The sequence below is a fragment of the Photorhabdus caribbeanensis genome (assembly GCF_018448885.1).
GTDB lineage: Bacteria > Pseudomonadota > Gammaproteobacteria > Enterobacterales > Enterobacteriaceae > Photorhabdus > Photorhabdus caribbeanensis.
In genome coordinates this window covers 1-57,671 of record NZ_RCWB01000034.1, presented here as the reverse complement: position 1 = coordinate 57,671, position 57,671 = coordinate 1, and the positions used below count along the sequence as shown (strand labels likewise).

48 protein-coding genes, 2 pseudogenes and 1 other annotated feature (1 of these 51 running past the window's edge) are annotated in these 57,671 nt (G+C 41.3%); of the genes and pseudogenes, 18 read left to right on the top strand and 32 right to left on the bottom strand.

Translation table 11 applies throughout. From position 1 onward, the window contains the following. The 8 genes and pseudogenes from hisF to hisL all read right to left on the bottom strand — a co-directional run. Positions 1–490, bottom strand: the 5' portion of a protein-coding gene (gene hisF / locus EAE90_RS18900; RefSeq protein ID WP_214054783.1) for an imidazole glycerol phosphate synthase subunit HisF. The gene continues 287 nt to the left of window position 1, outside the view; 490 of the gene's 777 nt are visible here — the first part of the coding sequence; its start codon is at positions 488–490; its stop codon lies off the left edge, out of view. Next, entirely contained in the window at positions 472–1,209 is a 738-nt protein-coding gene (hisA, locus tag EAE90_RS18895; protein WP_214054782.1) for a 1-(5-phosphoribosyl)-5-[(5-phosphoribosylamino)methylideneamino]imidazole-4-carboxamide isomerase, read from the bottom strand. Before hisA ends, hisF begins: the two co-directional genes overlap by 19 nt. Before the next feature lie 5 nt (positions 1,210–1,214). Next, the gene (gene hisH / locus EAE90_RS18890) at positions 1,215–1,820 is read right to left on the bottom strand and encodes an imidazole glycerol phosphate synthase subunit HisH (protein WP_214054781.1); all 606 of its coding nucleotides are present in this window, start codon (positions 1,818–1,820) and stop codon (positions 1,215–1,217) included. Beyond that, on the bottom strand, positions 1,820–2,887 hold the full coding sequence (gene hisB / locus EAE90_RS18885) for a bifunctional histidinol-phosphatase/imidazoleglycerol-phosphate dehydratase HisB (protein ID WP_214054780.1): 1,068 nt from the start codon (positions 2,885–2,887) through the stop codon (positions 1,820–1,822). Before hisB ends, hisH begins: the two co-directional genes overlap by 1 nt. Then, complete coding sequence (gene hisC, locus EAE90_RS18880) at positions 2,887–3,990, bottom strand: histidinol-phosphate transaminase (protein ID WP_281422375.1); 1,104 nt, start codon at positions 3,988–3,990, stop codon at positions 2,887–2,889. The genes hisB and hisC overlap by 1 nt, the downstream gene beginning before the upstream one ends. Further along, positions 3,991–5,310: pseudogene (gene hisD, locus EAE90_RS18875) on the bottom strand (histidinol dehydrogenase); the annotation flags it as partial. It abuts the gene before it with no gap. A gap of 6 nt (positions 5,311–5,316) precedes the next feature. Beyond that, entirely contained in the window at positions 5,317–6,216 is a 900-nt protein-coding gene (gene hisG / locus EAE90_RS18870) for an ATP phosphoribosyltransferase (RefSeq protein WP_036780019.1), read from the bottom strand. A 26-nt stretch (positions 6,217–6,242) separates the two neighbouring features. Then, positions 6,243–6,364, bottom strand: a sequence feature (His leader region). After that, a complete protein-coding gene (gene hisL / locus EAE90_RS24740; protein WP_109791964.1) occupies positions 6,340–6,387 on the bottom strand; it encodes a his operon leader peptide in 48 nt (15 codons plus the stop codon). It overlaps the preceding feature by 25 nt. Before the next feature lie 284 nt (positions 6,388–6,671). Here hisL and EAE90_RS18860 point away from each other — a divergent pair, with 284 nt between their 5' ends. Then, positions 6,672–7,499 (top strand): SDR family oxidoreductase, encoded by an 828-nt coding sequence (locus EAE90_RS18860; protein WP_214054779.1) that lies wholly within the window; start codon positions 6,672–6,674, stop codon positions 7,497–7,499. Positions 7,500–7,505: 6 nt separating this feature from the next. Here the strand turns inward: EAE90_RS18860 and EAE90_RS18855 are convergent, their stop codons facing one another. Next, positions 7,506–8,126 (bottom strand): glutathione S-transferase family protein, encoded by a 621-nt coding sequence (locus tag EAE90_RS18855; RefSeq protein ID WP_214054778.1) that lies wholly within the window; start codon positions 8,124–8,126, stop codon positions 7,506–7,508. A gap of 302 nt (positions 8,127–8,428) precedes the next feature. Between EAE90_RS18855 and EAE90_RS18850 the strand changes: the two genes are divergently transcribed. Continuing rightward, on the top strand, positions 8,429–9,634 hold the full coding sequence (locus EAE90_RS18850; protein ID WP_214054777.1) for a serine hydrolase: 1,206 nt from the start codon (positions 8,429–8,431) through the stop codon (positions 9,632–9,634). Between the two features lie 92 nt (positions 9,635–9,726). Here the strand turns inward: EAE90_RS18850 and EAE90_RS18845 are convergent, their stop codons facing one another. The 3 genes from EAE90_RS18845 to EAE90_RS18835 all read right to left on the bottom strand — a co-directional run bounded on the left by EAE90_RS18845 (position 9,727) and on the right by EAE90_RS18835 (position 12,848). Further along, positions 9,727–10,581: a hypothetical protein gene (locus EAE90_RS18845; RefSeq protein ID WP_214054776.1), complete on the bottom strand. Its 855-nt coding sequence runs from the start codon at positions 10,579–10,581 to the stop codon at positions 9,727–9,729. Positions 10,582–11,170: 589 nt separating this feature from the next. Then, on the bottom strand, positions 11,171–11,509 hold the full coding sequence (locus tag EAE90_RS18840) for a hypothetical protein (protein WP_214054775.1): 339 nt from the start codon (positions 11,507–11,509) through the stop codon (positions 11,171–11,173). 1,024 nt (positions 11,510–12,533) lie between these two features. Next, positions 12,534–12,848 carry a Cro/Cl family transcriptional regulator gene (locus tag EAE90_RS18835; protein ID WP_214054774.1) on the bottom strand — a complete coding sequence of 105 codons (315 nt, stop codon included), beginning with the start codon at positions 12,846–12,848 and terminating at the stop codon, positions 12,534–12,536. Positions 12,849–13,738: 890 nt separating this feature from the next. Here EAE90_RS18835 and EAE90_RS18830 point away from each other — a divergent pair. Then, positions 13,739–14,560, top strand: a complete 822-nt coding sequence (locus EAE90_RS18830) for a hypothetical protein (RefSeq protein ID WP_214054773.1) — start codon at positions 13,739–13,741, stop codon at positions 14,558–14,560. 82 nt (positions 14,561–14,642) lie between these two features. On the opposite strand, the gene EAE90_RS18825 is transcribed toward EAE90_RS18830, so the two are convergent. The 3 genes from EAE90_RS18825 to EAE90_RS18815 all read right to left on the bottom strand — a co-directional run bounded on the left by EAE90_RS18825 (position 14,643) and on the right by EAE90_RS18815 (position 18,356). Beyond that, positions 14,643–15,941, bottom strand: a complete 1,299-nt coding sequence (locus EAE90_RS18825) for an HAAAP family serine/threonine permease (RefSeq protein WP_214054772.1) — start codon at positions 15,939–15,941, stop codon at positions 14,643–14,645. Positions 15,942–16,972: 1,031 nt separating this feature from the next. Next, complete coding sequence (ybjG, locus tag EAE90_RS18820) at positions 16,973–17,581, bottom strand: undecaprenyl-diphosphate phosphatase (RefSeq protein WP_214054771.1); 609 nt, start codon at positions 17,579–17,581, stop codon at positions 16,973–16,975. Between the two features lie 514 nt (positions 17,582–18,095). Then, positions 18,096–18,356: a GrxA family glutaredoxin gene (locus tag EAE90_RS18815; protein ID WP_011145878.1), complete on the bottom strand. Its 261-nt coding sequence runs from the start codon at positions 18,354–18,356 to the stop codon at positions 18,096–18,098. Positions 18,357–18,545: 189 nt separating this feature from the next. Between EAE90_RS18815 and EAE90_RS18810 the strand changes: the two genes are divergently transcribed. From EAE90_RS18810 to rlmC, 3 genes are all read left to right on the top strand, one after another. Continuing rightward, on the top strand, positions 18,546–18,848 hold the full coding sequence (locus tag EAE90_RS18810) for a YbjC family protein (RefSeq protein ID WP_214054770.1): 303 nt from the start codon (positions 18,546–18,548) through the stop codon (positions 18,846–18,848). A gap of 91 nt (positions 18,849–18,939) precedes the next feature. Continuing rightward, on the top strand, positions 18,940–19,452 hold the full coding sequence (locus EAE90_RS18805) for a type III secretion system chaperone family protein (RefSeq protein WP_139655022.1): 513 nt from the start codon (positions 18,940–18,942) through the stop codon (positions 19,450–19,452). Positions 19,453–19,476: 24 nt separating this feature from the next. Continuing rightward, positions 19,477–20,610, top strand: coding sequence for a 23S rRNA (uracil(747)-C(5))-methyltransferase RlmC (gene rlmC / locus EAE90_RS18800; RefSeq protein WP_214054769.1), 1,134 nt, complete (start codon positions 19,477–19,479; stop codon positions 20,608–20,610). Between the two features lie 47 nt (positions 20,611–20,657). On the opposite strand, the gene artM is transcribed toward rlmC, so the two are convergent. The 5 genes from artM to EAE90_RS18775 form a co-directional block, all read right to left on the bottom strand. Next, the gene (artM, locus tag EAE90_RS18795; RefSeq protein ID WP_214054768.1) at positions 20,658–21,326 is read right to left on the bottom strand and encodes an arginine ABC transporter permease ArtM; all 669 of its coding nucleotides are present in this window, start codon (positions 21,324–21,326) and stop codon (positions 20,658–20,660) included. After that, complete coding sequence (gene artQ, locus EAE90_RS18790; RefSeq protein WP_214054767.1) at positions 21,326–22,042, bottom strand: arginine ABC transporter permease ArtQ; 717 nt, start codon at positions 22,040–22,042, stop codon at positions 21,326–21,328. Before artQ ends, artM begins: the two co-directional genes overlap by 1 nt. Positions 22,043–22,056: 14 nt before the next feature. Further along, the gene (artJ, locus tag EAE90_RS18785) at positions 22,057–22,791 is read right to left on the bottom strand and encodes an arginine ABC transporter substrate-binding protein (protein WP_214054766.1); all 735 of its coding nucleotides are present in this window, start codon (positions 22,789–22,791) and stop codon (positions 22,057–22,059) included. Positions 22,792–22,810: 19 nt separating this feature from the next. Beyond that, entirely contained in the window at positions 22,811–23,539 is a 729-nt protein-coding gene (gene artP, locus EAE90_RS18780; protein WP_214054765.1) for an arginine ABC transporter ATP-binding protein ArtP, read from the bottom strand. Positions 23,540–23,845: 306 nt separating this feature from the next. Further along, positions 23,846–24,745: a LysO family transporter gene (locus tag EAE90_RS18775; protein ID WP_214054764.1), complete on the bottom strand. Its 900-nt coding sequence runs from the start codon at positions 24,743–24,745 to the stop codon at positions 23,846–23,848. A gap of 335 nt (positions 24,746–25,080) precedes the next feature. Here EAE90_RS18775 and macA point away from each other — a divergent pair, with 335 nt between their 5' ends. Together macA and macB are read left to right on the top strand one after the other, a co-directional pair. After that, on the top strand, positions 25,081–26,196 hold the full coding sequence (macA, locus tag EAE90_RS18770; RefSeq protein WP_214054763.1) for a macrolide transporter subunit MacA: 1,116 nt from the start codon (positions 25,081–25,083) through the stop codon (positions 26,194–26,196). Next, a complete protein-coding gene (gene macB, locus EAE90_RS18765) occupies positions 26,196–28,139 on the top strand; it encodes a macrolide ABC transporter ATP-binding protein/permease MacB (protein WP_214054762.1) in 1,944 nt (647 codons plus the stop codon). The genes macA and macB overlap by 1 nt, the downstream gene beginning before the upstream one ends. A gap of 83 nt (positions 28,140–28,222) precedes the next feature. Here the strand turns inward: macB and cspD are convergent, their stop codons facing one another. Then, positions 28,223–28,444 (bottom strand): cold shock-like protein CspD, encoded by a 222-nt coding sequence (cspD, locus tag EAE90_RS18760; protein WP_036814644.1) that lies wholly within the window; start codon positions 28,442–28,444, stop codon positions 28,223–28,225. A gap of 343 nt (positions 28,445–28,787) precedes the next feature. On the opposite strand from cspD, the gene clpS reads away from it, so the two are divergent. Both clpS and clpA read left to right on the top strand, forming a co-directional pair. Next, entirely contained in the window at positions 28,788–29,108 is a 321-nt protein-coding gene (gene clpS / locus EAE90_RS18755) for an ATP-dependent Clp protease adapter ClpS (RefSeq protein WP_214054761.1), read from the top strand. A 31-nt stretch (positions 29,109–29,139) separates the two neighbouring features. Then, positions 29,140–31,416, top strand: coding sequence for an ATP-dependent Clp protease ATP-binding subunit ClpA (gene clpA, locus EAE90_RS18750; protein ID WP_214054760.1), 2,277 nt, complete (start codon positions 29,140–29,142; stop codon positions 31,414–31,416). A gap of 84 nt (positions 31,417–31,500) precedes the next feature. Here clpA and infA read toward each other — a convergent pair whose 3' ends face one another. From infA to trxB, 5 genes are all read right to left on the bottom strand, one after another. Next, complete coding sequence (gene infA / locus EAE90_RS18745; RefSeq protein ID WP_002211347.1) at positions 31,501–31,719, bottom strand: translation initiation factor IF-1; 219 nt, start codon at positions 31,717–31,719, stop codon at positions 31,501–31,503. A gap of 156 nt (positions 31,720–31,875) precedes the next feature. Continuing rightward, complete coding sequence (gene aat / locus EAE90_RS18740) at positions 31,876–32,568, bottom strand: leucyl/phenylalanyl-tRNA--protein transferase (protein ID WP_214054759.1); 693 nt, start codon at positions 32,566–32,568, stop codon at positions 31,876–31,878. 6 nt (positions 32,569–32,574) lie between these two features. Beyond that, the gene (gene cydC, locus EAE90_RS18735) at positions 32,575–34,323 is read right to left on the bottom strand and encodes a heme ABC transporter ATP-binding protein/permease CydC (RefSeq protein ID WP_214054758.1); all 1,749 of its coding nucleotides are present in this window, start codon (positions 34,321–34,323) and stop codon (positions 32,575–32,577) included. A 2-nt stretch (positions 34,324–34,325) separates the two neighbouring features. Next, a complete protein-coding gene (gene cydD, locus EAE90_RS18730) occupies positions 34,326–36,095 on the bottom strand; it encodes a heme ABC transporter permease/ATP-binding protein CydD (RefSeq protein ID WP_214054757.1) in 1,770 nt (589 codons plus the stop codon). 134 nt (positions 36,096–36,229) lie between these two features. Further along, positions 36,230–37,189 carry a thioredoxin-disulfide reductase gene (gene trxB / locus EAE90_RS18725; protein ID WP_214054756.1) on the bottom strand — a complete coding sequence of 320 codons (960 nt, stop codon included), beginning with the start codon at positions 37,187–37,189 and terminating at the stop codon, positions 36,230–36,232. A gap of 499 nt (positions 37,190–37,688) precedes the next feature. Between trxB and lrp the strand changes: the two genes are divergently transcribed. The 5 genes from lrp (at position 37,689) to serS (ending at position 45,187) form a co-directional block, all read left to right on the top strand. Further along, on the top strand, positions 37,689–38,183 hold the full coding sequence (gene lrp / locus EAE90_RS18720) for a leucine-responsive transcriptional regulator Lrp (protein WP_011145896.1): 495 nt from the start codon (positions 37,689–37,691) through the stop codon (positions 38,181–38,183). Between the two features lie 147 nt (positions 38,184–38,330). Continuing rightward, a complete protein-coding gene (locus tag EAE90_RS18715) occupies positions 38,331–41,735 on the top strand; it encodes a DNA translocase FtsK 4TM domain-containing protein (protein ID WP_214054755.1) in 3,405 nt (1,134 codons plus the stop codon). 93 nt (positions 41,736–41,828) lie between these two features. After that, positions 41,829–42,440, top strand: coding sequence for an outer membrane lipoprotein periplasmic chaperone LolA (lolA, locus tag EAE90_RS18710; RefSeq protein ID WP_214054754.1), 612 nt, complete (start codon positions 41,829–41,831; stop codon positions 42,438–42,440). Positions 42,441–42,447: 7 nt separating this feature from the next. Beyond that, positions 42,448–43,791, top strand: a complete 1,344-nt coding sequence (locus EAE90_RS18705) for a replication-associated recombination protein A (RefSeq protein ID WP_214054753.1) — start codon at positions 42,448–42,450, stop codon at positions 43,789–43,791. Between the two features lie 106 nt (positions 43,792–43,897). Continuing rightward, complete coding sequence (gene serS / locus EAE90_RS18700) at positions 43,898–45,187, top strand: serine--tRNA ligase (protein WP_214054752.1); 1,290 nt, start codon at positions 43,898–43,900, stop codon at positions 45,185–45,187. Positions 45,188–45,304: 117 nt separating this feature from the next. On the opposite strand, the gene EAE90_RS18695 is transcribed toward serS, so the two are convergent. The 3 genes from EAE90_RS18695 to EAE90_RS18685 all read right to left on the bottom strand — a co-directional run bounded on the left by EAE90_RS18695 (position 45,305) and on the right by EAE90_RS18685 (position 50,451). Further along, entirely contained in the window at positions 45,305–46,105 is an 801-nt protein-coding gene (locus tag EAE90_RS18695) for a BPSS1780 family membrane protein (RefSeq protein ID WP_246550942.1), read from the bottom strand. Positions 46,106–47,457: 1,352 nt separating this feature from the next. After that, positions 47,458–48,252, bottom strand: a complete 795-nt coding sequence (locus EAE90_RS18690) for a BPSS1780 family membrane protein (RefSeq protein ID WP_214054751.1) — start codon at positions 48,250–48,252, stop codon at positions 47,458–47,460. Positions 48,253–49,647: 1,395 nt separating this feature from the next. Then, complete coding sequence (locus EAE90_RS18685; RefSeq protein WP_246550941.1) at positions 49,648–50,451, bottom strand: BPSS1780 family membrane protein; 804 nt, start codon at positions 50,449–50,451, stop codon at positions 49,648–49,650. 371 nt (positions 50,452–50,822) lie between these two features. Between EAE90_RS18685 and EAE90_RS18680 the strand changes: the two genes are divergently transcribed. Further along, a complete protein-coding gene (locus EAE90_RS18680; RefSeq protein WP_214054750.1) occupies positions 50,823–51,302 on the top strand; it encodes an Hcp family type VI secretion system effector in 480 nt (159 codons plus the stop codon). A 1,367-nt stretch (positions 51,303–52,669) separates the two neighbouring features. Here the strand turns inward: EAE90_RS18680 and EAE90_RS18675 are convergent. After that, the gene (locus tag EAE90_RS18675) at positions 52,670–53,515 is read right to left on the bottom strand and encodes a DUF4225 domain-containing protein (protein ID WP_214054749.1); all 846 of its coding nucleotides are present in this window, start codon (positions 53,513–53,515) and stop codon (positions 52,670–52,672) included. Between the two features lie 578 nt (positions 53,516–54,093). On the opposite strand from EAE90_RS18675, the gene EAE90_RS18670 reads away from it, so the two are divergent. Continuing rightward, entirely contained in the window at positions 54,094–55,104 is a 1,011-nt protein-coding gene (locus tag EAE90_RS18670; RefSeq protein ID WP_214054748.1) for an Rpn family recombination-promoting nuclease/putative transposase, read from the top strand. 275 nt (positions 55,105–55,379) lie between these two features. Here the strand turns inward: EAE90_RS18670 and pflA are convergent, their stop codons facing one another. Further along, the gene (pflA, locus tag EAE90_RS18665; RefSeq protein ID WP_214054747.1) at positions 55,380–56,120 is read right to left on the bottom strand and encodes a pyruvate formate lyase 1-activating protein; all 741 of its coding nucleotides are present in this window, start codon (positions 56,118–56,120) and stop codon (positions 55,380–55,382) included. A gap of 73 nt (positions 56,121–56,193) precedes the next feature. Beyond that, a pseudogene (locus tag EAE90_RS18660) lies at positions 56,194–57,378 on the bottom strand (pyruvate formate lyase family protein); the annotation flags it as partial. Positions 57,379–57,509: 131 nt separating this feature from the next. Between EAE90_RS18660 and EAE90_RS18655 the strand changes: the two are divergent. Then, the coding region (locus tag EAE90_RS18655) for a transposase family protein (protein WP_214054786.1) at positions 57,510–57,671 on the top strand (162 nt) is incomplete at its 3' end.

The window sequence follows — 57,671 nt, the reverse complement described above, 5'->3', positions numbered from 1 at the left end:
TTACCCAGTCGAGGGTTTGCCATTGAGTAGCCTTTGTGCGTTTTTCGTCACCGGTAAACTGATAAACCTGATAGCGGCCGGTGTTTTCATCAAACCAGGTATCAATCCCTACGACGATGCATTGAACGCCATAACGATCGGCTAAACGGGTAATCAAGGTTGGATCGGCCAAGGCAGGGGAATTGATAGAGATTTTATCTGCCCCAAATGAGAGGATTTGCCCTGCATCTTCGACGGTTTTAATCCCACCGGCAACGCAAAAAGGAATATCGATCACTTCCGCAACTTTGGCGACCCAACTTTTATCGACTACCCGTCCATCAGATGAGGCAGTGATATCGTAGAAAACCAGTTCATCGGCCCCTTCCTCCGCATACCGTTGAGCGAGTGGCACAATATCGCCGATAGTTTCGTGATGGCGAAATTGAATGCCTTTAACCACTTGCCCGTTACGAACATCAAGGCAAGGAATTATGCGTTTTGCCAGCATTGAATTGCCTCCGTCAGGGTAAATTTTTCATCAAGTAATGCGCGACCAATAATCACTCCGGCTACGCCGCTGGCAGGCAAAGAAGCGATATCATTTAATGTGCCGATGCCCCCCGAAGCCTGAAACGCGATTTGTGGATAGTATTGGCAAATTGCCCGATATAATTCGACATTTGAGCCATTTAGCGTGCCATCACGGGAGATATCTGTACACAGTACATATTTCAACCCGTAAGGCAGATATTGCTCAATAACTTGTTCCAGAGTGACGGAGGAATTCTCCCGCCAGCCATTGATGGCAACTTGTTTCATGCCTGTATCATCGATACGGACATCCAGCGCCAGCACAATATTTTCCGCACCAAAACGTTTAAACCATTGGGTAACGAGTACCGGTTGTTTTATGGCGATAGAGCCAATCACTATCCGGTTGGCTCCCGCATCAAGCAATGTTTTCACATCTTCTTCTGTACGGATGCCGCCACCGACTTGAACAGGTATAGAAACCGCTGCAAGTAATTTGCGTAGTAAAGGAAGCTGGCGGGCGGATGGATCTTTAGCACCGGTCAGATCAACCAGATGGAGTCGTTTTGCTCCCTGTCGCTCATATTGTTGAAAGTGGGACAGAGGATCGTGTTGATAATCCCGTTGCTGAGCATAATCCCCCTGATGTAACCGTACTACTTTGCCATCAATCAAATCTAATGCCGGTATAATCATTGTGCTTACATCTCCAGAAAATTCTTTAATAGTCTGGCTCCGGCAGCACCGGAACGTTCAGGGTGAAACTGCACGCCAAAGAAGTTATCTTTGGCGATTGCGCTACTGAAAGTATTGCCATATTCAGTTTGCGCGATGGTGTAGGTATTTAGCGGGATTGTGTAGCTATGAACAAAATAAAAATAGGCGTTGTCTTCAATACCACGGAATAGCGGGTGTCCGGCTTTTGGCAGCACTTGATTCCAGCCCATGTGTGGCAATGGAAGCCCATGAGTAGCCATTTTTTGGACCGGGGAATCAATAAGTTCGAGTAGGGTGACATTATCACCGGTAACATTATCGCTTTCTTCGCTGGTGGCAGCGAATAGCTGCATGCCAAGGCAAATGCCTAACACAGGTTGGCTGAGTACTTTAATTAACGATATCAGTTTCCGTTGTTTCAATTGATCCATTGCGGCACTGGCAGTGCCGACGCCAGGCAAAAGTAATTTATCTGCTGCCAGGATCGTTGTTGCTTCTTGGCTGATTTCAGGTTGGTAGCCTAATTTTCGGATGGCATAAGCTACCGATGATAAGTTGGCGCAGCCAGTATCAAGAATGACGACTTTCATCACAGAACCCCTTTGGAACTAGGCAATGTATCGCCTTCTACCCGAATCGCCTGACGTAGTGTTCGACCAAAGGCTTTAAACAGACTTTCTGCTCTATGATGATCGTTACTGCCTCTTGTTTTCAGATGCAGTGTACAGGCCATTGTATAAGAGAGTGAACGAAAGAAATGCTCAATCATTTCAGTACTCAGATCACCCACCCGCTGGTGTTTGAATTCAGCTTTATATTCCAGATGAGGGCGACCGGAGATATCGAGAGCACAGCGGGCAAGGCATTCATCCATTGGCAGCACAAAACCAAAGCGGCAGATGCCCCGTTTATCTCCCAACGCCAGTTTCAATGCTTCCCCCAATGCCAGGCCGGTATCCTCAACAGTGTGGTGATCATCAATACAGAGATCGCCTTTGACCTGAACATGCATGCGGAAACCACCGTGAGTAGCAATCTGATCCAACATATGGTCGAAGAACCCGACACCGGTATTGATATCGCTGTCACCTTCACGATCGAGCCAAATGTCAATATTGATGGATGTCTCTTTAGTGACGCGTTGAATATGAGCATGGCGATCTTTACGGGTTAGTTGTTCACTGATGGCAGACCAGCTAAGATTTTTCGGATGATAACGTAACCCCTGAATGCCCATATTTTTTGCCAGTTGCAGATCGGTTTCCCGGTCGCCAATCACATAGCTGTTAGCGGTATCCATCAAGCCTGCTGCCAGATATTTTTCTACCAGTTTTATTTTTGGCTTACGGCAATGGCAGTTCTCTTCTGGCTTGTGAGGGCAGATTAAAACTTCATCAAAATGGATACCTTGAGAACTGAAAATTTGCATCATCAGGTTATGTGGCGGTTCAAACTGTTCAAATGGAAAACTATCTGTGCCAAGGCCATCTTGATTGGTGATCATAATCAGCCTGAATCCCGATTTTTGTAGGGCAAGCAGCGCCGGAATAACCTCGGTTTCCAGTGACAGTTTATCCAGACGATCAACCTGAAAATCTGTTGGCGGCTCAGTGATCAGCGTACCATCCCGATCAATAAAAAGGAGTTTCTGGTTCATCAGTTTGCTGTCTCCTTTGGTTGTTCATTTATAGTGGAAAGGTTGCTGATGGCTTCAACCACCTGCTCACACTCTTTACGGCTGCCGATGGTGATCCGCAGACAACCCTCTAAACCGGGCTGTTTGCGCTGGTCGCGCAGGATAATGCCCTGATGCCATAATGTTTTGAAAACAGTTTCTGCGTCATAGAATTTCACCAATATATAGTTGGTTTCACTGGGAAATACCTTGTCAACGATAGCCAATTTATTCAACGCTTGTTGCAAATAATCGCGGTTCTTCCTGGTCTCAATAACACGTTTTTGCATAATAGCGATGCCTTCTGCTGTCAGTGCCTGTGCTGCAATATCCGCAACAGGAGTAGAAAGCGGGTAAGGTGCAATCACTTTTAACAATAGAGTGATGATATCCACAGATGCGAGAGTAAATCCACAACGCAGACCGGCTAAAGCAAAAGCTTTCGAGAGGGTTCGCAAAATGACTAAATTTGGATAGTTTTTTAGCCAGTTTGCGATACTCTTTTCCGGGCAAAATTCAATATAGGCTTCATCGATAGTGACAATTGCACGATTGGCGGTCAGTTCCAGAATTTTACGTAATGAATCAGGATTTATTGAGTTTCCTGTTGGGTTATTAGGGCTACAGATATAGATCAATTTTACCCGGTCAAGGTTATTTTCGATCGCTTTGATATCCAGTTGCCAATTTTCCAGTGCGGCAATTTTCTTTTGTTCGACACCAAAAGTTTCAGCGCTGACACTGTACATACCATAAGTCGGAGGGCAAAACAGAACCGCGTCTTGTCCGGGTTCACAAAATACGCGGATTAGCAGTTCAATGGATTCATCAGCACCTCGGCAGGCTAGTACTTGCTCTGGTTGTAAGCCGACATAGGCGGCATAACGATGGATAACCGAGGCTGGCTGGCAGTCAGGATAACGGTTTAATGTTTGCTCAGTGTATTGGAAATCAGGTGCTAGTGGGTATTCATTGGCATTCAACCAAACATCACCTGTGCCGCCAAGGCGACGGGCAGACATATAAGGTGTTAATTTGCGAATATTTTCTCGCGCCAACAGATTGGCATCAAAAATGTTATTCATATTTATTCCTTGGCTGGCAGTATTCAGCGCCGCCACCCGTAAAGTGACAGCGTTTTGATGAGCGGTCAGTTGTTCTGCTTGCGCCAGTGTTTCAATGGTTTGAGATAAGTTCAGCAGCCCTTGTGGCGTCAGTTGCTGAATTGTCATGCGTTTTAGGAAATCCGCCAGCCCAAGGCTGGAATAGGTTGAAGTGTAGCCATACGTTGGTAGTACGTGATTGGTTCCTGATGCGTAATCTCCCGCAGATTCCGGCGACCAGTCACCGAGGAAAACAGAGCCAGCGCTAGTGATTTTTTCAACCAGTTGTTCCGGCTGGCGGGTTTGGATAATCAGGTGCTCTGGGCCATAGCGGTTGCTGATTTCTACGCACTGTTGCAGGTTTTTCGTCACAACAATCCGGCTGTGTGCTAATGCTTTGGCGGCAATTTGGTAGCGGGGAAGCAGAGTAAGCTGTTTTTCGATTTCCGTTATCACTTTTCTGGCCAATGTTTCATCAGGTGTCACTAATATCACTTGTGAGTCAGGGCCATGTTCTGCTTGTGAGAGTAAATCGGCAGCCACAAAGACGGGGTTTGCCTCCGCATCGGCGATAATAAGCAGTTCCGATGGGCCAGCAGGCATATCGATGGCAGCGCCATCTATGCGCTGACTAACTTGTCTTTTGGCTTCGGTAACATAAGCGTTACCTGGACCAAAAATCTTATCTACTTTGGGTACGGATTCTGTTCCAAATGCCATAGCAGCAATGGCTTGAGCGCCACCAATCTGGAATATTTCCGTAATTCCACACAGTGTGGCTGCATAGAGAATTTCATTGGCAATCGGTGGTGGAGAACAAAGTACCACTTTATGGCAGCCCGCTATTTGAGCAGGTGTTCCGAGCATCAAAACGGTAGAAAGTAGTGGGGCAGATCCACCGGGGATATAGAGTCCGACAGAATCAATAGGTCGTGTTACTTGTTGACAATAGACCCCGGGTTGGGTTTCTACTTCGATCTTTATAGGCTTTTGCGCTTCGTGGAAAACGCGGATATTACTCATTGCCCGTTGCATTGCCTGTTTAATGTCATCATTCAGACTGTTTTCTGCGGCGGCGATCTCTTCTGGCGCAATACGGATATTTTCAATAACCATTTTGTCGAAACGGCGGCTGAATTCACGCAGAGTGTGATCGCCATGCTCTTTTACCGCATGCAGAATGTGCTCCACTGTACGGGAGATTTCTTCGGAAGCCGAAATAGCAGGGCGTGTCAGTAGATTGCTTTGCTGGTCGTCATGGCATTCTTGCCAGTGGATCAGGGTATCGAAACGGTTAGCCATTTTCGTTTACTCCATCATCTTTTCAATCGGCAATACTAAAATGGAGCTGGCGCCAAGGGATTTAAGTTTCTCCATCGTTTCCCAAAACAGTGTTTCACTGCTTACCATGTGCATGGCAACGCGGTTCTGATCCCCCGCCAGCGGTAGGATTGTTGGACGTTCTGCCCCAGGCAGCAATGCAATCACTTCTTCGAGTTTTGCACTTGGTGCGTGCAACATGATGTATTTGGATTCACGGGCCTGAATCACCCCTTGAATGCGGGTCAACAGTTTCTCAATCAGTTGCTGTTTATCGGCAGGCATTTCACCATCACGTTGAATAAGACAGGCTTTGGAACGGTAGATGATTTCTACTTCCCGCAGGCCATTCGCTTCTAGTGTTGCGCCAGTTGAAACCAGATCGCAGATAGCGTCTGCTAACCCAGCGCGCGGGGCAACTTCAACTGAGCCATTTAGCAGACAGGATTTAAAGTGGATTTTTTTCTGATCGAGATAACGTTTTAACAGGTGAGGGTAAGAGGTTGCGATACGGGCATTTTGTAAACATTCGACGCCAGTATAGTTGTAGTCTAGAGGCGCGGCCAGTGAAAGGCGACAGGCACCGAAATCAAGACGGCGCAAGGTGAAATAACGAGGATCTTCTCCTTGAGCGCGGCGGTTTAATAGCTCTTCCTCCAGCACGTTTTCACCGATAATACCCAGATCAACGACGCCATCCATAACCAGCCCTGGAATATCGTCATCACGTACTCGCAAGATATCAATTGGCATATTTTCCGCGAATGCAATTAGGCGCTGTTGTTGCAGATTAATTTTAATACCACAACGAGCCAGTAATTCTCGTGAATCTTCGCTTAATCGGCCTGATTTCTGCATTGCGATACGTAAACGTGATTTATCTAACATTTTTATCCCCACTTAAAATCGAAAACATAAAAAAACCCCCGGAAGATCCTTCCGAGGGTTTTATCGCATTCATGCCACCGGAAGATCCGCTAAACGTCTTCCAGCACACAACCGCCTGAAAGACTAATCAGGATGATGATGGTGGTAATGGCTAAATTGAATGCGGATCATAAGGTTTCTCTTTATTTATTATTGCTATTGGTGACTGTTTACCGCCGGTTGTTTTTATTCATTGACCAGCAGAGGTTAAATTTTTTGCTCGCTATTCAACCTATACGATTTGACGGTCTAAAATCAATCTATTTTTTTAACAATCAATTTATATTGTAATAATGTTTTGTTTTTACGCGAAATATTGTTTTCTGTGGGAGAGATACAGGACCAATAATAACAGTGGCTTAATGTTCAAATTGTTTGCATAATCAAAATAATATCAGGCATATGAAGGAGTGGTGATGAAAAAAGTTTCCATTATCGGTCTGGGGTGGTTGGGGATGCCATTAGCTAAGGCATTGAGTCGTAGTGGCATGCAGGTTGTTGGCAGTAAAACGACGCCAGATGGTGTAGAGGCAGCACGTATGTCTGGTATCGAATGTTATTTGTTAAAACTGGAGCCTCAGATCAATTGTGCGCTTGATGATTTGGAGCAACTGATGGTAGCCGATGTGATGATCATCACTTTACCGGCAAGTCACACTGCGGGGGGCAGTTATAACTATGTTAAGGCAGTTCAGTTAATTGTTGATACTGCTCTCTCATACTCCGTGCCAAGGATTATTTTCACCAGTTCTACTTCTGTTTATGGCTTTGTTGCGGGTAATCTCAATGAAGATGCGCCTTTTTGCCCTGAAACGTCTTCCGCTCAGGCATTGGTTGAATTAGAGAATTGGTTGCACAAACTGCCAAATATTTCCGTGGATATTTTACGTTTAGCCGGTTTGGTAGGCAGTGATCGTCATGCCGGACGTTTTCTGGCGGGAAAAAAGGACGTTAAAGGGGGGAATCAGCTGGTCAATTTAGTTCATCAGGATGATGTGATTTCAGCCATTAATTTATTAATTCAGAGGACTAACGGTGGGCATATTTATAATTTATGTGCGCCTGTTCACCCAACCAAAGCTGAATTTTATCCTAAGGCCAGTCATCAGCTTGATTTAGTTCCACCTGAGTTTTCCAGAGAAGAAACTCAGGTGGGAAGCAGAATTGTTGATGGCAGCCGTATTTGTCAGGAGTTAGGATTTAAGTATCAATATCCCGATCCTAAATGGATGCCAATGAGCTGATTTTTCTCAACTTAACTCAATCATGACAATTTCTTTGAACGCTGGTCTTTCTGCCATTAATTGATACCAGCGTTCAATATTTGGCAGAGATGGACGTTTGATTGGAATGTTAAGCCAAGGATAAATCATGGGTCCTAATACAATATCAGCCATGCCAAATTTATCGCCAGAAAGGTATTTTTGTTCTGCCAGGGTGTTATCGAGCACTTTCGTCAGTTTTTCGATTTCAATCAGGGTTTGTTCTATTTGTTTTTGATCCCGCTCTGCTTCAGGTGTGCGAATAAAACCTATAACGAGTTGTTTGATGTGAGGAAACAGATGTGAACCAACCCAATCCATCCATTTATCTGCATTCGCTCTTTCCTGTAAATCTTGCGGATAAAGCACATCTTTACCAAATTTCGCTGCAAGATAACGAACGATTGCGTTAGATTCCCACAGGACAAAATTATCTTCTTGCAAACAGGGGATTTGCCCATTCGGATTCATTTTCAGATATTGCGGGTCGTCCAGTTTGCCAAATTTACCGCCAATATCTACCTGATTATACGGCACATCGAGTTCTTTCAGACACCAGAGCACTTTTTTTACATTGGAAGAGTTTTTACGGCCCCAAATGGTCAGCATGGGCTTCTCCTTGAATTGGGATAATAAGAAAGTCTGTTATTTGCTACTAATATGTTTTATTGGATTACATGAAAATTAATGATCAGCACAATCTTTACACTGTTTATGTTGGTTTCTTGTTGTACAACATTTTATATTAATATACCTGTCATATTTCAAGTTGCTTTTTTGTTGGCTGCACTCACCCCCGGTAACATAGTTATCTATGCTCCCGGGGATTCGCTCCCTCGCTGCCGCGATGCATCTTGAAATCCATAAGGTATAAGAATTTGACATTTTTTCTTATTAAGTAAAGGGGAACGATGATGAAGAAAAGTCTGGCGATGACGATGAAATGTGTTATTGCGGTGCTGACAATGGCATCAATGGTAAGTACCCGTGTTTATGCATCGGATGAACCTGTCGTTCCACCAATGGACGCCAGAGCTTATGTGCTAATGGATTATGACAGCGGTAAAATTTTGGCTGCGAGTAATCCCGATGAGCGGCTTGATCCAGCCAGTTTGACGAAAATTATGACCAGTTATGTTGTTGGTCAGGCGATAAAAGCGGGAAAAATCACGCAGGAAGATATCGTTACTGTGGGAAAGGATGCTTGGGCGACGGGTAATCCTATATTGAAAGGTTCTTCTCTCATGTTTCTTAAACCCGGCGACAGGGTAAAAGTGATCGATTTGAATCGTGGTGTTGTTATTCAGTCTGGCAATGATGCCAGCATTGCTTTAGCTGATTATGTGGCGGGTAGTCAGGATGTATTTGTTAGTCTGATGAATAATTATGCAAAAGCGCTTGGATTGACTAACACCCATTTTCGCACGGTTCATGGGTTGGATGCTGAGGGCCAATTCAGTACTGCTCGTGATATGGCTATATTGAGTCAGGCTATGATCCGTGATGTTCCTGATGAGTATGTTCTGCATAAAGAGAAAACATTCACCTTTAATAAAATCCAACAGCCTAACCGTAACCGATTGCTGTGGAACAAGAATATGAATGTCGATGGTGTGAAAACAGGATATACCAGCGGCGCTGGTTATAACCTGGTTGCTTCAGCGACAGAGGGACCTATGCGGCTGATTTCTGTTGTGCTAGGTGCGCCAAGTGATCGGGTTCGTTTCGCCGAAAGTGAAAAATTACTTGCATGGGGACTCCGTTTTTATGAAACAGTGACGCCCATTAAAGCTAGTGAACCGTTTGTTTCAGAAAAGATTTGGTATGGCGATCGTTCAGATGTTGCTCTTGGCGTGGAAAAAGATGCGGCGATCACTATTCCTCGTGGGCAGCTAAAAAATTTGAAAGCCAGTTACACGTTAAATCAGACGCCATTGACAGCGCCTTTGGCGAAAAATCAGGTTGTCGGCGTGATTAATTTTCAATTGGGGGATAAGGTGATTGAGCAACGTCCTTTGGTGGTTAAAGAGGCGGTGGAGGAAGGTGGCTTTTTCAGTCGTATTTGGGATTTGATTGTGATGAAAGTGAGTGGTTGGTTTAAGGCGATTTTTGGTTGATTTGACGTCAATATGTGGTTTATGCGGCAGGTTGGGTGGAGTTATATTCTGCCTTACTTAGGGCGCGGCATTTTGCCGCGCACGTTTTACGCTTATTTTTTTCCATCTAGAGAGCAACATTTGTTGTTTTTTGTAGTAGATCCGTTGTAACGGCCTTTGAATAACAAGACACCATCAGGTTTATCTTGCCAGTAAGCCCATAATTCGACCTCAGTTCTAACATGATGACCAATATTTTCGTAACGAATATGCGTAGGTGATAAACCTCGATAATTGCGGGTTGATGTTCCTTCATATCGGAGTTCATAGCTGTTAGCGAATCCTGTTAAATCGCCATTTCTGAATAGGATACAGGTTGCTACGTCATGAAACTCTACCCATCCATTAAGCGGTTTATTTTCACCTTCAGTTTCTATTTCAAAAACAATGACATTTTTGCCAGTTTCAGTTTTACCAAATACCATCAGCTTTCCATCTTCAATGGGGCGCAATAGGGATATTGAATTCTTTTCTGGGTCTATCATCAAACCACCATATTCAACTCCATTGACACTGGCTGTGTAATTGGGAAAACGACTAACATTGCCTCCGCCGAAAATAACAAGGGGTTCCTGAGGATTTGAAACATCAAGTTCACCGGCGAAAGGTCGGACAGCATCACCGTCGGAAAAAATTTTTTCACTTTCTCCAGTGCCGATAGCGCCATATATTTCTATTTTACTGTTCCAGGCAACTTCATCTTTTGCTATAGGAACAATAATGAGATTCTCAGAAACTAAGATCGGTGGAGATTGGTAAGTAATCCCCTCAAAAATAACATCGTAAACATCGAAAAATTCAACACTGCCCTCAACAAATTTGACGGCTCTATGCCATGCTCCATCGTAGAAATGATCTGTTGCGTAACCTGAGGATGGCTTTTTAATGCGTTGGCTTTCTTCTGACATTTGATCACCTATTATGAAGAGAAGTGAGTGAAAGAAATAGATATTCAAGTATTAAAAATAGTAGTAAGCGTTATTGATATTTGTCAAGAAAATGAGTTTTAATTGGGGGTAGGGTATTATTTTATAGGTAATATTAGATAGGGAATTAATTTGTAAAAATTAAAATATTATTATCCAGAAATAGATTTAATACAATTGTTTTAATATGTTGTTATTGGGAGTGTTAAATGTAAAGTTAATGAATTTATCAGTATTAACTTTAGGTCTATTATTATCTTTTTATTACTTTTATAGGTTTTTATTTTCTATTTGAAATGATTTTTAAATTCATTGAATATAGATTAATGACACCAAAATAGCATTATTGAAATAAGATATTATTTATTAATTATCGTGAACTTAAAGCTGTGTTGCCAGAACAGGCAGAACCTTGTGATTAAGGTCCTGCCTGGAGAAGGGAATGTCTGGTAGAAAATACTGTTAGCTTTTACTCAACATCCGCTTTGTTCTACCAGAGAAATACTACACTCAATTTCTATTGTAGAAATAAGGAATTAGGTGTAGCTATTTCGCAATTTATAATTTTATCTTAAGAAGCCAACAGTGTTGCATTGTAGATATAATTGTAACCACCAGGAGAAACCGCTGATGAAGATGTTATATTTACACGTTTGTTATTGCTGCAAGCGCTCAGAAGAAGATGATACAGCGCTGCACCTCTGTAGTCCTGCGCATTCCACCATAACAGATAGTTAAATTTGCCGTTAGGGAATTGCATAGTTACAGTTACTTGCAATTGGTTTTGATCAGGTGCAGCCTGAACTGAAGTTACTGTACCAACAGCGAAATAGTAATTAGGATTTGGAGAAGTTTGTTCAGGTTTATTTTCTGTTACCGCTTCATTAGAAGAAGGATTTGCATAGTTCATCGTGTTAACCTTTTAATTTAATGTAATTGAAAAAAATAATTTTTTACTAAATGTGCAGAGCAGTAATTTGTCCGCCGAAGAAATATAAGATAATTGGTAATTGTAATCCATATTAAAAGTTTATCTGTGTCATATAATTATTGATGCTGTTAAAATGTTGCCAATAATATATTTCCTCTAAATGGTTATAATAATCAAAGTCATCACTCTAATCAAAAAATAATATTGATATTTATTTCGTGTTGTTGAAATGGAAAAATTAACAATCTATTCCGGTGGGCGTTATTTATGCAGGATGTTCTTATTAATAGAGTGAGGGTAAGAAGTCATCCGTAGGAATTGAAGTGTACAGGCAGTATGTAGTGAATGATTTAAATTTTTGTTTTCTGGTTAATATTCAAATAAAACATGAGGAAATTATTCTTATCCTATAATATTTCGCATAGATATATATATGACTGAAAGATTTGAAATTAATTTATTTGAATCTATTTTTATATTAATAATACCTGCATGCATGATATTTGATTAATAATTACATATTATGAATGTTATTAATGTAATTACATCTGTTATTAATTATTCACAGTGTGCAATAATGGGATATTGTTATGCTTTGTTTTTTTGGATTTAGTGGGTGCTATGGGCTATCTTAGATGTAGTTTTTATAAGAAATTTTTTTAGATGAAATTAAATTCTGATAATAATATATTGATATTGTCTGTGTAAAATAGATAACTGAGTTAATTAATTTAAATTTATTGAAAGCCTGTTTTCTGTTATTTTTATGAGATTTTATTTTTATATTAAATACAACCATGCAGGCAGAGCGTTAATATTACGCTCTGCCTTAAATAGGGTAGAATGTGCTGTTATAAAAATCAGCTTCATTATACCAGAAAAATGCTGTGCCAAACTCCTATCACAAAAGTACTGTATTTTGCGATTAATGAAATCGCTTCAATCAGATTGAATTTCTATTAGGAATCTATTATTTGGCTCAAGCATTTCATAGGCGATTATTTTACATAGAGATTTCTACGCAATTAATATAATCGCAACCGAGAGGGCCAACTTTTCCTACGGTTCCTATTTTCACATCTTTCTTCGCGCAAAGTGCTTCCATCAGGACTTTATAAATCGCCATGCCTCTATTATCTAGCAGATTCCATTTTAAAAGCATTTCTTCAGATGTGCCATCAAGCATTAATACAGTCACCATGACTTGCATAACTTTGTCTGGCATAATTTTCATTGCAATGATTTTACAGCTACGTAACATTACGTCATCTATCATATCTTTGTCTTTGATTAAAGAAGGATGCATGTCGTTAATCATAATATAAACTCCAAAATATAATTTAATTAATAAATAACCTATATTATCTCTGAATAAATAACGGAAAACCGTTTGTTTGAGAAATATAAGGTGGTTGGTACTTCTACTATAAAAGCAATCTACATAAGAAATTTTTTTTGCACTAAAAATATAGGACAGTTAACATTTTTAATTGGCATATAACATTTTCTCTAACACATATAACTATAGGTGCCATTTATAGGTTGTCAAATAAATTTGAGAAAATAATGTAATTGATTGATAAGTGGAGTTATATTGCTAAAAATAGAAAATAAATTGTCAACTTGAGAAATATAAAATAATTGGAATTTTTCATATTGCATATAATTAGATTAAATTAAAATGTTATTTGTGATTTATTTGTTTTGAATGATTAGCTTGATAATTAAAAATTTAAATTATATTTTTGATTGTTGTAAATAAATATGGTTAATTTATTTATTTGAAATTTATATAAATATTAATGTAAATGAGATATTGTATGTGTTTTTTATAAAAAAAACTTTTCTTTATGAAGTATTGGTCTATTATTTAAAAAACTCAATAGTAAATAAAATAGCTATGTAAATAACCATTTCAACATTAAGGTTAAATTGCATTGGAGCGATTTTTTTATTTATCAATAGAATAATGTTATTAGAAATAAAATAATTAGAATTCATTATTTTATTGAATATAGACTTAGATTGTTTATTTTGTATAGGGAGTTAATACATGCATTTAGTACTTTAGTGGTAACACATTTAAGATAATATTGGGGAGGCAGTCATAAATTGGCATGACAATATAGTGTTAAGCCGTTGTTGGGAAAATAATTATCGTTTTCTAATGGGCGTATAGGCTCACTGTTCTATGATGAAGGTGGTTATATGTCATATCTTGATCCGTTAGCGCTTTCTATCCGTTTCGGAAATCGCAATAACTTAAGTGCTGACAAGCGATGGACGGATAAACCGAATCCTCTCCGTATGCTTAATCAGGAGCAATTTACTTACATTTATGAGGATAGTCTGCATTTTCTTTATGGTCGATATAGATTCAACCCAAGTAATGGACGCGATAATATTTTGACCGATATACAGGTGTCGAAAATCAAGACCGGGAAATATATTGAGCAATATGGTCATGATGAACAGTATGAGATTCTTGGTCTTCTTGGCGGCATGGGAACATTTCCTTTACACTCAATATTCGGTACGTTCAGAACAGAAGAAGTCGATCTGATTAGTTACTATTTTTATATTGCATATGTATTGACGGGTAATTATTCCGTTCATAATCGTTATCTTTATCAAGGTTATCCAATGGGGCCTAATAACGATGAGGGGTTAGATTATCATCTTATGTGGAATGCCGTTGATATCATTCCATCGCCGTATAAACCCGGCTTACCACGGTATTTCCCGCTGATTAACGGTTATATTCTCTTTCCTTCAACAACCGAGGCTGTAGTTATCTCTAATATTCCTGCCGATGCCAGATTCATCCGTCTTGAAGAGACAGGCAATAGGTTTCCTTTTACTGGGGAGATTGCGACCAAGACCCCTTATATCCTGACAGATAAGTTGCGGCAACAATGGGACGAAGAAGAGGAGCAGGGGGTGCCAATAGACGAAAGCGGATATTTTAATGAGGACGATTTGTGGCAATATGATGAACAGTTGGGGGATTGGGTGAAGTGGGTCGTGTAGCTTAAATTTTTCTGTCGGTTAGTTCATATCATTAATTTGGTTGCTGTTCGTTTGAAGAGAACAGCAACCAAGTCGTGTTTATCTATGCAAACAGTGAATAGAGGACCGCAGAGATAGCCACTAATCCCATAAAGACGACAAATACATTACTCAGCTTGCCGCTATATTTGCGCATTGCAGGAACTTTGCGGATTGCATACATCGGCATAATGAACAGCAACATTGCGATAATAGGACCGCCTAATCTTTCGATCATTTCCAAAATACTTGGGTTCAGAGTCGCAACAATCCAAGTTGTGACTAACATAAAAATGGACGTGATACGATTCAGCTTTTTAGGCTCAATAGTTTTGCCTTGGTCACGCAATGTCTTAATAACCATACCATTAAAGCCTTCACGTGCTCCCAGATAATGACCAAGGAAAGATTTGGTAATGGCTATAAATGCAATAAACGGAGCAATATAGGCAATCACGGGTGTATTAAAGTGGTTAGCCAGATAAGACAGAATAGAAATATTTTGTGCTTTGGCTTCTGCCAGATTTTCTGGAGACAGGCTCAATACGCAGCTAAATACGAAGAACATCACGGTGGCGACCATCATGACATGGGCGTATGCCAGGATGCGGGAGCATTTTTTCTCAGCATTCTCACCATATTCTTCACGTTTTGCCACAGCAAACGCCGAGATAATTGGCGAGTGGTTAAAAGAGAACACCATTACCGGGATCGCCAGCCATAGCGTAATAAGCAGCCCATGACTTGCACTTGATGCAGAGACGGTGATGTTTTCGAAGATTGCGGTGTTCCAGTTAGGGATCAGATAAAACGCCAGTAGCATCAAAACGGCAACAAATGGGAATACCAGCACACTCATCGCCTTAACAATCGCCTGTTCGCCAAAACGGACGATGGTCATTATACCAATAATTAGGATCAGCGCCAGCAAGGCACGAGGCGGAGAAGGTAGATGTAATTGGTGAACAATAAAGCTGTCTACGGTGTTGGTAATAGCAACGCTATAAACCAAGAGAATTGGGTAGATAGCGAAGAAATAGAGCAGGGTGATAAGTTTACCTGCCAGGCTGCCAAAGTGCTCTTCTACGACTTCGGTAATATCTTCACCAGGGTTTTTGCCTGATAGAACGAAACGACACATCCCACGATGGGCGAAGAAAGTCATTGGGAAAGCCAGTAGCGCCATCACTATAAGAGGCAGCAGGCCGCCAATACCGGCGTTGATAGGTAAGAATAATACACCAGCGCCAATTGCGGTGCCGTATAAGCCAAGCATCCATACTGTATCTGATTTACGCCAGGTTTTATAATCGCTTGGGCTGGTGGCCTGCGATGCGATCGTACCTGTTTGAGTCATATCCATAGTTATCTCCGAGAATAACGCGGTAAATTAAAAAATGAAATTACAATGCCGCAAGTATGCAATAAATGCAAATACATGTGGCCTAACTCTTTCTTTATAAAAATAAATTCTTTAAATATCTTTGATGTTTATTTAAACGTTTTTATTACCACATTAACATCTTGGTCGAAAATTGGACTTTAAATTAACAAGCCAAAATTTTCGCTTTACTTTCTTTTTTGAAAGAAAGTCTGGGAATTTTAAGACCAGACTTTTGATAGCGGCAAGATAGCGATTTTTAGTGAATAGTACCGTGATCATAGTCTCAAATGCGGAATATATCTCGAAAAGTCATCATGTTACGAGATTTAGTGTAATTGTTGCCTAAATATTGCCAATTTTAACGAGGTCAAATTATAGCCTCAATTTTCCTATTACTCAACTCTCATTATTATCTTATGTTTTTGTTATTCCTTGCTCATTTGTTTATATATTAATGAATAAAAATGACAAATAGAGGGGATGATTAATAAATTGATAAATATCAATTTGTTACCGAATTTAAAAAATAGGTATCACTGATGTAATGCTTGTATCTTTGTGAAACATATATATAAAACCAAGATAATAGATTAATGGCATCAATAATATGCATGAAAGATGTACTCGCTATCCTTTGATCAAGTTTTAATAATCTCGTTCGTTATATATCTATTTACATAGTGATTTATACAGATTTATTGATTTATATGAAAATCATTGAGCTGAATTTAAGCGCAAATAAATGTTAAATAGGGTACAGAATATTACCCTGTTGGTTAACTCATGTTCATTTGGGAGTGTAAAATTAGCCAATAATTTCTAATAAACAGATCTTGATTGGAATAGGGTTTGTTTATCTCAAATCACTATACCCGTTATCTTTCAAGTTGCCTCTTTGCTGGCGGCACTCACTCACCCCGGTAACATAGCTCTCTATGCTGCCGGGGATTCGCTCCCTTGCCGTCGCGATCCATCTTGAAATCCATTGGGTATAAGCTGCATTTATGTTACTAGCTCTTTATCCAGCCTTTACGGATAGGAAAAGCGCAGCAACGTTGGTACAGACTGTTCAATCTTTTTTGTAAACTTTCACCAGACAGGCTCCATATTATTTGTGCAAAAGTGCATCCCATTAGGCTGACGATAAATGCCCCGACCATATCCATTGGCCAATGAACGCCTAAATAGACTCTGGCCCATGCGATAGCCAGTGCAATTGCCATCATACATAAGCCTGGCCAAATCCTATACCAGAATAAAAAGGATAAAGCGAAAGTGAAGACAGTTGTTCCGTGATGACTTGGGAATGAGGTTGTTGGTGCGTGAGGAAGAAAGTTATAACCAAAACCTTCTGCAAAAGGGCGGTCATGAGGGCAGAGTAAACCGATACAGAATGAGGTTAGCATGGCAAAACAGAAGGCAATGGTGGTTTTACTGACGATAACCCGATGATAAGGGAGAGTACGCTCTGAACCCCAAAACCAGAAACTAACCAATGTTAGAGGGAAAATAAGTACCAGATATTTTGCAATGAACACCGCCATTGCAATCATGGCTGGTGATGATTCAGGTGTAGCATTGAAAAAAGTAAACAGATCATGATTTATTTGTTCTAACAAATCGGGCCTCACATTCACATATAGTCACTTATGTACATCACGATAGTCGGACGCAAGAGAGTAAAATTGGCCGACTTGTGAGTAAAGCGTAATTGTTGGTGTCATTTATGTTTGGTTTATATTTTCGTCAAGGAAACATCTGGCAGCCGTCAGGACGAAAAACAAGCAACTCATTGATATGTATGATGATAAATTCTAGATTACTGAGGTGATAGTACAAATGGTTGATAGTTTGATCATCTGTAGAATCGGTTATGTGTTTATCCAATAAAAAAACCCGATAGCCTTAAACCAAAACGGATGACTATCGGGTTCCTCAATATTGGGATATCAAAGAAAAGCAGTGGCATTAATTCAGACTACGGTTTGGCAAGAAAGTTCTTCGTGATAAGAAAAAAAATTAAATTTTTTTCAGTTTGATGAAAATAACATTTTTTGCACAAATCAACTGAGTCCACTGTGGTTAATCATCAATGGCGGTTTTTACCGCAACAAAGTAGAACCAGAAGTTCGATTATTGTAGCAGTTGGTGCTCTTTTACGTACGCTTCGAAGTCTGTGCAGCCACCGATATGTTTCTCATCAACGAAAATCTGTGGAACAGTTTCAACAGGTTTACCAACCGTTTTTTCCAGATCAGCTTTAGTAATACCTTCTGCGTGAATATCAACATAACGGAAGTCAAAATCATCACGTTGCTCTTTCAGTCGTTCCGCCAGCTCTTTCGCGCGGACACAGTATGGGCAGCCAGGACGACCGAAAATCACAGTAAACATATAAACTCCTTTTGGTTTTATTAAAGTAGTGCGGTTTGATGTGTTGTTCGTGCTCATTTGATCGCTACTATGCCTGTATAGGTATGTAAAAAAAAGCAGAAATTGCCTTTTGCTTTAATTCAACATACCAATTTTGGTGACAGAGTTTCCGGTAGTATAATGCAGCATCAGGTTGTTAAAGGGGGTGTGATGAAAAGGCATCAAAACAGTATGAGTTCATTGGCAGATATGCCAAAACAGGTTATCCTGCTAGAAATTATCGGTACTGGCTGCTTGCTCCTAGCATATTTGACTATTAATGATATTGTTGTCTTAACAGATTTACTAATGACGCCAGAAGCACATGTTGTTATGATTTTCACCGGCATAGGTTGTCTGGTTCCTGCTGTGGTTAACATCATTTGGCGTGCAGTGTTCGGTCTCTCTTTTTTGGGTATTGATCATAAAAAAGAGAGCAAAAATAAGGCAGAAGGTAGTGATAACGGTAGATAAAAATAATTTATCAGTTATTGGTGATAGCGCGATAAAGAATTATTTCGTAAGCTATAGCGCTTTTTCATTTTCCGTTGTATGGGGTTGTTAGATGAGTTCACTTGTCATTCCTGACTTATCGGTATTGCGTGAGTGGTTGGATCAGCTCAAAATTTCCTACTTTGAGTGCGATTCATGCCAAGCGCTGCATCTACCTCATATGCAGAATATTGATGGTTTATTTGATGCCAAAATTGATCTGTTGGACAATGTAATCTTGTTTTCTGCATTGGCTGAAGTTAAACCAACCGCCATTATTCCTCTGATGGCTAATCTAAGCCAGATTAATGCCAGTTCCCTGACAATCAAGGCTTTTCTTGATATTCAGGATGAAAATTTACCGAAATTGGTGGTGTGTCAATCTTTCCTTATTTCAGCCGGGCTGACTTTTTCCCAGTTTTCTCATTTCTTGCAACAAAGCGAAGAGCAGATTGCAGGTGTGATTTTTGAAATTCACAGTAATAACTTGCTGTATATTAATCGTGATATCGAAATTGAGAGTGACATTGAAGAGGAAGAAGAAGCACAAGCTTCTGCTAAGGCACCGACTTTTACTTTGCACTAATATTTCCAACACGGTCATCCTACAATGCAATGTATGCATTATTCTGCGGGGCATTGTCACTCTTGTCAGTGGCTTGAAAAACCCTATTCTCAGCAGTTAGAAGATAAGCAGCAGAATCTAAAACAGTTATTATCTCAAACCTTTGTGAATCAATGGCTACCTCCAATCGCCAGCCAGCCAAGCGCTTTTCGTAATAAAGCCAAAATGGTTGTCAGTGGCAGCGTAGAGCGCCCATTGCTAGGCATGTTGCATCGTGATGGCACGGCGGTTGATCTGTGTAATTGCCCCCTTTATCCAGCGCATTTTCAGCCTGTATTCGATGTTGTTAAATCGTTCATTGCTTGCGCTGGGTTGACGCCGTATAACGTTGCTCGTAAGCGGGGTGAACTGAAATATTTGCTGCTGACAGAAAGTCGTCATAGCGGTGAAATGATGTTGCGTTTTGTACTGCGTTCTGAAACGAAGATTGCTCAATTGGAGCGTGCTTTACCTCAGTTGCGTGAACAATTGCCACAGCTTACGGTGATCTCTGCGAATATTCAGCCGGTCCATATGGCAATCTTAGAGGGAGAAAAAGAGATCCTATTTACTGAGCAAAAAGCGCTCAAGGAACAGTTCAACGGCATTCCTCTTTATATCCGTCCACGTAGCTTTTTCCAGACTAACCCGAAAATGGCTTCTGAATTGTATGCAACAGCAGGACGTTGGGCTCGTGAATTGAAAATCAGTAGCATGTGGGATCTATTCTGTGGTGTTGGGGGTTTTGGTCTGCATTGCGCAGATAAAAACACCTGTTTAACCGGAATCGAAATCAGTCCCGAAGCCATTGATTGCGCCCGTGATTCGGCGAAAATATTGGGTTTGGAAAATATCGAGTTTCAAGCTTTGGACTCAACAAACTTCGCCATAGCAAAAGAGCAAATTCCGCAATTGGTTTTGGTAAATCCGCCTCGCCGGGGAATTGGTAAGGCGTTGTGCGATTATCTCAGTAAAATGGCGCCGGACTATATACTTTATTCAAGCTGTAATGCTCAGACAATGGCGAAAGATATTGCTGCACTTGCCAACTATCGTGTAGAAAAGACACAGTTGTTTGATATGTTTCCCCATACCGAGCATTACGAAGTTTTAACGTTATTGAGGTTAAATCACGATTAAATAACGAAAGAATATGTGGGAATGGGCCAGAGAACGCCCATTCCCGTTTAGTCATGGCGCTCAAAAGCGAGTGCACGGCGTTCAATCATCCGCATCAGCAAAGTCAGAATGCCGTTAACACATAGATAAATCACCCCTGCGGCCATAAAAACCATTACATCATAATTACGGCCAAATAGAAGCCGACTGTATCCCATGACTTCCAGCAAAGTAATCGTACTTGCGAGAGATGTACTCTTGAAAATTAATATAACTTCGTTGGAATAGGAAGATAATGCCCGTTTAAAAGCATAGGGCAGCAGTATCCGCATAGATTGTGCTTTAGACATGCCCAACGCTTGACAGGATTGCCACTGACCCGCAGGAATTGCCTTTACCGCGCCGTGGAATAGCAGAGTAGAATATGCCGCACTGTTAAGCGCCAGTGTTACCATTGCGCACAGCCAAGGCTCAGACAGTAATTGCCAAAGCCACGGGTACGCTTTTATGGATGGAAATTGCCCCGGTCCGTAATAAATCAGAAAGAACTGCACCAGCAAAGGCGTACCGGTGAACAGAGTAATGTAGGTTTTTACCAGTTGTGTCAGTACCGGCAATTTCATGGTCAGAACCATAGTGAACAGGGCGGACATCATGAAAGCAACAAAAAGCGCTGTGATGGTCAGGCTCAGACTGGTTGTCAACCCTGGTAAAATTTGTTGAATATACTCAAGCATCAGGAAACACTCCGATCAAAGCGGGTGGTACGCATCTCAATTTTCTTCAAAATAAACTGACTGATCAGAGTAATAGCCAGATAGATCAGCGCCACGATCATATACCAGGTAAAAGGTTCCTGAGTGCGTGTGGCAATACTTTTGGTTTGCTGCATCAGATCATTCACACTAATAAGCGATACCAATGCGGTATCTTTCAACAAAACTAACCATTGGTTGCCAAGCCCTGGTAGAGCATGTCGCCACATTTGCGGCATGATCAGGCGGAAAAATATTTCAGTGCGACCAAGACCTAATGCTTGACCGGCTTCCCATTGACCGGCGGGAATAGCTTTTATCGCACCACGGAGTGTCTGGGATGCATAGGCAGAGTAGAGTAGGGACAGCGCAATGACGCCACAAAGGAATGGGCTGACATAAAAGTCTTGAATATCTATCTGAACTCTGGGATGCCAGAAGATAAGATAAACATCAAAGCCATCAGCCAGTATAATGAGAAGTTGTGACGCGCCGGAGTAGACGAACAGCACGACCAAAATTTCCGGCAACCCTCTGAACAGAGTAACCCAACAGGTGCCAAGTATGGCGAAGGGTTTCCAACGGGCTGATTCCCAGGCAGCAAATAACATGGCTAAAATCAGACCAAGTACTAATGCAGACACAGCAAGGCCGACGGTGATGCCGGCGGCGCTTGTTAGAGATTGGAATTCATTCATGGAGATTCAGCTGCTTATTTAAACCATTTTTTGTAGATGATGTCATAAGTGCCATCTCGTTTGACGTCAGCGAGTGCTTTATTCAGCTTATCTTGTAGCTCTTTGTTACCCTTACGAACGGCAATCCCTAAACCGATACCAAAGTAATTTTTGTCAGTGACTTTGTTACCGATGGTATTTAAATTTTCATTCTTTTTCAGCCACTCGTTAACAACGGCAGTGTCGCCGAAAACGGCGTCCAGACGGCCATTTTTCAGATCCAGAATCGCATTTTGATAGCTGTCATAAGGAACGGTTTTAATCTCTTTTCGTTGTTCCATCAGATACTTCTGGTGAGTTGTACCATTCTGGATACCTACAAGTTTGCCTTTCAGCTCTGCTACGCTGGAGACTTTACCTTTAACGGAAATAAAAACCGCTGAGTTGTCGTAATAAGTGTTAGTAAAATCAACCTGCTTTTGGCGCTCAGGAGTGATATCAATACCGGCGGCTAAAGCGTCGAAGCGACGGAATTTTAGACTGGGGATCAGGCTATCAAAGGATTGGTTAGTGAAGGTACATGTTGCATTAATTTTCTCACAGAGAGCATTGGCCAAATCGACATCAAAACCCTGAATTTTATTATTTGCATCGATGAACTCAAATGGAGGATAAGTGGCTTCTGTGGCAAAACGAATGGTCTCTTTTTCCGTGGCGGTTGCAGATAAAGTTACTGTGCCTAAGAGGGCTGCAAAAAGTAGTTTTTTCATCGCTATATCCTATTAATAGTTAGTGTGATAGATAATTAGCAAAGGCTTTGGTTTGTGGTTGGGTAAAATGGCCGATATCACCTTGTTCTACAATGCGGCCGTTTTCCATATATACGACACGGCTCGCGGCCTTGCGGGCGATTTCCACTTCATGGGTAACGATAATCTGTGTAATGCCCGTTGCAGATAATTCCTGGATGATATTGACAACCTGTGCTGTAATTTCTGGGTCCAATGCTGCCGTTGGTTCATCAAATAATAAAACTTGGGGTTCCATCATTAATGCCCGTGCGATAGCGACTCGTTGCTGTTGTCCTCCAGATAAATGTTGTGGGAAGCGGCCTGCAAAATCATCTAAGCGCAAACGGGAAAGGAGCTTATTCGCTTTTTCCTGTGCCTGTTGCTTGGATAAACTTAATACGCGACAGGGTGCTTCGATCAGGTTATCCATAACAGTAAGATGGGGCCATAAGTTATATTGCTGAAAGACCATACCTACATTTTGGCGTAGAGAACGAATTTCCTTCGTTCCTGGCGTTTGTTCAAAATTGAATTGATGATTAGCAATATGTAACTGGCCGGATCGTGGTATCTCCAGCAGGTTTAATACTCGCAACAACGTACTTTTACCTGCGCCGCTTGGCCCTAGCAAAACCATTGTTTCCCCTAGAGAACACTCAAGATTAATATCAAACAGTGCTTGATGGACACCGTAATAGCAATCAATGCTTTTTAATTGAATACTCATGCTTTTATTCTGAATAGTCAGTGATTTAGTTCGATGCTAAACCCGTTAGCATAATTATGCAACATCTTATGCACAGAATATTATTAATTGATATTTCAATTACATGCCTGATCAATGCGTTCTATTCTCTCCTTGTGTGATTTATCAACAAAAGCTTATTTATTCTGTTGCTATCCCGTGGGAAGATGAATCGACCACAATGAGTAAGCATAGTAGGATAAACAGTGGCAACGGACGACTTATGACAAATGAAGCGTCCGAACCGTTATTTATGACATCAAGTATTAATTGTGGTTCAAATTCTGATTAAGTAAAGAATGCCATCAGTAAGGGGGCGAGCAAACTCAGCACAAAACCGTGAACTATTGCTGCTGGAACAATACTGACTCCACCACACCGCTGTAATACTGGCAAAGTAAAATCCATCGAGGTCGCACCGCTTAATCCTAGAGCGCTTGAACGATATCGATTGATTAGAACTGGAATTAGCATAATTGCTACCAGTTCGCGCACCAGATCATTAAAGAATGCGGCACTGCCGATTACCGGCCCGTAAGCGTCGGAAAGTAAGATGCCAGAAAGGGAATACCAGCCGTAACCAGAAGCTAATGCTAAACCTGTTTTCATTGGCAGCCCGAGAATAAGTGCTGCAATTGCACCGCCAATAAGCGCGCTGACAGCAATAACAATCGCAATAATGGCGCCACGGCGGTTTAGCAATATCTGTTTCAGGCTCATGCCGTTGTTACGTAATTGAATACCGACGAATAGCAGTAAAACGATTAAGGCGATTTCACTGGCAGGATTGGAGAAGCGCAGCCATGACCAGCCAGTGAGTCCAAACAGGAAACCTAAAATCAGCACACCGCATAATTTCAATGATTCAAAGATCATATGTAAACGGGAAGGCGGTTTTTCCTGTTTATGTGGACTAACAACCCAAGGATCGCGCTTTTCAAGCAGGAATAACGCCAGCATATTAGCTGTAAAAATACATAAAAAAAATGTTATTGCATATTGAAAGATAGAGAAAAGGTTGCGGCCTAAATCGTCTAACAAAGCCAAGCTGATCCCCATTAAAAACAGGATGATATAGACCATCGCGTTGAGAAGGTGATGAACAACATTTAACAGTACCTTATTATTCAAATGGATAAGGTAGCCTAGCGTTAACGGCAAAAGAATGATCAGCAGCCCAGAGTACATAATTAACATCCTGTAAAACAGTTAATGTCTTTTTATCCAAATCCAGTATAAAAATCGGTTGTAGAGACTTTTAAAAATGGTTGTAAAGACCATGAAAATAAAAGATAACAATTTTTTTACATTAAGAGAATAGTCAGGATAGAGAGAAGTATGCTGTTGCTCAAAGAATTTTTTATTCTTAAGGTGGGGTGTTATTAATAACTGTTAATGTGTATAAAACGTAAAGAGAACAGTATCGACCTAGAATGAATGGAAATCCTTAGTCTTCGTGGTATTGCAAGAAATAAGTTTTTTACTGTTTCTCTGAATCCAATGCTTAATATGGTGATATTTAAATGAATTTTATTCGTTCGAAACATCGATGGGTTGTGTTGTTAGCTGTTGTGGCTGTTATTACATTAGTTCTGGGGTATTTTCTGCATGGACCAGAAACGATCAAATATCAGACAGTCCCTGTCATTAAAGGTGATTTGGAAAAAAATGTACTGGCAACGGGAAAATTGGATGCGGTCAGAAAAGTAGATGTTGGCGCACAGGTAAGCGGTCAGTTGCAGAATTTGTATGTTGAAGTGGGTGATAAGGTGACAAAAGGCCAGTTATTGGCACTGATTGATCCTAAACCGGCGCAAAATCAGGTCAAAGAAGTTGAAGCCACGATTAAAGAATTGAATGCTGATTTGATAGAAGCCAGGGCACAATTGAAATTGGCACGGCTTACATTGCAGCGTCAGAACAATCTGGCGAAAGTGCAGGCGGTTTCGCTCCAGGAATTGGATCAGGCGAAAACGGACGTTGAAGTGAAAAGAGCGCAGGTAGAAACTTTATTGGCGCAAATCAGCAAAAATCAGGCCAGCCTTGATACTGCTGAGGCGAATTTGCAATACACCCGGATTACCGCACCAATGGATGGTGTTGTTGTCAATATCAAAACGCTTCAGGGGCAAACAGTCATCGCGGCACAGGAAGCCCCGACTATTCTGACGCTTGCTGATCTGGGCACGATGTTGGTAAAAGCGGAAGTATCAGAGGCGGACGTTATTTACCTGAAACCGGGTCAGAAAGCTTCTTTTACCGTATTAGGCGCACCGGATAAAAATTTTCCGGGAGTGTTGAAAGATATTTTGCCGACGCCAGAAAAGATTAATGATGCGATTTTCTTCTATGCCCGCTTTGAGGTAGCTAATCCTCAGCAACTTTTGCGTTTGCAAATGACCGCTCAGGTGAAAATTCAACTTGATTCCCATCGTGATGTGTTGATGATCCCGATCTCTGCTTTGGGTAAACAGATTACGCCAACCCGCTATGAGGTGGATATCCTGAATGGAGATAAAGAAGAGAAGCGGGAAGTGACCATTGGCGTACGCAATGATGTGAATGTACAAATTCTGTCTGGTCTGAAAGAGCATGAGCAGGTGATTACTGGTCGTAATGATGAAGCAGAGGATGAGTAATGAATGCGTTACTTGAGCTGAAAGGTATAGAACGCAGCTATCCCACGGGTGAGCAACAGGTAAAGGTACTGGATAATGTCACCTTGTCTATTGATGCCGGTGAGATGGTTGCGATTATCGGCGCGTCAGGCTCGGGTAAATCGACACTGATGAATATTCTTGGGTGTCTTGATCAACCCAGTAACGGTGAATACTGGGTCGCGGGACAGAATGTTGCTGAACTGAATAATGATGAACTGGCAGCACTGAGACGGGAACATTTTGGCTTTATTTTTCAGCGTTATCATTTACTGACTCATTTAACCGCTGAACAGAATGTGGAAATTCCAGCTATTTACGCGGGAACCGCTAAAGCAGAGCGTCGTCAGAGAGCAATAGAGTTGCTTGGTCGTTTAGGGCTTGAAGAGCGAATCGACTATCAGCCAGGGCAGCTCTCTGGTGGACAGCAGCAGAGGGTCAGTATCGCCAGGGCGTTAATGAATGGTGGTCAGGTCATTTTGGCTGATGAACCAACCGGAGCGTTGGATAGCCATTCCGGCGAAGAGGTGATGGCAATCCTCAAACAACTGTGTGAACAAGGGCATACCGTCATTATTGTCACTCATGATCCGAAAATTGCAGCGCAGGCACAGCGAGTTATTGAGATCAAAGATGGTCACATTATGAGTGACTCTGGCACGCAAGTGACTAGAAAAGCCGCTCAAACTCCGTCGTTAACGTCAAAAATATCGTCGATACGTCAGACCGTTGGGCGGTTTAATGAAGCTTTATTCATGGCATGGCGGGCGATGGTTGCCAACAAGATGCGAACTTTGCTGACCATGTTGGGGATTATCATTGGTATTGCTTCTGTCGTGACTATTTTGGTTATCGGGGATGCGGCTAGGGCATCGGTGTTATCCGATATTAAAGAGATTGCGACGAACACCATTGATATTTATCCGGGAGAAGATTTTGGCCTTGATGATCCGGTCAGTATGCAAGCGCTGAAAATAGAGGATGCAGACGCGATTAAAGCGCAACCCTATATTCTGGCGGTTTCACCAGAAATTGAGGGGCAAATGCGCCTTCGTAAAGGGAACATTGATGTTGCTTCGAGAGTGACTGGCGTTGGTGATGAGTTTTTTCAGGTTTATGCTCTGCGCTTTGCCCAAGGAATGGGATTCTCATTGGATATGATACGCCGTCAGGGGCAAGTTGTGGTTATTGATGACAATACTCAGCGTAAGCTGTTTCCTCACCAGAAAAATGTGATTGGGGAGGTGATCTTGGTGGGTAATATGCCGGCCACAATTGTGGGAGTGGTATCTGATAAGAGAGCGACGTTTGGCAGTAGCAAATCATTACATGTCTGGTTGCCTCATAGCACGATGACCAGCCGTCTGATGAACCGAAATTATTTGGATTCAATTACTGTCAGAATAAAGGATGGTTATAACTCTAAGGATATAGAAAAGAAGATTGTTCAGTTGCTCACTTTGCGCCACGGGAAAAAGGATGTTTTCACCTATAACGTGGACATGATGGTAAAAACGGCGGAAAAAACGGCCCATACTTTACAACTGTTTTTGACGATGGTGGCGGTAATTTCGCTGATAGTTGGCGGGATTGGCGTTATGAATATTATGTTAGTTTCGGTGACTGAACGTACAAGAGAGATCGGTATCCGTATGGCCGTGGGCGCCAGAACCAGTGATGTGATGCAGCAGTTTCTGATAGAAGCTATTTTGGTTTGTCTGGTTGGCGGTGTTTTGGGCATTGTACTCTCTTATACGATTGCATTGATTGCTCAACTGGCGCTGCCTGGTTGGCACTTTGTTTTCCAGCCCATCGCCTTACTCAGTGCTTTCGCCTGTTCTACCGCAATTGGCGTGATATTTGGGTTTCTACCTGCCCGTAATGCTGCTCGCCTTGATCCGATAGAAGCGTTGGCAAGGGAATAAGCGAAAATGAAATAACGTTACGCCGCAGGCAATGACCAGCGGCGTGTGAATAATACCTGGTTATAACCCACAGGCCAGGCTATTTAGCCTTTGGGTTCGTTTTCAAGGGGAACAATAATACTGGCATGATTTCCCTTTGGGCCTTGGTGAACGCTGAAATTCACCTTCTGGCCCGCTTTCAGCGTCCGGTAGCCGTCCATCTGAATGGTTGAGTAATGAGCGAATATATCTTCTCCGCCGCTTGCCGGGCAAATAAACCCAAAGCCCTTCGCATTATTGAACCACTTAACAGTACCTGTCTCCATACTTCTACATCCCTCGTTTAATAATTTCGGTTGAGATGAGCCATTAATATAACAGTCGTAAACAATCACATGTAAACAGCGACATTATCTATGTTTGTTCACAAAACATACTGTAGTAAAAATCAAATTCTCGTCAAGCACAGAACAAATGTCTGGTTGTTTTGAATGACTAAAGTTTGATATAGATAACGATATGAGTTTCGTTCATTCACTTTTATACCGAGTTTTCATAGGGGAATAGTCTGTGGTAAAAGGAGTTGCCCAGAGAATGATAAGATAAATGACAACATAATTTGTTTGCTGGCAGTGGCTGGTATTAGAGGTTAATCCTGTTGGGAAAATAATGAACGAGTATCATAACAGTTTGAAAGTTAAGGAATCAGTTAAGAATGAACGACAGCAAAAATTGCAGCCGCCGTCAATGTATCAGGTCATTCTTAACAATGATGATTACACTCCGATGGAGTTTGTAGTTGACGTATTACGAAAGTTCTTTTCTTATGATATTGAACGGGCAACGCAGTTAATGTTGGATGTCCACTATCAAGGGAAGGCTGTTTGTGGAGTTTATACTGCTGAGGTGGCAGAAACTAAAGCGGCTCAGGTAAATATGTATGCCAGGGAGCACGGGCATCCATTACTTTGTACGCTGGAAAAAATCTGACCAGGTATACTGATTTTAGGGGGAGGTGCCTATGCTCAACCAAGAGCTTGAACTTAGTCTTAATATTGCCTTTGCTAAAGCACGGGATAACAGACACGAGTTTATGACTGTGGAGCACCTATTGCTGGCGTTGTTAAGCAATTCATCAGCGCGTGAAGCATTGGAAGCCTGCAAGGTCAATCTGGCTCAATTGCGTAAGGAGCTGGAGAATTTTATTTCACAAACGACACCGTTGTTACCTGAAAATGATGAGCGGGAGACTCAGCCGACGTTGAGTTTTCAACGTGTTCTTCAGCGCGCGGTATTTCATGTTCAATCTTCTGGGCGTTCAGAAGTTTCTGGTGCTAACGTGCTGGTGGCTATCTTTAGCGAACAGGAGTCTCAAGCGGCTTATTTGCTGCGTAAACATGATGTTAGTCGTCTGGATGTCGTTAATTTCATTTCTCACGGAACGCAAAAAGAGGACACTGAATCGGATCATCAGGAGACAGGCTCGCAATCTGCGGAAGAGCACTCTACAGGTGAGGATCGGTTGGAAAATTTCACAACTAATCTGAATCAACTTGCTCAAAGAGGGCAGATTGATCCATTGATTGGCCGTCAGGATGAGTTGGAAAGAACAATCCAGGTATTGTGTCGTCGCCGAAAAAACAACCCACTGTTGGTCGGAGAGTCGGGGGTCGGTAAGACCGCCATTGCCGAAGGGCTGGCATGGAGGATTGTGCAAAAAGATGTACCGGAAGTGATGGCTGATTGTACGATTTATTCGCTGGATATTGGCTCGTTGCTGGCGGGAACTAAATATCGTGGTGATTTTGAGAAGCGCTTCAAAGCATTGTTAAAAACCCTTGAGCAGGATAAGAAAAGTATTCTATTTATAGATGAAATTCATACCATTATCGGTGCGGGTGCTGCGTCAGGGGGGCAGGTCGATGCGGCCAACCTGATTAAGCCGCTGTTATCTAGTGGGCGTATCAGAGTGATTGGTTCTACGACCTATCATGAATTCAGTAATATTTTTGAAAAAGATCGGGCGTTAGCGCGTCGTTTTCAGAAGATTGATATTGTTGAGCCTTCACCCGAAGAGACGGTACAGATTATTAAAGGGTTGCGGCCAAAATATGAGGCGCACCATGATGTACGTTATACCACGAAAGCGATCCGCGCTGCGGTTGATTTATCAGTGAAATACATTACTGATCGCCACTTGCCGGATAAGGCGATCGATGTAATTGATGAAGCCGGTGCTCGTACTCGTTTGGTGCCGATTAGTCGCCGTAAAAAAACGATTAATGTGTCGGATATTGAATTCGTCGTTGCCCGGATTGCCCGTATCCCTGAAAAAACCGTTTCTGCCAGTGATAAAGATGTCCTAAGAACACTGGATGAGCGGCTGAAAATGTTAGTATTCGGTCAGGATACTGCGATTGCGGCATTGACCGAAGCTATTAAGATGAGTCGTGCAGGATTGGGTCAGGATAATAAACCGGTGGGTTCTTTCCTGCTTGCAGGTCCGACAGGCGTGGGGAAAACGGAAGTCACCGTACAGCTTGCTAAGGTGCTGAATATCAAATTATTGCGTTTTGATATGTCAGAATATATGGAGCGCCATACCGTAAGCCGTTTAATTGGTGCGCCACCGGGATATGTTGGTTTTGATCAAGGAGGATTGCTTACGGATGCTGTGATTAAACATCCTCATTCAGTATTGCTGCTTGATGAGATTGAAAAAGCACATCCAGATGTGTTTAACCTGTTATTGCAAGTCATGGATAACGGTACTCTGACTGATAATAACGGTCGCAAAGCAGATTTTCGTAACGTCATTTTAGTCATGACAACGAATGCGGGGGTACGTGAAACGCAGCGTAAGTCCATTGGATTTAAGCAGCAGGATAACAGCTCTGATGCAATGGAAGAGATTAAGAAAGTGTTTACACCGGAATTCCGTAACCGTCTTGATGGCATCATCTGGTTTAATACGCTTTCTATTGAGGTTATTCAACAGGTAGTTGATAAGTTCATTGTCGCCCTGCAAGCACAACTGGATGAGAAAGGTGTTTCGCTGGAGGTCAGTGCGGATGCTCGTCAGTGGTTATGTGATAAAGGCTATGATAAAGAAATGGGTGCTCGTCCAATGGCGCGGGTTATTCAGGATAGCTTGAAGAAACCGTTGGCAAATGAACTCCTGTTCGGCTCATTAGTTCACGGTGGCTCGGTAAGTATTGGCTTAGATAAGGCAAAACGCGTACTGACCTATGGTTTTAGCAGTGCTTATAAGCAGAAACCGGAAGATGTAGTGCACTAATAAAGAGTGACACCACAGGTGAATACAACGTTGTTAGATACAAAGTTGCTACCTGTGGTGTAATACCTGATAAACGGTAATGAATCAGCGGCTACGGAAGACGATACGGCCTTTGCTCAGGTCATATGGGGTCAGCTCAACTGTAACCTTGTCGCCTGTCAGGATGCGGATGTAGTTTTTACGCATTTTACCTGAGATGTGAGCAGTGACTACGTGCCCGTTTTCTAACTCAACGCGGAACATAGTGTTTGGTAGCGTGTCTAGCACGGTACCTTGCATTTCAATATTGTCTTCTTTGGCCATCTAATCCTCTAAGTTTAATAACCATCGTTTTTAACGGGCAAGATAATGCCGAAAAACCCACATTATGTAAAGGAATGTTGTATTTTAACCCGTTATTTTGCAAATGGTACATGGTGATATTTACGTTATAATCAACATGAATCGGTCAAATGTTGATTATAATTCCAGTACTTGTTGTAACCAGCAACCGGGTTTTAATGACCGATTTCTGAATTGATAAAGATGCTGAATAAATTCTTCCCTGGAGATCTCTTTTGCACCTAGTGACGCTGTGTGATGGTTAAGCACTTGGCAATCCAGTAGTTCACCGCCGTATCGCAGAAAATGGTGATAGAAGGCAATGAACGCACATTTGGATGCATTTTCCATTCTGCTAAACATAGACTCACCGCAAAATAGTGTGCCAACGCTGACACCGTACAAGCCGCCAACAATCCGCTCATTGTGCCAGACTTCTACTGAATGCGCTTGCTTTGCCTGATGTAATTTCTGATAACCTTGTTGGATATCCCGGCCTATCCATGTTCCTTCCTGCCGTTGAGCGCAGAAATAAACTACCTGTTCAAAGGCATGATTCATCGTAATACGGTATGGGTGATTGCGCAGAAACCGGCGTAGTGTTCGGCCGATATGCAATTCACCGGGAATGATTACCGCACGTGGATCAGGAGACCACCAAAGTGGCACTTCACTGGGTAAAAACCAAGGGAAAATGCCTTGATGGTAAGCGGCATTTAATCGTTTAGCCGATAAATCCCCTCCTACTGCCAGTAGACCATTAGGCTCCGTTAATGCTTCTTTCGGGTGAGGGAAATCATATGAATCATCTTTCAATTGAATTATTGGCATCGTGTGTTACTGCTCCGGTTCAAGACGAATCTGATGTTGCCGTTGATGAAATTGATAATAGCGACCTTGCTGGATCAGTAATTCATCATGTTGCCCTTGTTCAATGATGGTGCCGCCATCCATGACGTAAATACGATCCATATGATCAAGTCCGTACAGACGGTGGGTGACAATAATTAATGACTTATGCTGACAGTATTGACGTAGTAGAGACAGAATTTGCTGTTCAGTGTCCGCATCGAGCCCTTCAGTGGGTTCGTCCAGCAACATCACTGGCGCCGAGTGCAATAACGCTCTGGCAATTCCCAAGCGGCGCTGTTCACCGCCTGACAACTGACGACCACCTTCGCCCATCCAGCAGTTTAGCCCCTCATCGGTTTCCAGTAGATTGCTTAAACCTACCTGTTTCAGCACAGTTTCCAGTTCATTATCGGCTGCATTTGGTTTTGCCAGTAATAAATTCTGGCGCAAAGTATGACTGAACACATGCACACGTTGTGGAACAACCGATATCATACTGCGCAGAGTTGATTCGTCATAAGCAGTAATGGGCTGTTGATTCAGACAGATTGTGCCTGAATCAACATCCCAGGCCCGGGTCAGTAATTGTAGTAAGGTAGATTTACCACAACCGGTTTTGCCTAACAGCGCGATATGTTCTCCCGCTTTCAAACAAAGAGAAACGTTTTTCAGGACAGCCATTGGCTGATCAGGATAGGTGAAACTGATATTTTTGATATCAGCACTGGCTTGCGCTGAACTTTCCGGCCCTGATGTAGGAAATGTGACTTCCGGTTCTTGTTGCATCAATTGAGAAACACAGGTTGCAGAGGTAATGACTTGCCCTAAATGTTGGAATGCAACAGTAACAGGCCCCAAGCTTTCAAACGCAGCAAGGGAACAGAAGACAAACAGTGCGATTAATGCTCCCGGCTGGCTGTTTCCCCCTACGCCATTAGCCGCCAGCCATAAGATCAATGTGACAGTCATACCGGTGGCGAAAATCATGATTGCCTGTGATAAACCGGTCAGATTGGCTTGCTGTTGTTGACGTCTTAACCAACGTGACTCAATATCAGCCATTGACTTGCGGAAACGGCCAACAGCACCAAATACCATCAATTCAGCTTGCCCTTGCAACGCCGCTGTCAGTTGGGTGCGGTATTGACCTCGCAGAATAGTCAAATCGCGACCAACGAATTTACCTGCGTTATAAAATACCAATGGCAGCAGGATCAACAGCGCCAGCATAATACCGCCAAGAGTATAGGCTAATGTGGAATCCAGAAAACCAAGGCCGAAAGTGAGAACTATAATAACGATAAAAGCTGATAATATCGGCGAAATCACCCGTAAATAGAGATGATCCAATGTTTCAACATCAGCGACTAACCGGTTTAATAATTCGCCCTGACGAAAACGAGCTATTCCCCCCGGTGAAAGTGGCAAAATTTTCTGAAAGGCAAAAACCCGTAAATGCGCCAATACCCGGAAAGTGGCGTCATGGCTCACCAACCGTTCGGCATAGCGCCCGGCAGTTCGAAGAATGGCAGAGCCTCGGACACCCGCGGCTGGTAGCATATAGTTGAATGTATAACCGGCAAAACCTGCTAGTGCTGCGCCTGCAAGGAACCAGCCAGAGAGAGTCAGTAAACTTATACTGGCGAGTAGCGTAACAACGGCCAGCACCATGCCTAAACTGATAAGAAACCAATGACGGCGATAGAGCGCTAGAAAAGGAAGCAATACCCGCATAACTACAGCTCCTCACTTCGATAGGATAACAGACGAGTGAATACCCCTTGAGATTGGTTTAGCGTCTGGTAATCTCCCTGTTCAATAATCAACCCCTTTTCCATGACCCAAATCTGATCATATTCCAGTGTCTCTTCTAATTGGTGAGTAACTAACAGAGTCGTCTGATGATGAGATGCCTGATTGAGTGTTTCCATAACCCGTTGTTCGCTATGCGCATCCAGGCTGGCGGCAGGCTCATCCAGTAATAATAACTGGCGAGGTTTCAGTAGGGCGCGGGCAACAGCGATACGTTGGGCCTGACCAACGGATAATCGTGCTGCATTGTCACCGATGATGGTATTTAGCCCATCGGGCAAATCATGAATGAACTCGGTGACATATGCTTGTTCCATAACCTGATGGATTTGTTGTTGATTGGCATTAGGTTGGTTCAGACGAATATTATCAAGCAAAGTTTGCTCAGGCAGATGTGGATTTTGCCCAACCCAACTCAGTTGATTACGCCATCTCTGTAGATCCAATTCACGCAGCTCAGTGCCATTAATTTGTATTGAGCCACGATAGGGCAGGAACCCTAACAGTAAATTCAAGAGGGAACTTTTACCTGCTCCGCTTGGACCAACTAATGCCACTCGTTGATTTTTCTCTATAGTAAAATTCAACGGGCCAGCAAGCCGGTTGCCATCGTGGGCCAAAATTTCCAGATCATTAGCAATGATGGTCAATGAATCTTGGGGATTTAGTGTTTTATCACCACCGGTAGGGGCATGTTCGCCATCACTGCTCAATAGAGTCACTAATGCTTCCGCGGCGCCAACCGCCTGTGCTTTGGCGTGATAGTAAGTGCCCAGATCGCGCAATGGCTGGAAAAATTCCGGTGCGAGGGTTAACACCAGAAAACCGGCAAACAGGGTAACGCCCATCCCGTAACTGCCAAAATTAAGCTCCCCTAGATAGGAGAAACCGAAATAGACAGCCACAATAGCAATAGAAATGGCAGCAAAGAATTCCAGCACTGCGGAAGAAAGGAACGCTAATCTCAGCACTTCCATTGTCCTGCGACGGAAATTTTCGGTGGATTCGCTGATTTGTTGTGCTTCTGCATTGCCACGATAAAACAGGCGCAGCGTTTCCAGCCCGCGTAGTCGATCCAGGAAATTACCGCTTAACCGTCCTAGCGCGACAAAATTACGCCGATTAGCGTCTGCGGCGCCTAAACCAACCAGTGCCATAAACAGGGGAATCAGCGGAGCCGTCGCGAATAAAATTAGCCCGGCAGCCCAGTTAACAGGGAATAGGGTGATCAGGATAAGAATCGGGATCATGACGGCAAGAGACATCTGCGGCAGATAGCGGGAGTAATAATCCTGCATATCTTCTATTTGCTCAAGAATGATAGTAGCCCAGCTACCGGCTGGTTTGCCTTTAACCCACACCGGGCCAAGTTGTTCAAGCTTATCCAATACCATAGCGCGGATTTTTTGACGCACGACTTTGCCACAGATAAAGCCTATTCGTTCCCGAATAGCGCTGATGATGGCCCGTAGAGCAAAGATGGTTGCTAACAACCAAAATTCATTCGAGATGTGCTCGCGCGGAAGGTTATCCATGATTAAAGCTTGCAGAATTGAGGCAAGTAACCAGGCTTGAGTGATAATCAACAATCCACTGATTAAGCCGAGTAACATGGACAGGCGGAGCCAGCGTTGGGCTGGGGCACTTTGCTGTTTCAGCCAGCGAACCAATTCGTACTGTCTTGTTTTGTCCATAGAAAAAAATTCTAATCTAGCAGGTGAGGGTAATGGCATACCAAAAGGCTGGACATATCTTATGTGTCAGCATTCTGCCGATATGTTACATGTTAAAAGGCGCTACCGAAATAGCGCCTTGAAAGAAAAAGAATTTATTTAGCGGCTAGCCCATCCAGGAAACGTTCTGCGTCAAGGGCTGCCATACAACCTGTACCGGCGGATGTAATTGCCTGACGGTAGGTATGATCCATAACGTCGCCGGCGGCGAATACACCGGGAATTGAAGTCTGAGTGGCGTTACCTTGCAAACCGGATTGAACTTTGATGTAACCATTATCCAGATCTAATTGGCCTTCAAAGATAGCGGTATTGGGAGTATGGCCGATAGCAATGAATGTGCCGGTAACTGCCAATTCTTCTGTAGCGCCGCTTTGGGTATCGCGTAGGCGAACACCGGTAACGCCCATATCATCACCGAGTACTTCATCCAAAATACGATCGGTGTGCAGGATGATATTGCCATTTTTTACTTTATCCATCAGGCGACCGATTAGGATCTTTTCTGAACGGAAAGTATCACGGCGATGAATTAGGTGAACTTCTGCTGCAATATTTGCCAGATATAAAGCTTCTTCTACAGCGGTATTACCGCCGCCGACAACGGCGACTTTCTGGTTACGATAAAAGAAACCATCACAAGTTGCACAGGCTGAAATACCACGCCCTTTGAATGCCTCTTCAGAAGGTAAACCTAAATAGCGGGCAGAAGCGCCTGTTGCGATAATCAGTGCGTCACAGGTATATTCTTGTTCATCACCATAAAGGCGTAAAGGCCGGTTTTGTAGATCAACTTTTTGAATATGGTCAGAAATGATTTCGGTTTGGAATTTTTCAGCATGTTGGTGCATGCGTTCCATTAATCCAGGACCGGTCAGACCTTCCGGATCGCCAGGCCAGTTTTCGACCTCGGTGGTAGTAGTCAACTGACCGCCTCTTTCAACTCCGGTAATAAGAACCGGATTTAAATTTGCTCGGGCAGCGTAAACCGCGGCAGTATAGCCTGCTGGACCTGAGCCAAGAATAATGAGTTTGTGGTGTTTGGCGGCGCTCATGAATACCTCATTTCCATTTATCACCTAATCGAATATCGAGCGATTGTAGGAGAAATAGGAGAGTAAAAAAAGCTAAAAGACTCATGTTACTAACGATTTTACCGATAGATATTAACTAATAATGACTTTAACCTGAGAAAAGTGTTCTTTTAGTGTTGTTTGGATTTCATTTGCTCGTTTTCAATTAATGGTAGACTATTGAAACGATTAACTGAAAATTTGTTCCACAGGTTGTTCTGATTTTTGCTCATTTACTTTGACAATCGGCTGTGCATTTGCGAAAACATCACTGTAAGAGATAATTATCCACCTCGCTAAATTCGTTTCCATAAAAATCGACATACGGATAATCCTCTTTTGTGTAGCATTAAAAAAATGGCCTGTGAGTTGCTTTACGCTGATAGAGCGAGGCTTTAACTTTAAGACATCTTTTCCAACTCAAACTCAAGAGATAGGGGAAAATGTTATGGGTGTAGGAAAATAAAGAGAGATCAACAAGATGATAGATAATAAAAAACGTCCGGGAAAAGATCTTGATCGCATAGATCGCAATATCCTAAATGAGCTACAAAAAGATGGGCGAATTTCTAACGTAGAACTGTCTAAACGGGTAGGTTTGTCTCCAACCCCGTGTTTGGAGCGTGTTCGTCGTCTGGAACGTCAAGGGTTTATTACTGGATACACAGCATTGCTGAATCCTCACTATTTGGATGCATCGTTGCTGGTATTTGTTGAAATTACTTTAAACCGTGGCGCTCCAGATGTTTTTGAACAATTCAATGCTGCTGTACAAAAATTGGAAGAGATTCAGGAATGTCACTTGGTTTCCGGTGATTTCGACTATCTATTGAAAACCCGCGTACCAGACATGTCAGCTTATCGTAAGTTGCTGGGCGAAACTTTGTTGCGTTTGCCAGGTGTTAATGACACCCGCACATATGTTGTAATGGAAGAAGTTAAGCAGAGCAACCGTCTGGTCATTAAGACGCGCTAAAATCTTACCAAAAATGTACAGGTGCAAAACTGGAAAAACTTAGGTACACTCCTGTTTATGCATACAGTTTCAACGCTGAGCTATCTCGGCGTTGTTCCGTTAAATCAATTGTTCCGTTAAACCAACAGGAAACCTGGAGAGCCTTTCTTGAGCCAGGAATATACAGAAGATAAAAATATTAAGTTAAAGAGACTGAGTAGTGGTCGCAGGCTGTTAGAAGCTGTGTTGCTTGCTATTGTCATCCTGGCGGCTTATCTGATGGTCGCGCTTGTCAGTTTTAATCCTTCTGATCCCAGTTGGTCTCAGACGGCATGGCATGAGCCGGTGCATAATTTGGGCGGGGGAGTTGGCGCATGGCTGGCCGATACGCTGTTTTCTGCATTTGGTATTCTGGCTTATGCTATTCCCCCGGTGATGATATTGGGTTGCTGGACTGCTTTTAGGCAGCATGATGACAGGGAATATGTCGATTTCTTTGCGCTGGCTTTGCGCATTATTGGCGCATTGGCAATTGTCTTAACTTCATGTGGATTGGCGGCACTGAATGTTGACGATCTCCATTACTTTGCTTCCGGTGGGATTATTGGCAGCCTGTTTAGCAGCGCAATGTTGCCTTGGTTTAATGAATTGGGCGCGACTTTAGTCTTGCTGTGTGTTTGGGCAATTGGGCTTACGCTATTTACTGGCTGGTCATGGTTAACGATTGCTGAAAAAACAGGGGCAGTGATTCTGGGGGCAATAGGATTTATTACCAACCGCAGCCGTAATGAACAAGAATATACGCCATACGATGAAACGGCTATTGCGCGGGAAGATCTCGCCTATGATAAAACAGAACCTGAATTTACAGCGGCTGATATTGAGCATGATGATGTGCTATTTACCGCACCTTCAGCCGCAGAGTTAGCAAAAGCTGAACTGAATGAACCAGAATCAGTGAAAACAGAAATCAAACAAGAGCAGCCAACGGATATTCCTACCATTAATATGGCTGATATTGATGTTGAACCTAAAATTCTGGTCAATACATCTGATGATGATATTGTACAGCCTCAGCCATTAGTGGAAGAGAGTGAAAAGAATAATAACGACGAACCTGTTTGTTATACATTTGAAATTCCTGCTGAGTACCATTTTGAACCTATATCTGAATTTAACCGTCAAGGGACGCCGACATTTGAATCCGTCGAAAATAGCCAAAACAGCAGTGATACTTTCACTTTTATGCCTGAAACAGAACCAAAAAATACCGAGCAAAAAAATGTTATGGCAGCAACCGCCGCAACGGTTATAACGGGTAACTCTCAGGTTAAACAAGGCATCGGGCCAGAACTGCCTCGTCCTAATCCTGTCCGTATTCCAACCCGCCGTGAGCTATATGGCATTAAAGTTCCCTCACAACGTCTGGCAGAACAACAGCGTGAAAAGGAGGCCAAACAGCAAATAGATGGATCGGATGGTGATATTGAGGCTAATAAGCAGCAAGAAGCTTTGCTGCGTCAGCAGTTTCTTGAACAACAGCGCGAGCGTTACCGTATTACGGCGGATACAGAAAAACAGGCTCCAATCCAGTCTCCGATAAGACAGAATCTATTTGAGCCGGAAAATCGGCCTTTTGTGGAAGAACAGGCTCAAACAGCGACAGAGATTGTTAAATCGACAATTGTTAAACCAACAGTTGAGCAGCCGCAACATAAGCGTTATCAGGAGCAAAGCCACCAAGAGAAAAAAGAACTCTCGGCTCTGGAGAGTTTATCGATTTTAAATAACTTCTCACCGGTTGAAGATTTAGTTGAAAAGGAGCCGGCAGAGCCGCTGTTTATGCCTTCTGTTCAATCGGCGCCGGAAAACCAATCAGAACGGCCCACAGAAATTGCTTTTGCGCCAGCACCTGTACACAATGCTGCGCAGCAACCGCAGCAACCGCAGCAACCGCAGCAACCGCAGCAACCGCAGCAACCGCAGCAACCGCAGCAACCGCAGCAACCGCAGCAACCGCAGCAACCGCAGCAAAATAGCTTATTTCATCCGTTTTTGGTTCGTAACGATCAACCGTTGCCAAAACCAACGACACCAATGCCTTCGCTCGAACTGTTAACCAGTCCTTTAGCAGAAGAAGAACCCGTTGATATGTTTGCCCTTGAGCAAACGTCCCGTTTGATTGAAGCGCGTCTGAGCGATTATCGAGTTAAAGCTGATGTCGTGGGTTTCTCGCCCGGCCCAGTGATTACCCGGTTTGAACTGGATTTGGCTCCGGGGGTGAAAGCAGCACGTATTTCCAACTTATCGAGAGACTTAGCTCGTTCTTTATCAGCGGTCGCTGTGCGTATTGTTGAAGTGATTCCAGGTAAACCTTATGTTGGTTTGGAATTGCCGAATAAAAAACGCCAGACGGTCTATTTGCGTGAAGTATTAGATTGTGAAAAATTCCGCGATAATCCGTCACCACTGACAATTGTGTTGGGTAAAGATATTGGCGGCCAGCCGGTGGTCGCTGATTTAGGTAAAATGCCGCACTTGCTGGTGGCGGGGACAACCGGTTCGGGTAAATCTGTTGGCGTTAACGCCATGATCCTCAGTATCCTCTATAAAGCGAAACCAGAGGATGTCCGCTTTATTATGATTGATCCGAAAATGTTGGAGTTGTCGGTTTATGAAGGCATTCCGCATCTGCTAACCGAAGTTGTTACCGATATGAAAGATGCCGCTAATGCACTGCGTTGGTGTGTTAGTGAAATGGAACGCCGCTATAAACTGATGTCGGCATTAGGGGTGCGTAATCTGGCGGGTTATAACGAAAAGGTTAAACAGGCAGAAGAGATGGGACGCCCAATCCCTCACCCATTCTGGAAGCCCGGTGACAGCATGGATATTACTCATCCGGTGCTGAAAAAGGAGCCATACATTGTTGTCATGGTCGATGAATTTGCTGATTTAATGATGACTGTCGGTAAAAAAGTTGAAGAGCTGATTGCCCGATTAGCACAGAAAGCGCGTGCTGCTGGTATCCATCTGGTTCTGGCGACTCAACGTCCATCGGTTGATATTATTACTGGTCTGATTAAAGCGAATATTCCGACACGTATTGCTTTTACCGTTTCCAGCAAAATTGATTCCCGCACCATCCTTGATCAGGGCGGCGCTGAATCTCTATTAGGAATGGGGGATATGCTTTATCTGGCGCCAAACTCCTCGATTCCGGTGCGTGTTCATGGCGCATTTGTTCGGGATCAGGAAGTTCATGAAGTGGTGAATGATTGGAAAGCCCGCGGTCGTCCAGAGTATGTTGACAGCATTCTCAGTGGTGGTGATGATGCTGAGGGTGGCTTAGGTTTTGACAGTGATGAAGAGCTAGACGCCCTGTTTGATCAGGCAGTTCAATTTGTAACGGAAAAACGACGAGTTTCGATTTCTGGCGTCCAGCGTCAATTCCGTATTGGTTATAACCGAGCGGCGCGTATTGTGGAACAGATGGAGGCGCAACAGATTGTCAGTGCTCCAGGTCATAATGGTAATCGTGAAGTATTGGCCCCGCCGCCACATGAGAGCTGATAATGAATATTGAACGTTGAAGACTCTGATAATAAATCACTTAAGTAATAACGTTGAGAAAGAAGTAATAACGCTGAGAAAGGTATCTCTTACATGAAAAAGCTGATATTGATTGGTTGTTTAATGGCTGGCATGAATATCAATGCGGCATGGGCAAATGCCAGTCAGAATTTGCAGGAGCGTTTGAGTAAAGTAAATAGTTTTCATGCCAGCTTTACTCAGACAGTCACCAGTGATGATGGGGCAACAATTCAGGAAGGCGAAGGGCAATTATGGGTTAAACGTCCAAACCTATTTAACTGGCATATGACATCACCTGATGAAAGCGTCTTGGTATCGGATGGTAAAACATTGTGGTTCTATAATCCGTTTGTTGAGCAGGTAACAGCTAATTGGTTGAAAGATGCCACAGGTAACACGCCGTTTATGTTAATTACTCGTAACGATGCTAAAGATTGGTCCCAATATAAAATTAGCCAGCAAGGGAATGATTTTGAACTGACGCCGAATAATGTCGCAGGCAATCTGAAACGCTTCTCGATTACCGTCGCGGCTGACGGCACTATCCAAAAATTTTCTGCCATAGAACAGGATGGACAAAAGAGTGCTTATCAATTAAAAGGGCAGCAAAATACCCATGTGGATGCGGCAAAGTTCAGTTTTACGCTACCGAAAGGCGTTACGTTGGATGATCAGCGCCAGTGAGGTTTAAGTGAACAACCTGTCACTCGATTTTTCACAAAATGAATTCCAGCCATTGGCCGCGCGTATGCGGCCGATGACATTAGAGCAATATATCGGCCAGCAGCATTTATTAGCCGTAGGAAAGCCGCTTCCAAGGGCTATCCGGGCTGGACAATTGCACTCCATGATTTTATGGGGGCCTCCGGGGACGGGCAAAACAACATTAGCTGAAATTATCGGGCATTATGCTCAGGCTGATGTTGAACGGATATCCGCGGTTACTTCCGGCATCAAAGAGATACGTGAATCTATTGAAAAGGCGCGCCAGAATCGGAATGCAGGGCGTAGAACTATCCTGTTTGTTGATGAAGTACATCGTTTTAACAAAAGCCAACAGGATGCTTTTCTGCCGCATATTGAAGATGGCACGATCACCTTTATCGGTGCGACAACAGAAAACCCCTCTTTTGAACTGAATTCCGCATTACTTTCACGGGCGCGGGTTTATCTGCTTAAGTCATTGACAACAGAAGAGATTGAGCAGGTACTCGATCAGGCAATGAATGATAAAGAGCGCGGTTATCATGGTCAGAATATCGTTTTGCCTGAAAATACCCGTCACATGATTGCGGAGCTGGTTGCTGGCGATGCCCGTCGTTCATTGAATTTACTGGAAATGATGGCGGATATGGCAGAAACCAATGCTCAGGGACAGAGGGTTTTGACACCGGCGCTATTGAAAGAAGTCAGTGGAGAACGAAGTGCTCGTTTTGATAATAAAGGTGATCGTTATTACGATTTGATTTCAGCGTTGCATAAATCTATACGCGGTTCTGCACCTGATGCTGCGCTTTACTGGTATGCGCGGATCATTACCGCCGGTGGTGATCCGTTATATGTTGCCCGCCGTTTATTGGCTATTGCTTCCGAAGATGTTGGTAATGCCGATCCTCGGGGAATGCAGGTGGCCATTGCTGCGTGGGATTGTTTTACGCGTGTTGGGCCGGCAGAAGGTGAAAGAGCGATTGCTCAAGCCATTGTTTACCTTGCTTGTGCGCCGAAAAGTAACGCGGTTTATACCGCTTTTAAAGCAGCGATGGCTGATGCGCAGGAAAAACCTGATTATGATGTTCCCGTCCATTTGCGCAATGCACCGACAAAATTGATGAAAGGGATGGGGCTTGGCGAAGAATATCGTTATGCTCATGATGAACCTAATGCTTACGCGGCGGGTGAAATTTATTTTCCGCCTGAAATGTGGGAAACCCGCTATTATCATCCGACTAACCGAGGGTTAGAAAGTAAAATAGGCGATAAACTCGCCTGGCTGGCTGAACAGGATCAAAATAGCCCGATAAAACGCTATCGCTAACGTTATTGTTGCGGTAAGGTTGACGGGTAAAAATACCTTATGGCCCATCAACTTGTGTGGGCCTATTTATATCATCTAACTTAATAACGACAAGCACAGGACTAGCATGCTCGATCCAAACATACTGCGTAATGAGCTAGGCGCAGTCGCCGAAAAACTGGCTCGCAGGGGCTATGCCCTTGACGTGGATACGCTGCGCAAACAAGAAGAGCGCCGTAAAGTTTTACAAGTTGAAACTGAAACCCTGCAAGCAGAACGTAATTCCCGATCGAAAGCTATTGGTGCAGCAAAAGCCCGTGGTGAAGATATTGATCCACTGCGTCAGGAAGTGAACCAGTTAGGTGAAAAGTTGGATACAGCGAAAGCCGAACTGGAAAAACTTCAGGCCGAAATCCGTGATTTGGCTTTAAGTATCCCTAACATTCCAGACGACTCTGTACCAGTAGGTAAAGATGAGAACGATAATTTGGAAGTGAGCCGTTGGGGTGAGCCACGTAAATATGATTTTGAGATTCAAGATCATGTTTCATTAGGTGAGTTGACCAATGGGCTGGATTTTGCCGCCGCGGTTAAACTAACGGGTTCGCGTTTTGTGGTGATGAAAGGGCAAATTGCTCGTTTGCATCGGGCCTTAGCGCAATTTATGCTAAACCTTCACACAGAACAGCATGGTTATTTGGAAACTTATGTTCCCTATCTGGTTAACCACGAAACTTTATATGGTACGGGTCAATTGCCGAAATTTGGTGAAGACCTTTTCCATACCAAACCGTTGGAAGAAGAGGCGGAAAGTCATTATGCGTTGATCCCGACCGCGGAAGTTCCGATAACCAACTTGGTTCGCGGTGACATTCTGGATGAAAGTGAACTGCCACTGAAAATGACTGCTCATACTCCCTGTTTCCGTTCAGAAGCGGGTTCTTATGGTCGTGACACCCGTGGTCTAATCCGTATGCACCAGTTTGATAAAGTTGAACTGGTTCAGATTGTTCATCCTGATGAATCAATGGATGCCCTGGAAGCGTTGACAGGTCATGCAGAGAAAGTACTGCAATTACTGAATCTGCCCTATCGTAAAGTCTTATTGTGTACCGGTGATATGGGTTTTAGCGCATGCAAAACTTATGATTTGGAAGTGTGGTTACCGGCTCAGAACACATATCGTGAAATCTCTTCCTGTTCTAACATGTGGGATTTCCAGGCGCGTCGTATGCAGGCACGTTTCCGCGGTAAAGAGGATAAGAAAACGCAATTACTCCATACCCTGAATGGCTCTGGTTTGGCTGTAGGTCGTACTCTGGTTGCCATTATGGAAAACTATCAGCAAGCCGATGGTCGCATTGAAATACCCGAAGTATTGCGTCCATATATGGGTGGTTTGGAATATATTGGTTGATTATTGTGTAAATGAAAAGCGCCAGATTTGGCGCTTTTTGCTGTCTATTTTATTAATTACAAATTTACTGAAAATAGAATTACTGAATTCAGTAAATAATAAATGTATCTTTATCTTTTAATTAACTAAAGTCGATGATTTCTCATTGCCGATAAAAATACTACGATAAGAAGAGTAATAGCTGGCGAAAAATATGGGTATAGAGACTAAAAAGCCCAAGCCTAAAGTCATTATAGAAAGTACCATCATTAACCCAAAGATAATAAAGAATAAGAAACCGGGCAATAAATTCTTCTTCACTGCCTCCAGACTCATTGATACGGCAGCCCCGAATTTCAAATTATGAAGAACGATTAATGCTGGTGCAAACCAAGTTAAAGCAGCAGCAATGATGCTGAAGATGAACAGAATAAAGACACTAAGAAATAATGGAGACAAACCGCCTAGGAATATGTCAACAGGAATCTCACCATATTGACTAGCTAAGAAAATGTTAATCACTGCGCTACCGCCGATAATAAACATTGCTATGATACCAAGGATCATAATACCAAACGATAAAGCACCAACGGCAAGTAGTGACGCAAAGTTTTTCTGGAATCCGCTGAATAACAGCCCTAGTTCAAATTCTCCGGTAGTTCTCTGTTTTTCACACAGAGCAATAATACCTCCAGCCAGTATTGAACCCAAAATCCCTGCAAATATCCCAAGGAAAGGAATAAGCTGTAAACCAGATATGATAATGAAATAAATGATACTAAGTAGTATCCACATACCCAATTTATGTTTGACGAGACCCCATGCTTGACTAATCCATCCCATACCTTCGCCGCTACTGAGGGATTGACCTCCAGAGATAAATACCTCCTGATTGTTGTATATAGCGTTGGAATTAAAATCTAGGTTCTTATTATCCATGTATTTTCCGATTTAATTATTGACTTGTAATTTATTGAATCGCTCTTTTTCTGTCTGCATCTTCAAAGTTACAGTCAGTCATAAAAAGCTGGCAAGTATAATATATTAAATTTATTAATCAACAAGTACTAAATAGGAGTAATTACCTAATGGGTGCGGTGGATTTACAAGCAATGTGTTGCCGTGTGCTTTAACTTGTTAAAGTGGTTTTATACTAACCTAAATAACTAAGCTATTTCTGTAATATATTGTGGTTTCTATCATGGAACTTAATTAATATTTATATTTCAATGCTGATTTTTCATCATGGATTATTTAGTTGGTTTATAAAAAAATTTACTCTTGTGGTTGAAAATATCATTAAAGTTGGTTGTTTTGGGAATGTTAACCTATTGATATACTATGGGTTTTAAGGTACATCGCGACGGCAGGGGAGCGAATCCCCGGGATCATAGATAACTATGTTACCGGGGTGCGCGAGTACAGCCAACAAAGAAGCAACTTGAAAGATGACGGGTATACATCCTTATTATCCTTTTTCATGGGATATAAGCATTAATAAAGTCGGTTTTTGTTTTTTATTTTTCACCGATAGCTTTATTATAGGCCGATTTTAAACCTGTTATTAAAAATCATTGTGTTAGCTTCTGATTTTAATCGATATAAGGTTTTAATAGTTGTTTTTATCACTTTTGATGCCTGCTTTGTATTAAGTTTAATTTTGCGTATTTAAGATATCGAGGTTTCACATAATAAATACCATGTGATAATGCTATGAGTAACAGGATTCGTATATTTAATTAAATCCGGTTGAAAAGCTTTAATTCCCCTGTATTTTTGATTTTAAATAATCAGGAAAGTTAGTTAAATGTAAAAATCGCCGATAAATGTATTAAAGTTATGGTTTTAAAAAAACGTCTTATAACCGTGAAAAATACTTTTCTTAAACAAGTTTTATTAATGTAGTTACCTGGTATTTTGCCACTTTGTTAATCAATTTAAATACCATTTTTCCTGATGTTTTCTCTGCCGATATTAGTATAGTATCGAATTTTTTACCCATTTTAAAAAATCCTTAATCACCTTTTTTACCTTTGATGATCAATATTTTTACCTATTTTTTATGAAAAGAGTGCTAAAAATCATTAATTTTATACCTTGGGTAAAAATGTAAATCAATCAGATTTAATCGGGAAAAATTGCAGGGCATTTTCCATCATAAAAAAAATTTGTTTGAAATAGCAGGGTTTATCAACGAATTGAAAGTTAAATAGCTCTTTTTTGTCTTCGTGATGATTTGCTGAAAATAATCACTTTATTCTCAGCAAATAGTAGGCGTATCTTTTAGTTAATTAAAGTGTAGATGATTTATTTGTATTGATAAAAATGCTGCGGTAGGAGGAATAATAACTAACTATAAATACCGGAATAGAGATTAGAAAACCTAAACCCAAAGTCATTACCGAGATTATGAAAATGACTGTTAAGGTGATGAAAAATAATAAACCGGGCAATAGGTTTCTTTTTACAGCTTCCAGGCTCATTGACACGGCAACTCCAAATTTCAAATTATGAATAACGATTAATGCTGGTGCAAACCAGGTTAAAGCAGTAGCAAAAATGTTAAAAATAATCAGAACGAAAGCACCAAGGTATAATGAAGAGAGATCATTTTCGAATATATCGATAGGGATCTCACCATCTTGGCTATATAACAATATGTGATCCATTGTACTATTGCTAATAATAAGCATTGCGATAATGCCAAGGAGCGTAACGCCAAGAGATAAAGCACCAACACCAAGCAGTGATGCAAAATTTTTCTGAAATCCGCTGAATAATAATCCTGGTTTGCATTGCCCAGTTGTTCTTTGTTTTTCACACATGGTAATAAGACCACCAAGAAATACTGAACTAAAAATTTCAGAAAGTATCCCAAGGAAAGGAATAAATTGTATAGCTATTGTAATGATGCAATAAATAATACCGAGTAGTATCCACATACTTAATTTATTTCTGACGATTCCCCATGATTGACCAATCCATTTTATGCTTTCGCCGCTACTTATGAACTGACCACCAGGAATAAATACTTCCTGATTGCTGGATATAGTATTGGAATTAAAGCTTAGGTTCTTATTATCCATGTGTTTTCCAATTTAATTATTAATTTGCAATTTATTTGGTTGCTTTTTCTGTCTGCACCTTGAAGGCCACAGTCAGTCATAAAAGGCTAACAAGTATAATATAATAATTTTATTAACTAACAAGTACTAAATAGGAGTAATTAGCTGACAGTGTGGTGGGTTTGCAAGCAATATTTTGCTATTTATTTTTTTTAACTTGATAAAATGGTTTTATTATTATCTAAATAACTAAGCTATCTTTGTAATATATGGTGTCTTATTTCATATAACTTAATTAATATTTATATTTCAATGCTGGTTTTTGAACGTCAATTATTTAATTGGTTATGAAAAATTTATTCTTGTGGTTGAATGCTCTGTTTAAGTCGTTTCCTTTGGAAAAACAGATTGTTTGATCAACCTATTCACACCCTTATTTTTTAGGTTATATAAGTATTAATAAATCAGTTTTTGTTTTCACTGATAAGCTTTATTAAGGGAAGATTTTACGCTGTTATTAAAAACCATTGTTTTAATCTTAAGTTTTAATTGGCATAAGGTTTTAACTACTTTTCACATCTGCTTTTTATTAAGTTTAATCATTATAAAACATCGTGCTTTACGGTTAACCAACATTAATCATACTTGTTTTATCTTTACTGGTTCTGTTTTACCTTTATTTATTAAGTTATCTCTATGGCTTGCTGCATAAAATAATAGCGAGAAAATACCTTAATATCAATCTATTCGGATAATATTCCTTTTCATGTTGATTTCTTTTCAGTTCTTTATTAATGGTTAATAGATTTCGATTAAGTGTAATTAATTGCCTTTATAAAAAATTGCACTATAGTTAAATCTTCCTGCCACATAAAAGACTTAATTTCTCTCTGTTCGTGCTTTTAGATAGTTATGGCAGGTTAAATAAGTGTAAAATGATCGGGGGGATAAAATCGTCGATAAATGTATTAAACACGACGGGGAATAGGCTGTTTTTAGCGCTTGTACTTTTTTAAAATCTGGTATTAATGGTATTAAAATCAAGGCCCATTTCTTTAATATTGTTAAACTTTTTTATTTTTTGTGGTTAATCTAAGGATTTTCTGGCTTCTTTTAATGATTTATCTGATTTTGCGAAAATGTATTACGGCTACGTAAAATCTTTTGGTTAAGCAAGTTTACTTAATGTGGTGATTTGTTGTTTTTCCTGATGTTCTTTCTTCTAATATCAGTATGACTTTGAATTTTTTACTCGCTTTAAACGATTCTTAAGTGGTTGACGCTCTGAGGTAAAAATGTAGCTTTTAATAGCAATCAAACGGGTTAAATCGGGAAAATGGCAGGAGTGTTCCCATCATAAAAAACAAACCTCGTTTAAAATAGCGAGGCTTGTCAACCTAAGTGTTTTTTAGTCGATTAAAATGTGGATGACTTCTCCTTACTGATAAAAATGCTGCGGTAGGAGGAATAATAACTAACTAAAAGTACTGGTATAGAGATTAGAAAACCTAGACCAAAAGTCATTACCGAGATTATGCAAATGAGCGCAGAGGTGATAAAGAATAATAAACCGGGCAATAGATTTTTTTTCACTGCTGCCAGGCTCATTGATATAGCGGCACCAAATTTCAAATTATGGATAACAATTAGCGCTGGTGCAAACCAGGTCAATGCGGCATTCACAATTGAGAAAACCATCAGAATAAAGAGACCAAGAAGTAATGAGGACAGACTATTTAGAAGCATTTCGGCTGAAATTTCACTATGTTGAGAGGCTAAGGCTAATAGAATATGAATTACGGCACTACCACCGGCAATAAACATTACGATAACACCGAGGAGTATAATGCCAAGCGTTAAAGCACCAACGCCGAGCAGTGACGCAAAGTTTTTCTGAAATCCGTTGAATAACAGCCCTAGCTCGAATTCTCCGCTAGTCCTCTGTTTTTCGCACACGGCAATTATACCGCCGATAAATACTGGGTTCAAAAACAAGGTAAATATTCCAATAAAAGGAATAAGCATGAAACTAGCCATACATATAGAATAGATAATATAGAGTAGTATCCACATGCCCCATTTGTTCTTGACAAGTTGCCATGCTTGACCAATCCATTTAACACCTTCTGTGCTACTGAGGGACTGACCATTAGGAATAAATACTTCCTGATGGTCATTAGTCATAGCGTTGGAGTTAAAATTTAAGTTTTGATTATCCATATAATTTTCCAATTAATGTGTTGATACATGAGATTTAAAATCGCCTTTTTGACTTTATCTCGGAAGATGCAGTCAGATTGAGAGATTAGGTAAATATATTATATTAATTCTATTGTTCAACAAGCATTAAATATAAGTTGCGACCAGAAAAGATAAATGATTTCCTACAAAGTGTTGCTAATTGTTTCTAATTGTATCAAATTGATAATAATTGTAATAAAATGTTTCAATGTTAACTGACGGCTGAATTTAATTAACTTCTACCCCATATAATCGGAATGATTTTAATTCCATTGGGTGTTTTTTTCTGTAGAATGGAAAGCACTACTAATAGTTAGTAGTTGGCATTTTAACGCTGAGAAGGAGCACATATGTCAGACTTAATTTATTTAACTTTAAAGGGCCGTAGGCAGGGCCTGATATCGGCAGGTTGTTCATCGATAGATTCAATAGGAAATAAAGGCCAATTAGATCATACAGACCAGATATTCATATATAATCTCAATCATTCTTTAACTTGGGATCAGCATGCCAAGCACCATCCCATAACATTTAAGAAACCTGTTGATAAATCGTCACCGCTTTTGGGAATAGCGATGTCAGAAAATGAAGTATTGGACGGTATGTTTGATATTTATAGAACGAATCGATTTGGGATTCAGGAGTTGTATTACACTATAAAGGTAATTGAGGCGACGATAGTTGATTTAGCTGTTTATCACCCTCATTCGATAACACATGCTGGCGCACAGCCGCAGGAAACGATATCTTTACGTTATAAGAGTATCACATGGACTCATCATATAGCAGGGACAAGTGCTTATAGTATTTGGGATGATCGCGTTTATTAATTTATTTGCCGGTAAAATAGTGTTGTTTTACCGGCAAAATTATCATTTGTTTTTCCTATAATGCCTGCTGTGTGCGAGCATAAATATAATAGTACATAACCAAGATAGTGTAAAAGAAGTATAAATCATAAAGTCATTATTTGATATTGATACACCCAAAAATGGAATTTGATTGGTATAGAAAACATGTATATGGAAAAGATTGGATGCTATCATAAGCAATACGGATGAAAAATTGATATAAACATCATAGGGAATTAAAAGTTTCTTAAAAGCACAATATAGTGGATAGAGTGCAAGTAATGAAAAAATAACATATAAATAGTCTACCATTCTATATCTTCCTTCAATATGATTTAAATAGTATCTGCATCACCATAAGCTTAAAGATTATATTTAACTTTCAACAATTACAACTTCTTTCTACTTCTATCATGTGCAATCATATATGTAATACTACACAATATAGCCAATACAATAGAACTATAAAACACAAAGTCATCAACATAAAAAAACGGAATATAGTCGAAATGAAAGACATATAAATGAAACGCAATAAATGCTATCAAAAGCAGTGCTGCTGAAAAGTTAACATAGACATCATAAGACATTAACAGTTTTTTAAAAGTAAAATATAGAGGATAAAGTTTGATAACAACTCGTATCACTATTATATAAGGAACGAAGCTTAAATAACCTAAAGCTAAAGGGTAACAATGTAAAAAGTCATTGTCAGTGATATCCACATTAAAAAAAGGTATTGAATCGAAATTAAAAACATAAAGATGAAATGCTGAAAAGACCAATGGTAATATTATTGCGTAAAAATGGGGATAAAAATTAGATGACATCAATAGTCTTTTTATGCAGAAATAAACAGGTAATAGAAGAATTAAGGATAATGAAACATAAGCCAAATTCATCAATAACTCCTCACCTGACCATATATAGTGTTTAAATCACCATTATCAAATAAAGCATAAAAATGAATTATTATTTACACCCTTAATATATTTGATGAATAAATCATTAATCTAGGGTGAGTTTATTCTATTTGCAAAATTACCATTTGTTTTTCCTATAATATTTACCATGAGCAATCATGTATACAATATTGTAAATAATAACTAAAACAATAGAGCTATAAAATAAAAAATCATTATCAGTTGTAGATACATCGAAAAGTGGAATGTAATCAAAATTAAAAACATATAGATGATAACAAATAAATGACATTGCAAGTAATAAAGATGAAAAATTAACATAGACATTATCAGATCTTAAAAGCTTTTTAAATGCAAAATATAGGGGGTAAAGTATGAGTAATGAAAAAATGATATATGCATAGCCCATTTCTATCTTATTCCTTAATATGATCTATATTGTCCGAAGACAGTACTTGCATCACCTGTTAATTCTAGAATTAACTCTTTGTAATTCATTATTTCTATACCTTGTCGTTTTAAGCCAACAAGCAGATCTGCATTTATATACCGATATAACCGTTGACTATCTGATTCAAGTTTGTAACCGAATAATCCATTAATAGACATACCAACATCAACCGATGTATATACCACATCAGCATCGCGTTTATCCATTCCAAAAGCTTTTTCTCCAACCCCTTCATAGACAAATTTAACTGGCCCAGTATAGCTTTCGCGGTAAAGGATATAATAACCACTTTCAACAATATTATTGAAACCATGAGCTATCAATGGTGCTCCAAGTGCTGCTCCAACACCGGTATCAATAGCAAGAAATCCACCCATGAGTTGTATACTGCCAGATACAAATCCGATCCATGAGACAATCAAATTAACTGTCTCATCATTCTTACTTTTAGCATTTTCACTGTTTACCTTTTTCTTTACAACAATGGCTTGTCTTACACTCTTTTGAGAAAGCATTGCATCTTGCTCTTCTAATGATCGGATTTCTTCGTCTAATAAAGCTATTGCTTCAGAGATTGAGATCTCCCCGGTATTTATCTTTGATGTGTTTTCTTGGCAATAGGCCATGACTTCACCGATAAAATGGTCTTTGGCCAGACTCCATTTTACATATTTATCGGCAACTCTGTTCATAAGCATCATCAACTCATTTTGTTTATCCATTTGAATTTTTAGGAGTTTTCTTTCTTCATTGGTACTGTTATCCAAGTATCCCCTGGCGGAAGGATTTCTTTCGTAAAATTCATCTAAAGCATCCATAATGAGTAACCTGTTTCTTTGAAATTTAGTTTAACATAGCGTTATGTACTAAAAGTATACAATTGAAATTATAAGTCAAGGTTTATTTTTACTTGTAAGGATACTTTTTTGGGCGTTTTAAGACGTAGGATTATTAGCAAAATCCGTTATAAATTTTTCTCAATGCCAACATTAATTCTTTATCTATTTTCTTGATATATTCATTCGTTTAAGAAAAATATTATTTAATTTCTTTATTTAAATTAATAATTTTATTATTTTCGACGTTTGATGAATTTATTATTGGCAAAAATATAAGTAATGGATGTTTTGATAAGATGGTTATTATTATGCGAATGTAAGTTAAAAACTTACTTAAATGAATGGTTTTCATTGAGTAGTTGTTGTAAATATAATGTTTCCTCGTTTTTTCTTTTCTGATATTTGATTTTTTAGGCTCTTCTATTAATGCGTTCGGTAAAGACTTGCTTGATAAAATATGGCAAGATGTTTTTGGTAACTTGATTACAGGTTTTCCAGCGATATTATAGCTTTTACAATAAGTAGCGATAACTAATAGATAAATAGAGAAACAGATTGTGGCAAAGAAAGAAAAACGGCCTCACCATGATGTATTATTCAAATATTTTTTAACACAGCCTGAAACGGCCAGGGAGTTCTTATCCCTTTATCTGCCGGAAGAGGTCCAGTCGTTGTGTGACTTAGCCACATTGAAACTGGAACCCGGCAGTTTTGTGGACCAGCATTTGCGTCAACTGCACAGTGATGTGCTGTACTCGGTTAAAACGGCCCGGGGACAGGGCTATATCTATTGTCTGATTGAGCATCAGTCCACCCCTGACCCGCTGATGGCCTGGCGGCTGATGCATTATGCCATGTCAGCAATGTCTGCCCATCTGAAAAAAGGCCATACCGAACTTCCTTTGGTGGTGCCTCTGCTGTTTTATCATGGTGAGGTTTGTCCGTATCCTTATTCAAACCGGTGGCTGGATTGTTTTACGCTCCCTGAACAGGCTGCCCGCTTATACCGTCATGCGTTTCCGTTGGTGGATGTCAGTGTACTCAGCGATGAAGAAATCCTGACACATAAAGGGGTTGCCCTGATGGAGCTGGTGCAAAAACATATTCGCTGCCGGGACATGCTGGAATGGGTCCCCCAATTGGTAGAACTTCTGAATGGAGGGTATAATACAACTGAGCAGCGCAATGTGGTGTTACGCTATATTTTACTGAATGGACATACGCTGGATCTCTCCCAATTTGTCCATCAACTGATTGAACAATCTCCGGAGCATGAAACGATGTTGATGACTATTGCAGAACAGCTTGAACAAAAAGGGCGCGAGCAAGGCCGAATGGAAGGTCGAATGGAAGGTCGAATGGAAGGTCGAACAGAAGGTCGAGCTGAGGGCCGAGTTGAGGGCCGAGTTGAGGGCAGAGCTGAAGGTCGAGTTGAAGGCCGAGTTGAAGGTAGGGAGGAAGGTAAACTGGAAACGGCTTGTGCCTTATTACGGCATGGCGTGAGTTTGGACATTATTGTCACCAGTACCGGGCTGAGCCGGGATAAAATTGAAGCGTTAAAGCATTAAATTAATCTTTTCTTTCACAGCAAAATGCCGATATTCAAGATCGGCATTTTTGTTCTTATTCAGGATGATGGCTATATAAGGGACTTTTACGTTTGTCCAGCGAAGCTGAAACCAGACTCGTTCTGTTTCGTCAAAACCTCAATTTATTGTAAGGTATCAAAATTTACAAATTCTGATACCGGGGAATTTGTCACATAATGCAATGATTAAAAACCATTGATATTCTGAAGGTGTTATTGCGACTTTATTTCAGAGATAAAAGTTAAATAATTTAATTAATAGATGACCTTATGACCATAATTTTCCAGGATGTTTTTCACTCTCTCCATTGTCTCTTTTGCAGGTGGTTTCACACCTTCTAGTTGATATTCCTCGCCCATAGTCGTCCATTTATGTTTACCGAGTTCGTGATAAGGCAGAAGCTCGATTTTTTCAATATTTTGCATATCTTTAGTAAATTCACCTAGCTTATGAGCGGATTCATTATCATCGGACCAACCGGGAACCACAACGTAACGGATCCAAGTTTTCTGGTTACGTTTAGCCAGATAGCGTGCAAACTCTAAAGTGCGATGATTTGAAACGCCGACTAATTTTTGATGGATTTCATCATTAAGTTGCTTCAAATCGAGCATAACGAGATCTGTTGCATCCATCAATTCATCAATAACCGGACCATAGCGGCGGACAAATCCATTAGTATCCAGACAAGTATGAATACCTTCGGCGCGACAGGCTCGGAACCAGTCACGTACAAATTCAGCTTGAAGAACGGCTTCACCACCCGATGCAGTAACTCCCCCACCGGAAGCGTTCATAAAATGACGATAGGTTGTCGCTTCTTTTACCAACTCTTCAACAGTCACGTCTTTGCCGCCGTGGGTATCCCATGTGTCGCGGTTATGGCAATAGAGGCAGCGCATCAGGCAGCCCTGAAAGAAAACAATAAACCGGATGCCGGGGCCATCAACAGTGCCACAGGATTCGAAAGAGTGGATACGACCAAGTACCGACATAACAGGTTTGCTCCAAAACTGGCAGGATAAACGAATAAAGGCCCCAGAATTCAGAGCCTTTGCTAACAAATTATTACATAGATTGGGTGAAGGTACGGGTAATCACATCCTGTTGTTGCTCTTTAGTTAGTGAGTTGAAACGCACAGCATAACCCGATACCCGGATGGTGAGTTGAGGATATTTTTCAGGGTCTTCCATAGCATCGAGCAGCATGTCACGATTCATCACATTGACGTTCAGATGCTGACCACCTTCAATTTCTGCTTCATGGTGGAAATAACCATCTAGCAAACCAGCCAGGTTAGTTTTACGTGTTTCATCATCTTTGCCTAATGCGTTTGGTACGATAGAGAAGGTATAAGAGATACCATCTTTTGCATAGGCGAAGGGCAATTTAGCCACAGAGGTTAAAGAGGCGACGGCACCTTTCTGATCGCGGCCATGCATTGGATTGGCTCCGGGTCCAAATGGTGCGCCAGCACGACGTCCGTCAGGAGTGTTGCCAGTTTTTTTACCATATACCACGTTAGAAGTGATGGTCAGAACGGATTGCGTCGGTACCGCGTTGCGATAAGTATTCAGTTTCTGGATTTTTTTCATGAAACGTTCAACCAGATCACAGGCGATATCATCGACGCGTAAGTCATTGTTGCCAAATTGTGGATATTCACCTTCAATTTTGAAGTCAACTGCTAAACCATCTTCATCACGGATCGGCGTCACTTTGGCATATTTGATGGCAGACAACGAGTCAGCGGCGACAGACAAACCCGCAATGCCACAGGCCATAGTACGGTAAACATCACGGTCGTGCAGCGCCATCAGTGCCGCTTCATAGCTATATTTATCATGCATGTAGTGAATGATGTTGAGTGCAGTAACATACTGTTTTGCCAGCCAGTCCATGAAGTGGTCCATGCGGGCCATAACCTTGTCGTAATCCAGCACCGTATCTTTCATGGGTTCTTCTTTTGGGCCAACCTGCATTTTCAACTTTTCATCCACACCACCGTTAATGGCGTACAGCATCGTTTTAGCCAGATTCGCGCGGGCGCCGAAGAATTGCATTTGTTTACCCACAATCATCGGGCTGACACAACAAGCGATAGCATAATCATCATTGTTGAAGTCAGGACGCATCAGATCATCGTTCTCATACTGTAAAGATGAGGTGTCGATGGAAACTTTTGCCGCGAATTTTTTGAAATTTATCGGCAGTTTTTCGGACCATAGGATGGTCATGTTGGGTTCTGGTGATCAGGGTGGGATCTCACACTTTTAATAAGGTTATTTTGGTTAAATAAAAATCAGAACATGACTTTTTATAGGTATTTCTCTCATTAAAACGTTAAGATCTCTCTCTCTTCCATAAAAAAGCGATCCTAATAATGAGTATTTTTAATTTTATCAGCAAGATAGAAGCCCCCCGTTCTGACATCAATAAAAAACATGAGCTAATGGATGTGATTTTTTTAGCCTTCTCCGCTGTATTATGCGGCGCTTCTGGCTGGAAATCGATTCAGGAATTTGGGGAGTTACAGAGCGAGTGG

What these genes read in the sequence shown, in the direction of transcription:
- lolA (WP_214054754.1), top strand. Translation starts at nt 41,829, where the DNA reads ATGAAAAAGCTGATATTGATTGGTTGTTTAATGGCTGGCATGAATATC.
- rlmC (WP_214054769.1), top strand. Translation starts at nt 19,477, where the DNA reads ATGCAATGTATGCATTATTCTGCGGGGCATTGTCACTCTTGTCAGTGG.
- hisA (WP_214054782.1), bottom strand. Translation starts at nt 1,209, where the DNA reads ATGATTATACCGGCATTAGATTTGATTGATGGCAAAGTAGTACGGTTA.
- EAE90_RS18825 (WP_214054772.1), bottom strand. Translation starts at nt 15,941, where the DNA reads ATGGATATGACTCAAACAGGTACGATCGCATCGCAGGCCACCAGCCCA.
- EAE90_RS18845 (WP_214054776.1), bottom strand. Translation starts at nt 10,581, where the DNA reads ATGTCAGAAGAAAGCCAACGCATTAAAAAGCCATCCTCAGGTTACGCA.
- EAE90_RS18835 (WP_214054774.1), bottom strand. Translation starts at nt 12,848, where the DNA reads ATGATTAACGACATGCATCCTTCTTTAATCAAAGACAAAGATATGATA.
- cydD (WP_214054757.1), bottom strand. Translation starts at nt 36,095, where the DNA reads ATGGACAAAACAAGACAGTACGAATTGGTTCGCTGGCTGAAACAGCAA.
- EAE90_RS18695 (WP_246550942.1), bottom strand. Translation starts at nt 46,105, where the DNA reads ATGGATAATAAGAACCTAGATTTTAATTCCAACGCTATATACAACAAT.
- EAE90_RS18685 (WP_246550941.1), bottom strand. Translation starts at nt 50,451, where the DNA reads ATGGATAATCAAAACTTAAATTTTAACTCCAACGCTATGACTAATGAC.
- trxB (WP_214054756.1), bottom strand. Translation starts at nt 37,189, where the DNA reads ATGAGCGCCGCCAAACACCACAAACTCATTATTCTTGGCTCAGGTCCA.
- clpA (WP_214054760.1), top strand. Translation starts at nt 29,140, where the DNA reads ATGCTCAACCAAGAGCTTGAACTTAGTCTTAATATTGCCTTTGCTAAA.
- EAE90_RS18860 (WP_214054779.1), top strand. Translation starts at nt 6,672, where the DNA reads ATGAAAAAAGTTTCCATTATCGGTCTGGGGTGGTTGGGGATGCCATTA.
- artM (WP_214054768.1), bottom strand. Translation starts at nt 21,326, where the DNA reads ATGCTTGAGTATATTCAACAAATTTTACCAGGGTTGACAACCAGTCTG.
- artJ (WP_214054766.1), bottom strand. Translation starts at nt 22,791, where the DNA reads ATGAAAAAACTACTTTTTGCAGCCCTCTTAGGCACAGTAACTTTATCT.
- cydC (WP_214054758.1), bottom strand. Translation starts at nt 34,323, where the DNA reads ATGCGGGTATTGCTTCCTTTTCTAGCGCTCTATCGCCGTCATTGGTTT.
- EAE90_RS18675 (WP_214054749.1), bottom strand. Translation starts at nt 53,515, where the DNA reads ATGGATGCTTTAGATGAATTTTACGAAAGAAATCCTTCCGCCAGGGGA.
- hisH (WP_214054781.1), bottom strand. Translation starts at nt 1,820, where the DNA reads ATGAAAGTCGTCATTCTTGATACTGGCTGCGCCAACTTATCATCGGTA.
- infA (WP_002211347.1), bottom strand. Translation starts at nt 31,719, where the DNA reads ATGGCCAAAGAAGACAATATTGAAATGCAAGGTACCGTGCTAGACACG.
- EAE90_RS18840 (WP_214054775.1), bottom strand. Translation starts at nt 11,509, where the DNA reads ATGAACTATGCAAATCCTTCTTCTAATGAAGCGGTAACAGAAAATAAA.
- EAE90_RS18805 (WP_139655022.1), top strand. Translation starts at nt 18,940, where the DNA reads ATGAGTTCACTTGTCATTCCTGACTTATCGGTATTGCGTGAGTGGTTG.
- serS (WP_214054752.1), top strand. Translation starts at nt 43,898, where the DNA reads ATGCTCGATCCAAACATACTGCGTAATGAGCTAGGCGCAGTCGCCGAA.
- cspD (WP_036814644.1), bottom strand. Translation starts at nt 28,444, where the DNA reads ATGGAGACAGGTACTGTTAAGTGGTTCAATAATGCGAAGGGCTTTGGG.
- hisC (WP_281422375.1), bottom strand. Translation starts at nt 3,990, where the DNA reads ATGAATAACATTTTTGATGCCAATCTGTTGGCGCGAGAAAATATTCGC.
- clpS (WP_214054761.1), top strand. Translation starts at nt 28,788, where the DNA reads ATGAACGAGTATCATAACAGTTTGAAAGTTAAGGAATCAGTTAAGAAT.
- EAE90_RS18775 (WP_214054764.1), bottom strand. Translation starts at nt 24,745, where the DNA reads ATGTACTCTGGGCTGCTGATCATTCTTTTGCCGTTAACGCTAGGCTAC.
- artQ (WP_214054767.1), bottom strand. Translation starts at nt 22,042, where the DNA reads ATGAATGAATTCCAATCTCTAACAAGCGCCGCCGGCATCACCGTCGGC.
- EAE90_RS18680 (WP_214054750.1), top strand. Translation starts at nt 50,823, where the DNA reads ATGTCAGACTTAATTTATTTAACTTTAAAGGGCCGTAGGCAGGGCCTG.
- EAE90_RS18850 (WP_214054777.1), top strand. Translation starts at nt 8,429, where the DNA reads ATGATGAAGAAAAGTCTGGCGATGACGATGAAATGTGTTATTGCGGTG.
- pflA (WP_214054747.1), bottom strand. Translation starts at nt 56,120, where the DNA reads ATGTCGGTACTTGGTCGTATCCACTCTTTCGAATCCTGTGGCACTGTT.
- EAE90_RS18815 (WP_011145878.1), bottom strand. Translation starts at nt 18,356, where the DNA reads ATGTTTACTGTGATTTTCGGTCGTCCTGGCTGCCCATACTGTGTCCGC.
- hisG (WP_036780019.1), bottom strand. Translation starts at nt 6,216, where the DNA reads ATGTTAGATAAATCACGTTTACGTATCGCAATGCAGAAATCAGGCCGA.
- EAE90_RS18830 (WP_214054773.1), top strand. Translation starts at nt 13,739, where the DNA reads ATGTCATATCTTGATCCGTTAGCGCTTTCTATCCGTTTCGGAAATCGC.
- macA (WP_214054763.1), top strand. Translation starts at nt 25,081, where the DNA reads ATGAATTTTATTCGTTCGAAACATCGATGGGTTGTGTTGTTAGCTGTT.
- EAE90_RS18855 (WP_214054778.1), bottom strand. Translation starts at nt 8,126, where the DNA reads ATGCTGACCATTTGGGGCCGTAAAAACTCTTCCAATGTAAAAAAAGTG.
- hisB (WP_214054780.1), bottom strand. Translation starts at nt 2,887, where the DNA reads ATGAACCAGAAACTCCTTTTTATTGATCGGGATGGTACGCTGATCACT.
- lrp (WP_011145896.1), top strand. Translation starts at nt 37,689, where the DNA reads ATGATAGATAATAAAAAACGTCCGGGAAAAGATCTTGATCGCATAGAT.
- aat (WP_214054759.1), bottom strand. Translation starts at nt 32,568, where the DNA reads ATGCCAATAATTCAATTGAAAGATGATTCATATGATTTCCCTCACCCG.
- EAE90_RS18690 (WP_214054751.1), bottom strand. Translation starts at nt 48,252, where the DNA reads ATGGATAATAAGAACCTAAGCTTTAATTCCAATACTATATCCAGCAAT.
- macB (WP_214054762.1), top strand. Translation starts at nt 26,196, where the DNA reads ATGAATGCGTTACTTGAGCTGAAAGGTATAGAACGCAGCTATCCCACG.
- artP (WP_214054765.1), bottom strand. Translation starts at nt 23,539, where the DNA reads ATGAGTATTCAATTAAAAAGCATTGATTGCTATTACGGTGTCCATCAA.
- EAE90_RS18810 (WP_214054770.1), top strand. Translation starts at nt 18,546, where the DNA reads ATGAAAAGGCATCAAAACAGTATGAGTTCATTGGCAGATATGCCAAAA.